This window comes from Rhodococcus sp. AG1013 (assembly GCF_003350365.1).
Classification (GTDB): Bacteria; Actinomycetota; Actinomycetes; order Mycobacteriales; family Mycobacteriaceae; genus Prescottella.
Map to the genome: position 1 here is coordinate 56,817 of NZ_QQAT01000017.1, position 57,671 is coordinate 114,487.

Genomic DNA, 57,671 nt, shown 5'->3' on the forward strand with positions numbered 1-57,671 from the left:
GATCCGACGTCATCCGCACCAGAGGCACCAGCGCGAACGGGATGCACAGGCTCAGCACGACTTGACTGATGACGAGTGCGTACGTGGGATCGACCCCGATCCCGAGCACGATCAGTGCGGGGATGAGCGTCACGACCCGGCGGGTGAGGACGGGGATCCGCACGTGCAGCAGTCCGTGCATGATCTCGGATCCGGCGGCGCACCCCACCGAGGTCGAGGCGAGACCGGAGGCGAGCAGTCCGATCGCGAACACCACCGCGACACCGGGGCCCAGCGCCGCCTGGATCGCGGCGTGAGCACCCTCGATGCTGTCGGTGTCGGGGACGCCACGCAGGGCGGACGCGGCGAGCAGCAGCATGCCGATGTTGACGCCGCCCGCGATGATGAGGGCGCCGGAGACATCCCAGCGGGTCACACGCAGCAGTCGACGCAGACGGGGCCCGTGTCCGGCTGCGCCGTGGCGATCTCGGGCCAGCGCGGAGTGCAGGTAGATGGCGTGCGGCATGACCGTCGCACCGAGCATGCTCGCCGCGAGGAGGACGGTCTCGGCGCCCTCGAATCGGGGGACGAGTCCGGCGACGGCTTCCTTGCCCGAGACATCGGTGAACGCGAGGCCCGTGAGGAACCCGATTGTGATGATCGCGAGCAGGCCCATGACCACGAATTCGAACGTGCGTTGTCCACGGCGGGACTGGATGGACAGGATGACCATCGAGACCACGCCGGTGACGAGACCGCCGACGAACAGGGGCAGGCCGAACAGGAGATGAAGGGCGATGGCGCCGCCGATGACCTCGGCGAGGTCGGTGGCCGCCGCCATCACCTCGGCCTGCAGCCAGAAGGCCCGGCGGTTGCCCTTGCGGAGGCGCTGGCCCAGCATCTCGGGCAGCGACCGTCCGGTCACCAGGCCCAGCTTGGCCGACAGGTACTGGATCAGCACGGCCATGGCGTTCGCTAGGACCAGCACCCAGATCAGCAGGTAGCCGTACTTCGCGCCCGCGGTGAGGTTCGCCGCGACGTTGCCGGGGTCGACGTAGGCGATGGCGGCGACGAATGCCGGCCCGAGCAGGGCGGCGGAGCGGAGACTGCCGCCCTTGCGTCGCCGTGCGGCGGGTGCGTCGGTCTCGGTGCTCACTGGACTCCGCTCGCTGAATTCTCCGGGGCATTCCGCGAGCACCGACCACGTCGGTTCGCGTATACGCACTATAGAGTTCGGTTGACCGAACTTTCAAGCGAGGGTGTTACGCACCCAGGGGCGGAGCGCCTGCTCACGGAACGAACGAAGCCCCCGTCCGTAGTCGGAAGAGGGCTTCGTTCAGGGGTGGGTCAGTGGAGGACGGCGAGTCCCCGCATGAAACTGTCGATGCGCTGCGGCAGGCCGTGGGTTCCGCCGTTGACGACCCGCGAGACCTGCTCGATGCCGGCGGTGTCCGCCGTGGCGTTGAGGTTGCGGGACTGCCAGTACCACGCGGCGGTCTCGAACGCGTTCTCCGGCGTTGCCATCAGCTCGGGGTGTGCGACGAAGTCGATGCCGAGGTAGTCGCTGACGCTCTGGTAGTTGTGCCGGCCGGTCACCTGGATCGCGCCGCGACCCTTGTACCGCTCGCCGTCGCCGGGCGCGAAGTTGCCCAGGTCTGCACGGCCCTCGTAGGCGCGGCCCGAGGCGTACTCCTCGAACGTACGGAAGGAGTCGGACTCGACGACGAGCTGGGCAATGAAGGCGGCCTTGCGGACGGGGGTGTCGATCCCAGCCTTGGCGAGCGCCTCGTTGAGCGGCGCGACGTACTGTGCGAGCTGGTCGGGCGCCACCTGCGGAACGATGCTCACGAGCTCGTCGAGGGTGACCGATGCGGGGCTGGGTGCCGCCGGTGCGACCGGGGGGGCGACCGGCGCGGCCGCCGGTGCAGGCGGCGCGGCCGGATCGGCCGACCCGAGGGTCGGCATGACACGGGCCTGGGCGACGGGGGCCGCCGCGGAGGTCGATTCGGGAAGGTCGAGCGCCTTCCGCAGGTTGGTCGTGTCGAGGAACTGCACCGCTGCGGCCGGTGTCGGCAGGGTCTCTGCTGAGCTGGATGCGATGGGTCCGATCGCGAGGTTGCCGACACACAGTCCGGCGACGGTCGCGGTGGCGAGACCGGCGATGCGGACTCGTGACATAAGGCTACGCGGGGTGGACGTCGTCTGGTCGGGCGTGCTTTCAGAAGTGCATTCAGGGGAGGTGTGCAAGGCTCTGCTCCGGCTTGGGGCTGCAACGGGGCAGCCACGTCGGGCGTGAGCACCGGTAGAATCGGCAATGGTCTACGAGATCGAGACCGAAGATCACTCGGTGGTCACGGCAATGTCACAACCAGATAACAGGCCATTACACGGAATGTTCAAGCCATAGAGGCAAGGGTCACTCTGGGCTCGGATTGTGGCGCAGATCACAAAACGATCGGCGTGTCGGTTCGGGACATGCCGATAATTCGCTGGTAAAGGGTTCATTCGACGATGACGGCCACCGGTCGGATTCGTCTTCTCCCCGCCCGGTGAGCCGCATTCGCCCGACTAGACCTCGGCGAATTCGAGGCCGCCCTCCGCGGTGGCCGGGACGCGTCGCCGCATCGGTGACCCCAGTGCCCGGGCCAGATCGCTGCCGTCGTGCTCGGCCAGCAGTTCGCCGCCGGACCACACCAGCAGCGCGGCGCTGACGCTCTGCTCGGCGGTCGAGTGCGCCAGGTCGTAGTGTGCGCACCCCGGCACACCGCCGTAGGTGATCCACAGGTCGTATCCGGTCATGAACAGGTCCAGGTCGAACTGGACGCTCAGCCCCAGCAGTTCGCTGCGGCCGTTGTCGTCGACACCGGCGAACGCCTCGTCCAGGCCGAGCAGGCGCGGTGAGTGCGGATCGGCCGACGAGAGCATCACGTGTGCCGCGGCGAACAGCGGCAGGTGCAGCGACACCGACTGTTCACCGCCGGACAGTGCGCTGTGCCGGGCGACGGTGAGGCGGTCCTCGCTGCCGTCGCTGCCGATCAGTGTGAAGGAGAACACCCGCCACCGTCGGTAGTCGAGCGCGGAGGCGAGGATCTCCGGGTACGACCGCTCGGGATGGGCGGCGCGGGCGATCCGCACCTGAGCTGCGAAGTGCGCCCGGACGGTCGCCAGTTCGTCGGCACTCAGGGCCGACGGGGCCCGGTCGAGGAGCTTGGACACGGCTCGCGAGCTGTCGTCGAGGTTGTCGGCAAGGACCCAGTGCACGCCGATCGTGCTGCCCGACGACATGCGCCGCTCGCGCATCTCCGCGCCCATCTGGGCGATCAGGTCGCGGGCGTCGGCGGTGCGCTCGTGGATCTGCTGTGCCAGTCCGGTGAGCAGAGCGTCCTCGAGGATGCGGCGCTCGGAGTCCGTGAGCAGTACCTCCTGGTCCTGGCGGGCCGCGGCGATCCGGGTCGCGAACTCGCCGATCGACGAGTAGCCCTGGTCGTCCTGCACGCGGACCACCGTCAGACCGTCCGGTGCGTCCCACTGCAGGCGATAGTCCTGTCCGGCCGCCGCGAGCTGGGCGTCGAAGTCCTGCAGCGCCGCGGTGAGCGCCGAGCGGGTGGCCTTCTTGGCGTTCTCGCTGGTCTTCACCGAGGCGGTCGCCGCATCCATCGCGCGGTACAGCGCGTCCACCTCGGGCGGCAGGATCGGCGATTCCACGTCGCCCTCCGTCGCGATCCGGTACACCAGCTGGTCGGCTGTGAGCCACGCGGCGCTGCTCTGGGGCCACGAGTGCGAGCCCTCGACGCCGAGAAGATCGAGTAGATCGCGTCGCGCATAGGGTGCGAGGCGGTCGACATCGGTGCGCGTCTCGGTCAGCGCGCTGCGCAGCGCCTCGATCGCGGCGCTGTGGGCGCCCTCGGCCTTGCCGATCTGCTCGACGGCCGCGTCGTAGGCCTTGCGTGCGGATCGCTGCTCGGTCTTGCAGACCTCGATTCGGGCGCGAACCTGCTCGAGGTCGGCATCGATCTGCTCGGCACTCGAGCCCAGGGCTTCCCGGAGCGTCTCGAGACGGGAGATCTGCTGCGCGTAGTTTTCCTCCGCGACTGCAGCCTCCTCGACGAACTCCTCGGTGTTACCGCGGGCCTCCTCGAGCCGGTAGACGGCCTCCCGGTGGAGTTCGAGCTCCTTCTCCTGCTCGCGACGGCAGCGCAGCAGCTGCTCGCCCCGACTCTCGAAGTGCCGGATCGAGGCCGCCACGGCGTCGATGTCGCGCGCCTGGTGCGACATGCGATGTGCGACGGCGACCGCGCGGAGCTCCTTGTCCTTGGCGGTATGGTCCGCGATCGCGTGATCGAGTTCGTCGCCGGCGCTCGCGGTGGACTCGGACCGGCTGCGGAGCGCGCCGGCGGCTTCGGTGAGCTTCTTGATCGCGGCGAGGACGCCGGACGTGCGGGGAAGCGACTTTCCGGCGGTCGAGATCCGGTCGAGCAGCGCGGTCGTCTCGGACTCCTCGGCGTGGGCGGTGTCGCGCCGTGCCTCGGTTTCGGTGATCTCCTGTGCGATCTCCTCGATCCGCTGTGCCCGGCGCCGCTTCCGTGCGGTCGTGCCGATGTACTCGGCGTCGGCCTTGACGTGGCGGCCGCGTTGCACGCCCTGCCAGAACCGGCCGTCCACCCCTACTCCGACGGCGCCGGCGCTCGCGGCGCCGGCGGTGTCGAGCGCGATGGACTCGATGATCGCCTGCACCACCGCCTCCGGGACCCCGGCATCGGGTTCCACCTCGAGGACGTCGGCCAGGGTCGGGCCCTGCGGCCGCAGGGCCTCGGGCAGTGGCATCAGGAACTGCTCGGATTCGGCGTCCGGCTGCGCACCGTCTCCGGCCGACACCCAGCCGTCGAGCAGGTTCGCGGCGGCCAGCGCGGATTCGACGCCCGCGGCCACCGCGGGCTCGACGCCGTCCGCGAAGCGCACCAGCCGCCACAGCGGGGCCCCGGACAGCTCGCTCCGATCGCCGGTACGGAACGCGAATCGCGCAGGGGCATCGTCCTTCTCGGCCGCGACGCGATCGCGGTCGGCGCGCAGCGCGGCGATCCGTTCGGTGGCCGCGGCCTGCTGGGACACGGCGTGCCGCCGCCGCGCGCGCTGGTCGTCGAGGGCGGACTGCGTCCGCTCGTGCAGCACCGTGGTGAGGCTGGGGGAGTCGTCCTCGCCGGCCAGCGACAGCGCGGTGTCCAGTGCGGAGAACACGTCGGCGGTCACCCCGATCGAGGCGTACTCCGCCGAGTGCTCGGTCCACCAGGCCCGCAGCGCGGCGGCGCAATCGGCCCGCGCCAACGCGACCGTGGCCTCGGCCTCGGCGACCGCGGCCTGCGCCGCCTCGAGCAGTTCGCGGCCCTTGTCGGCGGCGCGATCGGCCCGCGCTCGTTCGGTGCCGGCCTTGTCGACCGTGGCGAGCGCCGCCCGGACCGCGCGGACGTCGCCGTCGCGTTCCTCGGCGTGTCCACGGACCGCGGTAGTGATCTGGTCGGACCGCGCCCCGTCGGGCAGCGGGCTCCAGACGATGCCGGCCTGCTCGGCGGCCTCGGCCAGCTGCTCCTCGGCGCGCACCAGCTCGGCAGTCGCCCGCTTCACCGAATCCGATGCCCGCGTGGCCTCGTCCGTGCGCTGCTCGAGCGTCGCCTGCGCCCGGCGTGCCTTGTCGGCCTGCTGCTCGGTGGACAACTTGAGCTGTGCGACGGCGGCAGCCAGGTCGTCGAGCTGCTGCTTGCCCTCGTAGGCCCCGGACCGCTGCAGCGTCTCGAGGTCGGCGCGGCCCTGTTCGAGGGCGCGCTCGGCGGCGGTGAACCGACCCTCGGCGAGCAGCCGCTCCTCCTGCCGGGACGTCTGCAGTGCGACGGCCTCGTCCAGCACGGTCTTCGCTCGTTCCACCGACTCGATGCGCCGGGAGACCTGTTCGACGTCGGTACGGGCCTGCTGGCTCAGGTACTTCGAGTACACCGTCACGAAGCTGTGCGCGGCCTGGTCGGCGGCGGCGAGACCCTCGAGCGCGCGGCTCACCTCCTCCATGTCGCTGAAGGAACGCGCCGCCTCGAGCACCAGCTGCTCGTCGAGGGGGCGCAGGCCGTCGGTGAGTGCCTGCGACAGCCCCTTCGGGTCGAGGTTCTTGGCCAGCTGCGGGCGGCGCAGGGTCAGGATGAGGTTGATGAGCTGGTCGTAGCGTTCGGTGCCCAGCCCGAACAGCCGGGCGTCGATGGCGGCCCGGTAGTCGACAGGACGGTCGGTGATGGCGTCGCTGCCGAGCTGCTCCGCGAGCTGCTTCTTGGTCAGCGGCCGGTCGTCGCTACCGAGGAGGGAGAAGTCGACGCCGACGCGGCCTTCCGCGACGAAGTACCAGCGGGTGACCTTGTCGTTCTGGCGGCTCGCGCGCATTCCGATTCCGACCGTGACGGCCTCCGGGTCGTCCTGCGAGCCGCGCGCGAACTCCATCCACACGTACGAATGCGCCGAATCCTGGCCTCGATACAGCAGGTTCGACTTCATCGTGCGTTCCTCACCCGCGAACGGGTTCAGGCGGCGCGGCTCGATGCGGCCGTCGAAGACGAACGGGAACAGCACCTCGAGCGCCTTGGTCTTGCCCGAACCGTTGGGTCCACGCAGGACGAGACGCCCGTCCGCGAACGAGAACTCCTGGTCGCGGTAGTCCCACAGGTTGACGATCCCGGCGCGGGTCGGCTTGAAGCGCGCGTGTGCCATGCGAAAGATGCCTCTACTTCTCTACGGGTGCGTTCTCGTGGGATTCGCTGGGAACGGGATCGTCGAACAGCTCGGACTGGGCGGTGCGGTCCCGGATGCTGACCACGACGCCGCGGAACCGCGCGATCGTCGGCAGCACCAGGACACCACCGTCGACCACCCGGATCAACTGCAGGCGATGGAGCAGTGCGATCGCATTGCGCTTCAATCCTTGCCGATCGGCCTGCCACTGCGCCGCGAAGGTGCGCCCGAAGCGCAGCACCAACTCGTCGACGGCCGCCGCGATCCAGGCGTCGTCCAGCATCGAGTACAACGCCGGCTCGGGTCGATCGCCCTCGTCGGTGTCGTCGTCGTGGTCGGCAGGATCGATGTGCTCGGCGAGCTCCTCGAAGATTCCCGCGCTCGGAATGGCCGCGTCGAGTCGGGCGATCACCTCGCGCTGGTTCGACTCGGGCAGCGGGCGGCGCGGGAGACCGGGCGCGTCGAGGTCGAGGACCCGATCGGCCATCTCGCCGGCGAGCAGCAGCGCGACCTGGGAGACGGTGCCGGTGCTCGGGAACCGGATGTCGGACATGCGGCCCGACGGGTCGATCATCGCGATCCCCTCGGCCCGGCGTTCGGCGACCAGTCCGGTCAGCTCCTCGACATCGGCGGCGGTGCGGGGCAGCGCGAGCTGCAGTCGCTCGTCGTCGGTCAGTTCGTCCGCGTACACCACCGGCCGCTCGACGAGGGCCCGTCGCATCCGCCGTGCGGTCTCGCGGGGATCTCCGGTGCGCAGGCCGATCAGGTCGTCGTCCTGCGGTGCCTTCTCACCCGAGAGCAACGTCCGGACCGAGGTCAGGTGCTGGAGTGCGCGGGGCGGACGGAACAAGGCGACCACGACCGACCGGTCGATGTCGTAGAGAGCCTCGCCCGCATCGGGATTGGACGCCCAGCCGCCGGCGTCGCCGTCGGCGAGGACGATCGCGCCGCGGGCCGCGAGCCAGCCGACGGCATCGACGAACGCGTCGCGGTCGGCGGCCCGGTCGGTGGACAGCGTCACGCCGGGCACCTGCGCGGCCTCGGCGGCGACGTGGTCGGCCAACTCCGACAGGGTGATCTGGTTGCCGGCCCGGCCGAGCGCCGCGAGCGCCAAGGCGAGGTAGGCGTAGCGGTGCCGGTCGAACGTCCGGTCGTTGGCGGTGCGTGCCGGGATTCCCGATTCGAGTCGGTCCGCGACGGTGAACAGGCGGGCGGTGGTCTCGGTGACCTCGAGCCGATATCCGAACAGGTCGAGCAGGTCGTCGCGCAGTTCGGTGGCCCACCGCCGCAGCAGCGGCAGCGCGAGTCGGTCGGGATACGTCTGCGTCACCAGGTGATTCGACAGGATCACCCGGGCGGCCCGCTGGTACGAGTCGAGGTCCAGCGGCGAGACGGAACGAGACCTCACTGCACGCTCACCTGCAGTCCGTCGAGATGCAGCCGGCCACGGACGGTCTGCACCACCGTCGTCTCGCCGTGCGGGCGCAGCGTGAGCCGGACACCGTTCTCCGACCCCGTCGAGCTGGGCACGGTGCCACTGACCGGCACTCGCGCGGTGAGCGCGGCATTGAGCAGGCTCAGCAGCACGTCGGTCTCGTCGGCGTCGAGGACCCGGTCGTAGGCTCCGGACGCGGCCAGCGACGACGCCGCGACGGCGCGGGCACGCTGAGCTGCCAACTGTTCCTCGCGAAGTCGTCGGATGCTGCCCTCGTTGCGCTGGACCCGCGACGGCATGCCCGGCTGCGCGGCGCGACCGGTCTCGGCGAGCGTGCGCGAGATCTCTACGGGCGTCGCGTCCCACCACGATCGCGAGTCGGGAATGATGTCGGTATCCGGATGCACCATCGACAGGTGCCGCGGGCGTCCGAGGTCGAAGACGAGCTGGAACAGGGCGTGCGCCGAATCCTCGTCGGGAGTGGCAGCGAACCACCCGGCGAGGTGCCGCAGCTGACTCTCGCGGCTCACGCCGCCCCGGCGGGTCTCCGTGACCCGGCGCAACAGCGACAACACCGCGGCGATCGCGCTCATCGTCCCCTCCCTCAGACGATCCGACTCGCTGGGACCCGACACCCCGACGAACCACTGGGCCAGGCCCGACCAGCGTGCGTTCCAATCGGATTCGCGTTCCTCGCGGGAGAGGAAGACGCGATCGTCGCTGGCCGCCGCCCGCGCGATGAGGGACGCGATGCCGGTGGCCTCGACCGCCTCGATGGCCGCGCGCAGCTTCGGTGCGTACCGCGCCAGGTCGGAGCTGAACTCGCGCATGTGGCTCAACAGGGCGTCCTTGTGTGCCAGGAACGCCTCGGGCGTGATCTCGGTGGTGCGCACCAGGTCGCCGAGCATGAGATAGAACTGCGCCGCCCGCGCCGCCATGTCGGTGAGCGTGGAGTCCAGCCGGGCGAGCTTGCGGTAGATGAGATCCCCGTCGCCGCGACGGTTGGCTTCGGCGAGCTCGTCGAGATCGGCGAGCAGATCCGGCAGTGCCAGTCGAGACAGCGTCGCATCCTCGAGCCGGGCACCGAGCAGATCCTCGACGGCGCGGAAGGCCAGGTAGCCGGCCTGACTGAACTGGTACACGAAATGACGGTTCCGGTACTCCGCGAGAGTTGAGGCGCGACTGCCGTCGTAGCTGCGTTCGAGCACGCCCCACGTGTGCAATTGCTCCAGCAGCGGGGTGATCTCGGTGGATGTCAGCGCTGCGGCCGGGTCGTCGCCGGAGATCCGACCCAGGATCTCCGCGACCTCACCGGCGTGCAACAGGACGACGTAGTTGGCACGCGCGTGGTCGAAGGCGCGGAGCACCCACAGGTACTCGGCGCGTTTCTCCGCGGTCGTGAAGGAGAACAGCCGCAGCCGGTCCTCGCGCACGGCGAAATCACCGCCGGAGGACGTGCGAGGGTCACCTGAATCGCTCACCGTGACAGCCTAGGGCGTCGTTCGGGTCGCGAGCGAACACACCGCCCCGGTCACCGGCCGCGCCCCACGGGCCGGCGCCAGGATTCGTCCGCGGTGAGCGCGGTCAGCTGGTACTCCGCGGCGTCGGGATGACGGAACGGGCCCGCCACCAGGTCGGCGTACGCGTGGCTCGGCGCGACGCAGCGCAGCCCGTCGCGATACTGCATCCGCTCGAAAACCGCTGCCGACCACGGCGTCGCGACCACGACGTCGGCCCCGCCGGTGATCGGGCGCAGGTCCAGCGCGGCCGCGAAGGCGTCGACGTCGTCGGCGTAGAGCTCGAGCACCGATGCCGACGCATAGTCGGTGGCGCCGATCCCCGTCACCGCATAGGCAGGGTCGCCGTTACCCGACGCGAGCCGCGCGCGTAGTTCGTCGAGCCCGTTCGGGGCGGCGAAACTTCGGGTGGCGCAGGGTTTGCGGTCGGCGGCCCACGCGCGGAGCATGTGCGGCCAGCGAACGTCGGTGATGGGGCCTCGGGGCAGACGGGTGAGCAGTTCCCGTTCGAAGAGGACCTCGACCACCCGGTAGGCCGCCCCCGTCGACGCTCCGGAGAGCTTGATCAGTTCGGGCACCGAGATCTCCCCGACGTGATCGGCGAGCGCTCGAACCACCCGCTCGGACGGCTCGCCGGTGAGGACCCCGGACGGACGGCCGGGCCCGCGCCACGGATCGGCGTCGGCGCCGCGGTTCCGGACCCAGATCGCCGGCCGGTCCGCGACCAGGTTCAGGTTCCCGGTGGCGTCCGCGTACGACAGACCGTGGCCGTCCAGCTGGCGGCGCACCGGTTCGGAGAGGTAGTGCGCGCAGACGAATCCGCGGTCGCTCTCGGAGAGTTCGGCCGCGATCCGGGCGACATCACCGCTCAGGACGCCCTTGGATGCAGTGATCGCGTAGGACACGGATTCGCCGTCCGGTGCCGTGATCAGCAGTCGATTCGGTGCGGCGGGGGAGCGGGGGCGGTCCGCCGACACCGTCCACCCGTGGGGGAGTTGCGCCTCCAGCCAGGACAGGGCGCGCCGATAGATGTCGATGCTGCGTTCGGGCCGCGGGTTCGGTGCAACGTCCGTCAGGGTCACATCCGCAACAGTAGTCACTCTGTGCACAACGGAACCGGAAGAAAAGCGGAATCGGGGGCGCGTGTCGCGACAGAGATCGGTGCGGGACGGAATCGAGGGAAAATCCGAAAGTGCACGGGCTCGGTCGTGCCGGTCCGCTGGAGGATCACGCCCGGGCGGCCACCGCGGCCTGCCACGCTGTAGGCGGCCGCGCTGCGGGATCGTCTGCCAGGGACCGAGATCCCTGGGAACGTCCCGCCACGCGATCCCGGCTGTCAGGCGGTCTGGACGTCGACGACCTCGCCGGCGAGTGTCGCTGTCACGTTCCCTTTGGCGACGTCGGTGTCCACGACGTACACCGTGACGCGAGGCTCGGTGACGCCCGGCCGGGAGTGGTCGGCGCGGATCGCGACGCGATCGATGTGGCCGCTGGGCAGGCGGACGAGACTGGTGGCGTTTTCGATGAGATCGCCGATGCGGTCGACGTCGAGCTGAGCGAGATCGACCGTCTCCTGGTCCTGATCCCGGATCGAGGGCGGGGTCCACGGCTCGAACCCGGCGGTGCCGGTGAACATCCACCTCTGCAAGCTGGTCGGCTGTCGGGGGGTCATCCTCGCGACCACAGCGTCTTTGCTGTACAGATCGACATCGTCGGCGGTCAGGTCACCGAACTTCAGCTCGAACCGGCGCAGGAACTCGCGCATGCCGTCGGCGGTGAGCGTGTCGATCGGCTCGGCCCGGTTCGGGTCGGATGTGCTCGACACGGGAGATGCGGTGTCGGCGCCGATGGCGTCGGTGCCCCCAGCGAACAACACGCGGGCGAGGGCAGCCACGATCATCGCGACAACGGCTGTCACAGCGACAACAAGGCCGCGGCGACGGCGGTGAGGGTGGCCGGCCGGGTCCTCGGATGCGGTCGCGGCATCGAGGAGATGATCGGGGATTTGCAGGTCCTTGGTCAGCGCGCTCAGGGCGCCGAGAGTCGTCGCGTGCATCGCCGTCGCGGTGCGGGACTCGTGCTCCTCGGCGCTGAGCTGACCGTCGGCGTATGCGGCGTCGAGCAAGCTGCAGGTCTGCGCGCGGTCGATGTCCCGCGCTCGGGTCTTGGCAGATCTCGCGTCGGGCACGCCCAGACTCTACTGGGTGCTGTGACGGTGCGGCGCCCCTGCAACGTCGTCGAACGATCCTTCGCCGCACTCGAACATTGGTGCGGGCGTGGTCCTCTCGGCGGTTCGCATTCGGCTGAGATCCGTCACGAAACAGGAGGCGCGGTCCAGCAGCCCAGGGGAGTGGCCCCGAATGTCACGACGGCCGGGACGCGCCGAGCGAAGGGGGCGGCCCGGCCGTGGGGCGGCGCTAGCACTCGAACCGCCGCGTGTCGTTTACGAAAGACGCAGCTGCGGAGATGGTTTCGGTGAGGCACGGCTGTTTGGTTGGCGGACGGCAGCCGCCGGTGTGTGGGGCCGCGCCCAGCGCGGGTCCCGGGCGTAGAAGTCGGTGAAGCACGGAATCGTGGGGATTTCGGAACCCGTACCCGTGTGCGCGTCCTTCGCGATCGACGCCGACTTGGGAGCACGCCATCAACGACGGGGAGCGCGGGTGGACGGGGTCAGTCGCTCCTCGGCGTCCGCGGCATCAACAGGGGCGGCAGGACGGCCAACAGGAGTGCCGGGAGCAGGAAACTCGCGCTCGGGTGGACCGCGTACAGGGGCGTGAGCGCGAGCGGTGCGAGGGCGGCACCCGAGAACCGCAGCGACTGCACCACCGAAACCGCACCGCCGCGGTTCCCGCCCTGGGAACCGAGGACGGCGGCGTTGACGCCGACCAGCAGGAACTGCGATGCGATGCCCGCGAAGAACCACGCGACGGCGGCGACGGCCGCCAGGCCGACGGTGCCGGCAGTCGCGACCAATGCGGCGCCGGCGAGGGCGCCGACGACGACCGTCCGGCGGGCCCCGATGCGGTCGATCAGCAATCCGACGGGACGGGCCGTCAGGATCCCGGCGACACCGAACCCGGTCAGAAGCAGGCCCCGGACGGCCGGGCTCATGCCGAATACGTCCTCGGCCCGGAATGCCAGGAGGAACCCCAGACCGCCGAGCGCTCCCCACCCGAGGAGCGCGACGACGCCGACGCGCAGCACCTCCGGGCGCAGTGCATCGCGCAGGCGGGCGCCGGTGTCGGCCGGGATGTTCCGGGCGGCGTCGGGCAGGCCGAGCGCGCCGAGCAGTCCGGCGACGACCGCGATCGCGAGGAAGGCCAGGCGCCAGTTCGCTTCCGCGGCGAGACCACCGATCAGCGGTGCGCTCGTCTGCCCGGCGGCCTGGAGTGCCCCGAATGCACCGAGGGCGCGGCCGAGTCTGTTCTGCGGTGTCATCGCGGCCAGGGTCGCCAGCAGCAGGGGCGTGGTGAAGGCGTTGGCGCAGCCCTGCAGGACGCGGGCGCCGAGGAACAACTCCAACGTGGGTGCGGCGAAGCACGCGACCGATGCCGCGAGATAGACCCCGTACGCGATGCGGACGGTGCGCATCCGGCCCCAACGCGAGCCGAGGGTGCCCGAAACCAGCATGACCAGAGCGAACGGCAGCAGATACGCCGTCAACGACGTCGCGGCGGCCGACGCATCCACGCCGAGGTCGTCGCCGATCTCCGGGAGCATCGACGTGACGACGCCACCGCCGAACGGGCCCAGGAATCCGCCGGCGTACAGCGCGGATAGCTGAAGCCGCGTGCGAAATCCCTGGGCGGTCTCCCCGGTCACGCCCCGAAGCGGCCGGGGCCGCGACGGCGCAGGTACTTCTCGAACTCCGCGGCCAGCGCGTCGCCGTCGATCTTCGAGATCGCGTCGGAGATGTTGGTCTCCGCGTCGCCGCGCTCCTCGAGGGTGCGCACGTACTCGGCGATCTCCTCGTCGTCGCGGGTCATCTCGGAGATCGACTCCTCCCAGTCCTCCGCCTGGTTCGGCAGGTCACCGAGCGGGACCTCGATGTCGAGGACATCCTCGACGCGCTGCAGCAGCGCGATGGTGGCCTTGGGGTTGGGCGGCTGGGACACGTAGTGGGGGACCGCGGCCCAGAACGACACGGCCGGGACGCCGGCCTTGACGCACGCGTCCTGCAGGACCCCGGCGATGCCGGTCGGTCCCTCGTACCGGGTCTGCTCCAGGTTGAAGTGCTCGGCGGCCTCCACGCTGTGCGCGGTGCCCGTCACCGGAACCGGCCTGCTGTGCGGGGTGTCGGCGAGCAGCGCACCCAGGATCACGACGGTGTGCACGCCGAGTTCGTCGACGAACTCGAGCAACTCGTCGCAGAAGCTGCGCCAGCGCATGTTCGGCTCGATGCCGCGCAGCAGCACCACGTCCCGATCGCTGCCCGGAGGGGAGCACAGTGACAACTGTGTGGTGGGCCACACGATCTCGCGGGTGACCCCGTCGACCTGCCGGATGATAGGCCGGTTCACCTGGTAGTCGTAGTAGTCCTCGGAGTCGAGTTCGGCGAGCGGCTTGGCGTCCCATGTGAGCTCGAGATGCTCGACGGCGCCGCTCGCGGCGTCGCCTGCGTCGTTCCAGCCTTCGAACGCGGCGATCAACACGGGATCGCGCAGGGTCGGCACGTCCGCGTCGGTATCGTCCGATTCGGTGGTGTCGGGGAACTCGGGTGAACTCACCTACCCAGCCTACGACCAGCCACCGTCGAGCCGCCCACTACTCTGGACGGCATGTCTGCACCATTCCACTCTGCCCTGCTTGATGCGCTGAAACAGCGCGTTGTCATCGGCGACGGCGCCATGGGCACGATGTTGCAGGCCGCGGATCTGACTCTCGACGACTTCCTCGGCCTCGAGGGCTGCAACGAGATTCTGAACGAGACTCGCCCCGACGTGCTGCGCGACATCCATCGCGCGTACTTCGAAGCCGGCGCCGACGCGGTCGAAACCAACACCTTCGGCTGCAATCTGCCGAACCTCGCCGATTACGACATCTCCCACCGCATTCGCGATCTCTCCGAGCGGGGCACCCGCATCGCCCGTGAAGTGGCCGACGAGATGGGGCCCGGCCGCGACGGCATGGGCCGATTCGTGCTCGGCTCCATGGGGCCGGGCACCAAGCTGCCCACCCTCGGTCACGCGCCGTTCGCAGTGCTGCGCGACGCGTACGCCGAATCGGCGCTCGGCATGATCGAGGGTGGCGCGGACGCGATCCTGATCGAGACCTGCCAGGACCTGCTCCAGGTGAAGGCCGCGATCATCGGCAGCCAACATGCGATGGAGAAGCTCGGCCGCCGCCTCCCGATCATCACCCACGTCACCGTCGAGACCACCGGCACCATGCTGCTGGGCAGCGAGATCGGCGCGGCCCTGACCGCGCTCGAGCCGCTCGGGATCGACATGATCGGTCTGAACTGCGCGACGGGCCCCGCCGAGATGAGCGAGCACCTGCGCCACCTGTCGCGGCACTCGACGCTGCCGGTGTCGGTGATGCCGAACGCGGGTCTGCCGCAGCTCGGCCCCAACGGCGCCGAGTACCCACTCACGGCAGAGGAACTGGCCGTCGCGCTGTCCGGGTTCGTCAGCGAGTTCGGGCTGTCGTTCGTCGGCGGCTGCTGCGGCACGACGCCCGAGCACATCCGTCAGGTCGCCGACGCGGTCCGTCTGGTGGAGAAGGCACAGCGCAGTTCGCAGCCGGAGGACGGTACGTCGTCGCTGTACGCGGCCGTCCCGTTCGACCAGGATGCGTCGATCCTGATGATCGGCGAGCGCACCAACTCCAACGGCTCCAAGGCATTCCGTGAGGCGATGATCGCCGAGGATTACCAGAAGTGCCTCGACATCGCGAAGGACCAGACGCGCGACGGCGCGCACATGCTCGACCTCAACGTCGACTACGTGGGCCGTGACGGCGCCGCCGACATGTCCGCTCTCGCGAGCCGGTTGGCGACGGCGTCGACGCTGCCGATCATGCTGGACTCCACCGAGCCGAACGTCCTGCAGGCCGGACTCGAACACCTCGGCGGCCGGTGTGCCGTGAACTCGGTCAACTACGAGGACGGCGACGGTCCGAACTCGCGCTACCAGCGGATCATGAGGCTCGTCAAGGAGCACGGCGCGGCCGTCGTCGCGCTGACGATCGACGAGGAGGGTCAGGCCCGCACCGCCGAGCACAAGGTCCGCATCGCCGAGCGTCTCATCGAGGACATCACCACGACGTGGGGTCTGGCGGAGTCGGACATCATCATCGACGCGCTGACGTTCCCGATCTCCACCGGTCAGGAGGAGGTGCGCCGCGACGGCATCGAGACCATCGAGGCGATCCGCGAGATCAAGCGGCGGCACCCCGACGTCCACTTCACGCTCGGTATCTCCAACATCTCGTTCGGCCTCAATCCGGCCGCGCGCCAGGTGCTCAACTCGGTGTTCCTGCACGAGTGCACCGAGGCCGGCCTCGACACCGCGATCGTGCACGCGTCCAAGATCCTGCCGATGGCGCGGATCCCGGAGGAGCAGCGCGAGACCGCACTGGACCTGGTCTACGACCGTCGCCGCGAGGGATACGACCCGCTGCAGAAGCTGATGGAGCTGTTCGAGGGCGTCTCGGCCGCGTCGGCGCGTGCGTCGCGGGCCGAGGAACTCGCGGCCCTGCCGCTGTTCGAGCGCCTGGAGCGTCGGATCGTCGACGGTGAGCGCAACGGCCTCGAGGCCGACCTCGACACCGCGATGACCGAGCGTCCGCCGCTCGAGATCATCAACGAGACCCTGCTCTCGGGTATGAAGACCGTCGGCGAGTTGTTCGGCTCCGGCCAGATGCAGCTGCCGTTCGTGCTGCAGTCCGCCGAGGTCATGAAGGCGGCCGTCGCGTACCTCGAGCCGCACATGGAGTCCACCGGCGACGACGGCAAGGGGCGGATCGTGCTCGCCACCGTCAAGGGCGACGTCCACGACATCGGCAAGAACCTCGTCGACATCATCCTGTCCAACAACGGATACGAGGTCGTCAACATCGGCATCAAGCAGCCGATCGCGACCATCCTCGACGTCGCCCTCGACAAGCGCGCCGACGTCATCGGCATGTCCGGTCTGCTGGTGAAGTCGACGGTCGTGATGAAAGAGAACCTCGAGGAACTCAACACCAGGGGCGTCGCCGAGCAGTTCCCGGTGCTCCTGGGCGGTGCGGCGCTGACGCGCTCGTACGTCGAGAACGACCTGTCGGAGGTGTACGAGGGTGAGGTGTCGTACGCGCGTGACGCGTTCGAGGGCCTGCACCTGATGGACACGATCATGGCCGTCAAGCGCGGCGAGGGCCCGGCCCCGGACAGCCCGGAGGCGTTGGCGGCCAAGGCGAAAGCGGCCGAGCGCAAGGAGCGCCACGAGCGTTCCAAGCGGATCGCGGAGAAGCGCAAGGCGTCCGAGACTCCGGTGGAGGTGCCGGAGCGTTCCGACGTCGCCGACGACATCGTGGTCCCCGTACCGCCGTTCTGGGGCACCCGGATCGTCAAGGGCATCTCGCTGTCCGAGTACTCGGGACTGCTCGACGAGCGCGCACTGTTCCTCGGCCAGTGGGGTCTGCGCGGGCAGCGCGCCGGCGACGGACCGACCTACGAGGAGCTGGTCGAGACCGAGGGGCGTCCGCGCCTTCGCTACTGGCTGGACCGGCTCACCGCCGAGGGCGTTCTCGCGCATGCCGCGGTCGTGTACGGGTACTTCCCGGCGGTCTCCGAGGGCGACGACGTGGTCGTGCTCGAGTCGCCCGACCCCGATGCACCCGAACGCTTCCGGTTCACGTTCCCACGTCAGCAGCGCGACCGGTTCCTGTGCATCGCCGACTTCGTGCGCTCGCGTGAGGACGCGCGTAAGGACGGGCAGGTCGACGTGCTGCCGATGAACCTGGTGACGATGGGCCAGCCCATCGCGGACTTCGCGAACGAGTTGTTCGCGGCCAACGCCTACCGCGACTACCTCGAGGTGCACGGCATCGGCGTCCAGCTCACCGAGGCGCTCGCCGAGTACTGGCACCGCCGGGTGCGCGAGGAGCTGATCCTGCCGGGCGGACACAACATCGCCGAGCAGGACCCGTCGAACGTCGAGGACTTCTTCAAGCTCGAATACCGCGGCGCGCGTTACTCGTTCGGCTACGGCGCCTGCCCCGACCTCGAGGACCGCCGCAAGCTCGTGGCGATGCTCGAGCCGGAGCGCATCGGCGTCGAGCTGTCCGAGGAGGTCCAGCTGCATCCCGAGCAGTCCACCGACGCGTTCGTGCTGCACCACCCGGAGGCCAAGTACTTCAATGTTTGATCGGTCAGGATCGGTATCGGTCGGGACCCTGCGGGCGGTCCTGTGGGACATGGACGGCACACTGCTCGAGTCCGAGAACCTGTGGGACATCGGGGTCAAGGAGTTGTCGCTGCACCTCGGTGGCCCGATGTCGGAGGAGACCCGGCTCGCGACCATCGGGGCGTCCAGCCTGAACGCGCTCACCACGGTGTTCGCGTCGCTCGACCTCGACCCGCACCCGGAGGCGCTCGCCGACGCCAAGGCATGGCTGTACAGCCGGATGGGCGAGTTGTTCGCTGCCGGTCTGCCGTGGCGTCCCGGTGCGCAGCAGGCGCTGCGCACCGTCCGGTCGGCTGGGCTGGGGTCGGCGCTGGTCACCAACACCGACCGGGAACTGTGCGAGTTCGCGCTCGACACCCTCGGCCGCGGGCACTTCGACCACTCGGTGTGCGGCGACGAGGTGCCGGCCGGCAAGCCGGACCCCGCGCCGTACCTGCGAGCGGCCGAGCTGCTGGGTGTCGAGCCCGCCGACTGCCTCGCGGTGGAGGATTCGCCCACCGGTGCCGCCGCCGCCGACGCGGCCGGCTGCACCGTCCTGGTGATCCCGTCGCTCACGACGGTCCCGGAATCGCCCCGGCGCATCTTCCGGACCACCCTCGAGGGGCTCGCCGAGTCGGACCTGCACGCGCTGCACCGGCAGGAGATCGGGTAGCCGTGGCGACGCCGAAGATCGTTCTGTTCTACTGGTTCACGCCGCTCGCCGACCCGGAGGCGATTCGGTTGTGGCAGCACACGCTCGCCGCGTCGAACAACCTCACGGGCCGGATCCTCATCTCGGAGCACGGGATCAACGCCACCGTCGGCGGCGACATCGCCGACGTCAAGCGGTACGTGCGCGGCACCCGGTCGTATGCGCCTTTCTCCGGCGCCGACATCAAGTGGTCCGACGGCACCGGTGACGACTTCCCGCGGCTGTCGGTGAAGGTCCGACCCGAGATCGTCACCTTCGGGGCGCCCGACGAACTGAAGGTCGACGCCGACGGTGTCGTGGGCGGCGGTACCCATCTGTCGCCGAACGAGCTGCACGAGTTGGTCGGCAGTCGCGGCGAGGACGTCGTCTTCTTCGACGGCCGCAACGCGTTCGAGGCGGAGATCGGGCGGTTCCGCAACGCGGTGGTTCCCGACGTCGCGACCACCCGCGACTTCGTCGCCGAACTCGACAGCGGGCGTTACGACCACCTCAAGTCCAAGCCGGTCGTCACGTACTGCACGGGCGGCGTGCGCTGCGAGGTCCTGTCGGCGCTGATGCGCAACCGGGGCTTCGAGGAGGTCTACCAACTCGACGGCGGGATCGTCCGCTACGGCGAGGCCTACGGCGACGAGGGCCTGTGGGACGGATCGCTGTACGTCTTCGACAAGCGGATGAACCTCGACTTCACCGATCGCGCTGTGACACTCGGGAAGTGCACGGTCTGCGACGCACCGACGTCGCGGTTCCGCAACCACCCGGACGTCAACGGTCGTCAGCTGACGCTCGTGTGCGAGACGTGCGTTCCCGACGCGTGAGACGTCGCTGACGATGGCACGCGCGCCGCTCCCGATCCGTGACGGTCTCGGACCCGACCGGATCCGCATGCCGGCCGGGCAGCCGTCGGTGACGGTCGTCGACTACCTGCTCGGGCAGCATCCAGGCGAGGACTGGGACACCCGTCTCGGGGCGGGCGAGGTGGTGGACGAGCACGGGCGCGTCGTCGACCACACGACCCCGTACCAGCCGACGCGGTTCGTGTACTTCTATCGTGAGCCGGCGCCCGAGGTCCCGGTGCCATTCGCGGTGGACGTGCTGCACCGCGACGCCGGGCTGGTCGTCGTCGACAAGCCGCACTTCCTCGCGACCATCCCGCGCGGCGCGCACATCCGGGAGACCGTCGTGGTGCGGCTGCGCCGGGACCTGGGGCTGCCCGACCTGGTGCCGGTGCACCGGCTGGACCGGATGACGGCGGGTGTCCTGCTGTGCACCGCCGATCCGGCGCTGCGCCGGCCCTACCAGGAGATGTTCGAGAAGCAGCGGGTGCGCAAGACGTACGAGGCCATCGCCCCCGCCCTCGCCGACGGGGAGTTCCCACGCACCGTGCGCAGCCGAATCCGCAAGGTGCACGGCGAACTCACCGCGTCCGAGGAGCCGGGGGAGCCCAACTCCGAGACACTGATCGAGTTGGGCGAGCGTCGCGGCGCCCTCGCGCGCTACCGGCTGCGGCCGCGCACCGGCCGCACCCACCAACTACGCCTGCACCTCAACTCGCTGGGCGCTCCGATCGTCGGCGACAACTTCTATCCCGAGTTCCGGCGCCGCGACCCGAACGACTTCACCGACCCGCTGCGGTTGCTGGCGCGCAGCCTCGAGTTCGACGATCCGCTGACCGGGGAGCCCAGACGTTTCGAGAGCCGGCGCACGCTGGAGTACTGAGTGCGGGGCGTTCGATGTCACGTGAGACAATCAATACCCGTGAAGACCTTCGAATCCCTGTTCGCCGAGCTGACCGAGCGCGCCGCCTCCCGCCCTGAGGGATCCGGCACCGTTGCTGCGCTGGACGCTGGTGTCCATGCGCAGGGCAAGAAGGTGCTCGAGGAGGCCGGCGAGGTCTGGATCGCCGCCGAACACGAGAGCGACGAAGCCCTCGCCGAAGAAATCTCCCAGCTTCTCTACTGGGTCCAGGTCCTGATGGTGGGCAAGGGTCTGAAGCTCGAAGACGTGTACCGACATCTGTGACGGATCGCCGTCGTCATCTGTGACGGCTCGCCGTCGTCATCTGTGACGGATCGCCGTCGTCATCTCTGAATTCGGCCTCGTCTCCTTGCACCCATCCTCTCGGAAGGACCACCACACATGCTGCGCGTAGCAGTGCCCAACAAGGGATCGCTCTCGGAATCCGCCAGCCAGATTCTGGCCGAGGCCGGATACCGTCGCCGTACCGATTCGCGTGACCTGACGGTCCTCGATCCCACCAACAACGTCGAGTTCTTCTTCCTGCGTCCCAAGGACATCGCGATCTATGTCGGATCCGGTGAACTCGATCTCGGCATCACCGGCCGCGACCTCGCACTCGATTCGGGCGCACCCGTCCACGAGCGGCTCGCGCTCGGCTTCGGCCGCTCCAGCTTCCGCTATGCCGCCCCGGCCGGAAAGGACTGGGCCGTCGAGGATCTCGCCGGACTGCGGATCGCGACGTCGTATCCGAACCTGGTGCGCTCCGACCTCGCCGCCCGCGGCCTCGACGCCACCGTCATCCGCCTCGACGGCGCCGTGGAGATCTCGATCCAGCTCGGTGTCGCCGATGCGATCGCCGACGTCGTCGGCTCCGGCCGCACCCTGCGCCAGCACAACCTGGTCGCGTTCGGTGAGTCGCTGTGCGACTCCGAGGGTGTCCTGATCGAACGTGAGGGCTCCGACGGCAACGACAAGGCCCGTAACCAGCTGATCGCGCGCGTGCAGGGCGTCGTGTTCGCCCAGCAGTACCTGATGCTCGACTACGACTGCCCCAAGGCCGTGCTCGAGCAGGCGGTCAAGGTCACTCCCGGTCTCGAGTCGCCCACCCTCTCGCCGCTCGCCGACGAGAACTGGGTGGCGGTGCGTGCGATGGTCTCCCGCAAGGTTCACAATGCGGTCATGGACGAGCTGGCCGACCTCGGCGCGAAGGCGATCCTGGCGTCCGACATCCGGTCCTGCCGCGCCTTCTGACGCTGCTCCGAACGCCGACGGCGGTGGCCCCCGTTTCCGGGAGCCACCGCCGTCGGCGTGTCCGGGTCTAGCGGGCGCGGATCTGCAGGGTCTGGTTGATGCGGCCGACCGCACCGGTCTCGTCGTGGATGACGCCGGCGCACATGCCGACACCGTCGGGCCCGTACGACGTCTCCGACGACAGCCCGATCCACTCACCCTCGGGGACGCGGAACAGGTGCACCGTCAGGTCGGTGTTGAGGAATGTCCACTCCGCGGGGTCGATCTTGGCGCCGGCACCGTTGGAGACGTCGGCGACCGTGAACAGCCGCTGGATCGGGGTGAGCGACTCGCCCTCGACCAGAACGGGAATCGGGCGCGCCCACATCTGACCGGGTCCCTCGCAGCCGATCTCGGCGAGCCAGCGCCACTCCAGGCTCTTGACGAATCCCGTGCCCCAGAACGGGCCACCCAGCTCGACCTCGTGCGCCTCCGACACCGGGCGCAGGGGAGCGTCCGCGGTGTGCACGACGGCGGTGGTGGCCACCGTCTCCATGCGCCAGCCGGTGCCGCGTGCGACGGCGCGGGACGTACCGTCCGGTCCCGCCGCCCACAGTTCCGCGACGACGAGTTCGACGCGCTTGCCGGGACGCTCGATCCACGAGCGGACCTCGATGTCGGTGATCGGGATCGGTCCCAGGATCTCGACGACGACGCGGGTCAGACGGGTGTCGGGCCGGTCGCCGCAGCGCTCGAGTGCCCGCACGAGCAGTGCCGAAGGCGGCGCGCCGTGCTGCATCGTGTCGGCCCACGTGCTCGCCGTCAGCGGCGTCGACCCGAAGAGCTCGGCGCCGTCTCCGGTGCGTCCCAACGGGATGTAGTAGGCCTGATCACTCACTCGACTGTCTCCTCGAACTCCGAACTTTCCTCCGCGGAACCGGCCAGCCCGGATACGAGGGCGGTGTTCCTCCGAAGGCGGGGCAACGCGTCTTATGGTTGCACCAATCACACAATCGCCCCGGATTGGGGCGGAAGTCACCCGTGGCCCCGGAATCGAGGATGGCCCTCCAGATCGCCGACAGGGTCCGCTCGAAGCGGCGCAGCTCGTCCTCCTCCGGCTGGTACGTCAGCGCCTGACCGTCGCCCAGATACAGCAGCTGCAGTTGCGTGGGCACGATGCCGCGCGTCCTCATGAGCACCAGGGCGTAGAACTTCATCTGGAACAGCGCCTTGGACTCGCCCATCTCCCACGGCGCCCGGCCCGTCTTGTAGTCGACCACCCGCAGCAGACCGGTCGGTGACACGTCGATGCGATCGACGAACCCGCGCAACAGGACACCGTCGTCGAGCTCGGTCTCCACCCGGAGCTCACACGACTCGGGATCGAACCGGGTGGGATCCTCGAGCTTGTAGTACCCGGACACGAGCCGCCGTGCCTCCGTGAGGAACTGCCCGCGCTCGGCGGGGCCGACCAGATCGGCGAGATCGGGCGACGACTCGAGGATGCGCTCCCACGCGGGTTCCACCAGCTCGCGCGCCCGCTCCGGCACCCGATCGGCGCGTGGCAGCGCAAACAGCGATTCGAGAGCCGCGTGCACCACGGTGCCCCTCACCTGTGCCTTCGACGGGGCCTCGGGGATGCGGTCGACCGCACGGAAGCGGTACAGCAGCGGGCACTGCTTGAAATCGCTCGCCCGCGACGGTGACAGCGCCGGTCTGCGAACCGCCCCTCGATCCGGCGACTGCGCGACCGCGCGGCCGTCGGGGGCAGGGGGCGTCGGAACGGTGATGCTCACACCTGGCAGGCTATGCGCTGGGTCTGACACGGTGTCGGCCGGACGAACGAATGGAGTGGGCGCGAGATGGCATCAGGCGGACTGGGACGTAGCGGACCTTTTCAGGTCGGTGACCGCGTCCAACTCACCGATGCCAAGGGCCGGAAGTACACGGTGGTCCTGGAACCGGGCAAGGAGTTCCACACGCACCGCGGCGGCATCCTGCACGACAACCTCATCGGCTCCGACGAGGGCACCGTCGTCACGTCCACCAACGGCACGCCGTACCTGGCGTTGCGGCCCCTGCTCACGGACTACGTGCTGTCGATGCCGCGCGGCGCGCAGGTGATCTACCCCAAGGACGCCGCGCAGATCGTGCACGAGGGCGATGTGTTCCCGGGCGCCCGGGTCCTCGAGGCCGGGGCGGGCTCGGGCGCGCTGACGTGTTCGCTGCTGCGGGCCGTCGGGCCGACCGGCAAGGTCATCTCGTACGAGGTCCGCGAGGATCACGCCGAGCACGCCGTGCGGAACGTGGAGACCTTCTTCGGCGGACGGCCCGAGAACTGGGACCTGACCATCGCCGACCTCGCGCAGTACGACGCCGACGTCGACGGCAAGGTCGACCGCGTCGTGCTGGACATGCTGGCCCCGTGGGATGTGCTGCCCGCCGTGTCGAAGGCGCTGGTTCCCGGCGGCGTGCTCGTCGTCTACGTCGCGACCACGACCCAGCTGTCGAAGGTCGTCGAGGCGATGCGTGAGCAGGAGTGCTGGACCGAGCCGCGTTCGTGGGAATCGATGGTGCGTGGGTGGCACGTCGTCGGCCTCGCGGTGCGTCCGGAACACCGGATGCAGGGCCACACCGCGTTCCTCGTCACCGCCCGCCGCCTCGCGGAGGGCACCGTGACCCCCAAGCCGCAGCGCCGCCCCAGCAAGGGCTGAACCGACTGAAGGGACCCTTCGTGCGCTGTCAGCGCACGAAGGGTCCCTTCAGCGAATGCGGGGAGCCCGCCGAAGGTCAGCTGCAGCTGACCTTGCCCATGCCGAGGATCTCGCAGGTGCTGGCGTCCGAGATCACCCACGCGCCGTCCTTCTGCGTGAAGGTCACGGGCACCGGCGCCCCGCCGTGCGGTCCCGCGATCTGGGTGACCGCGGTCGCGGTGCCGCCCTCGACGGTGACCTCCTTGACCTCGGCGGTCAGCGGGTAACCGGCGAGAACACCATTGAGCTGCTCGAGCAGTGCGGCGCGCTGCTCACCGTTCTCGACCACCGCGGCCTTCGCGGTCGCGGCGGCGTTGGGATCGAAGAACGTGGTGAGCTGCGCCTGCAGGACCTCCGTGGACGGGGCCGCGGCGGATGCAGCCGACGTCGTCGACGCGGCGGCCGACGTGGTGGCCGAACTGGTGGCAGCGGCGCTGTCCGAGGAATCCGAGGAGTCTTCGGAGCTGCACGCCGTCATCCCGAGGGCTGCGACCAGGACGCCGGCGGCGACGAGCGATTTGCGGATGATCACGGTGGTTGGGCCTTTCGTTTTCTGGACTCGGTCGGTCGTTACCGGCCGGAACAAAGGTAAGGCTAACATGGTCGGTTCGGGTGGATCTCGGGATTCCGGGCAGTCCGGGAGGAAGCTCGGGCACGTGTCGCGTCACGCTTTGCCCCCGGTGCCGGTAGCGTTGATAGATCGGACTGGGAGGAGCGGCACATGAACCCGACAGAGAATCCGGACCCGGTTGCGGCGGTGCGCGAACTCGACGCCTTGCGGGCAGAGGCGGCGACGCTCCGTAGGCAACTCGCGGAGTCGCCCGAGCAGTTGCGGGAGTTGGAGTCACGCGTCGACTCGCTCACTATCCGCAACGGCAAACTGATGGACACCCTGAAGGAAGCCCGGCAGCAGCTCATCGCCCTGCGCGAAGAGGTGGATCGGCTGGGACAGCCTCCTAGTGGATACGGCGTGCTCCTCGGTATCCACGACGATCAGACCGTCGACGTGTTCACGTCGGGGCGCAAGATGCGTCTGACGTGTTCACCCAATGTCGACACCGAGACGCTGAACATGGGGCAGACCGTTCGCCTCAACGAGGCGCTCACGATCGTCGAGGCCACCAGGTTCGAGCGGGTCGGTGAGATCTGCGCTCTGCGTGAGGTTCTCGACGACGGAGAACGCGCACTGGTGGTGGGTCACGCGGACGAGGAGCGGGTCGTCTGGCTCGCTGCGCCGCTCGCCGAGATCGCCGCCGAGGACGGCGTGAAGGATCCGGATTCCCCGTTGCGTCGGTTGCGGCCGGGCGATTCCCTGCTGGTCGACACCAAGGCCGGGTACGCCTTCGAGCGCATTCCCAAGGCCGAGGTCGAGGATCTCGTTCTCGAGGAGGTCCCGGACGTCGGCTACAACGACATCGGTGGCCTGGGCCGGCAGATCGAGCAGATCCGGGACGCCGTCGAACTGCCGTTCCTGCACAAGGATCTGTTCCACGAGTATGCGCTGCGACCGCCCAAGGGTGTCCTGCTGTACGGCCCGCCGGGCTGCGGCAAGACGCTCATCGCCAAGGCCGTCGCGAACTCCCTCGCGAAGAAGATCGCCGAATCCCGAGGGCAGGACAGCAAGGAAGCCAAGTCCTACTTCCTCAACATCAAGGGACCGGAGCTGCTGAACAAGTTCGTCGGTGAGACCGAACGTCACATCCGGATGATCTTCCAGCGGGCGCGGGAGAAGGCGTCCGAGGGCACCCCGGTGATCGTGTTCTTCGACGAGATGGACTCGATCTTCCGGACCCGCGGATCGGGTGTGTCGTCCGACGTCGAGACCACCGTCGTCCCGCAGCTCCTCAGCGAGATCGACGGCGTCGAGGGCCTCGAGAACGTCATCGTGATCGGTGCATCCAACCGCGAGGACATGATCGACCCCGCGATCCTGCGACCCGGCCGGCTCGACGTGAAGATCAAGATCGAACGCCCGGACGCCGAGTCCGCGCAGGACATCTTCTCGAAGTACCTGACCGAGACCCTGCCGCTGCACGCCGACGACCTCGCCGAGTTCAACGGCGACCGGCCGGCGTGCGTCAAGGCGATGATCGAGCGGGTCGTGGACCGGATGTACGCCGAGAGCGACGACAACCGTTTCCTGGAGGTCACGTACGCCAACGGGGACAAGGAGGTCCTGTACTTCAAGGACTTCAACTCCGGCGCCATGATCCAGAACATTGTGGACCGGTCCAAGAAGTACGCGATCAAGTCGGTGCTCGAGACGGGGTCGCCGGGTCTGCGGGTGCAGCACGTGTTCGATTCGATCGTCGACGAGTTCTCCGAGAACGAGGACCTGCCGAACACCACCAATCCCGACGACTGGGCCCGGATCTCCGGCAAGAAGGGCGAGCGGATCGTCTACATCCGCACACTGGTCACGGGCAAGAACGCCAGTGCCAGCCGCGCCATCGACACCGAGTCCAACACCGGTCAGTACCTCTAAGACCGTCTAGGACGCGGTTCGATCGAAGTAGTCGCCCAGCAGGTCCCGGGTGTCCGGCACGAACGGCCACTCCGGGTCCTGCAGGTGTTCGCGCAGTGTCTGCTCGCTCCACCACCAGCCGTCGGTGATCTCGCTGGGCTGGTGGTGGATCGGGCCGTCGTAGCGGGCCTCGAACGCGAACAGGTGGCAGCGCAGGGGCGCGCCGTCCCACGTTCCGTCCCACGCGATCCGGGAAACGGGTGACAGATCCACACCGGTGACGCCGAGTTCCTCGGCGAGTTCGCGCCGCGCGGTGACCTCCGGGGTCTCGCCGGGGTCGACGACGCCGCCGGCCAGGCAGTCGTGCATGCCCGCGAACACCGCCTTGTCCGGCGAGCGTCGGTGCACGTAGATTCGCTCCCCGTCGAGCGAGCGCAGCAGCACGCCCGCGCTCGCGTGCCAGAGCCCCTCGGCGTACACCCGGGTGCGTGGCGCGGCACCGATCACCGTGCCGTGCGCGTCGTAGACCGAGACCACTTCGTTCATGAAGTCATCGTCGCACCCAAGTTCGTCCGGCACGCTCGCCGGATCAGGCTGCAGGCGTCACCGTCATCGGGTGTACCCGACCGACGAATCGAAACCGGAGCGATGCGGCCACGTCGACACGGCCTACTCGGAACTCGGTGACCTCAGGCGTCCACGTTCCGAAACCCTGTCCGTGAAGAGATGGTTCAGAAGCGGTGGTGCCTCCGTCTGCGGTCCAGCGTGTGCACGATCGCTGCCGCGGTGGCCGCGATGGTCCGGTCGGTGTCGCGGGCCAATCGGTCGAGGGCCCGGCGTGCCGCCGAGCCGGGAATCTCCGCCAGCGCCTGCGTGATCCGCAGCCGAGTGGCCGCGTCGTCCGCGCTGTCGAGCTTGTCCTGCATGACCTCGACGACATCGTCGGCCATGGGAGAGACCGCCGCCAGCAAGCCCAGAACCTCCGCAGCCTCGACATCGCTGCGTCCCCCGAAGACCATGCCGAGGAGGATCGGCATCGAATCGGTACTGCCCCGGGAGCCGAGAGCGAGGGCCGCACGCTCGCGGACCGTGGCGTCCGAATCGTCGAGTGCGCGCCGCAGAAGCACGGTCGCCTCCGCGGCGCGCACTGCCGAGATCGCCGAAATTGCACGGCGCCGGACGTCCACGACCTCCGAATCCAGGCCGGCGGCCAGATCCGCCAAGCCCTGGCCGCCGGTCCTCGCCAACGACCACTGCAGGGCTCCGGCGACATTGGGGTCGTCCTCCGACAGGGCCGCCTCGACCAGCGCCTCGACGGGCAGTGTCGCCTTCCCGTCCTGCGACAGGATCGCCTGCTGCCGTCGGGCCCCGGACTCCGATTCGAGCGCGCGCAACAGGGCGACGGTGCGCAGGACGTCGTCCCACTCCGCCGGGGCCGCGGAGTCGACGTGCTCGAGTTTCGCGAGCAGTTCCTCCTCCGCGGCTATCCGTTGGCGCGTGTGCCGGATCAGGTCGCCCACCAGATCGGCCGGCGCGAAACCGGGTTCGTCGAGTGCGCGTCTGACCTCGTCCAAGGTCAGTCCGAGGGTCCGGAGGCTCTCGACATGGAAGAGGCGCCGGATGTCGTCGGCGGAGTACTCGCGGTAGCCGCCGGACGTGCGGTCCGACGGCGTCACCAGTCCCAGTGCGTCGTAGTGGCGCAACATGCGTGTGCTGACCCCGGAACGCCGCGAGACCTCACCGATCGACAACCCAACTCCTCCTCACATGTCCGAACCGGCAACGGCGACGCGCTTCGCCATCTCGACCGAGAGCGTGAACCCGCTGTCGGGATCGCGGCGGAGCCGCTCGGTGGCCGCGGCATGGGCGCGAACGTGCGGATCGGGACTCGCCATGGCGGCATCCAGGACCGGTGAGGCGGCGTCCCCGAGTCCCGCAAGCGCACGGCTCAGGCTGAGCTGCATGTCCCGGTCGCCCCGTCCGAGTCCGGTCGCCAGATCGGCCGCGAGTTCGCCCTCGGCGTCGGACGGCACGAGCGCCACGGCCGCCCTCCACGCACTGCGCGCGACCTCGTCGTGCTCGTCGTGCAGGAGTGCCGACACCGCGGGCCAGGAGCGTCGATCCCCGATCTTCGACAGGGTGTGCAGCGCCTGGCTGCGGGCCTGCGGGGTATCGGACCCGAGCTCCGCGAGCAGCCTCGGCGCCGTGCTCTCGACCGGTAGACGGCACAGCGCCCAGGTCAGCATGTCGCGAACGAAGAAGTCCGGTTCCACGGCACACCGGGCGACGAGAGTTTCCGTCAGCCGCGGATCGCGGCGTGTGCCTGCAGACAACGCGGCCCGCAGACGACTCGACGGGTCGGCTGTGGCCAGAGCCTCGACGAGGTGAGCATCCGGCCCACCATGGTTGGTTGTGTTCACGACAACCACCTCCTTCGTCGACCATTCGAGCCCTTGTCACAGTGTCAGGGTCAAGTGTCTACATCCGGCGTGCTTCGAGCGCATCCAGAATCAGGTCCGGTCCGTAGCTGAACTCGCTCGCATGGTCGTAGCCCGGCTGGAGGGCGTGGCGGATCAGCCTTGCATAGGTAAGTCCTGCCATCTGGAAATCGTGTGGAACTCGACGAACGTCCGGCTCGTGACGCGGCCCCACGGACCCCACGCCGCTCGATGCGTTTCCCGTCGAAGGCGGATATCTGGTCGTTCTCGCATCAGGGGAGTTCCTGCGCATGGACCTGGTTGCCGGCTGACCGGGACATCGAGCCCGTGTCGGACTGCAGCGCATCGCGTTTCGCGCGATGCGCGGGGAGTCGGCTCAGGTCGGCACTCGCCGGAGGGCTCCATCCGGCTCGGTGTGTGTCCCCACACGATTGGTCCTGATTGAGAGTCAGAGCACAGTCGCCACGAATCGTGGCGCTGGTGGATAAAGTCGGCGCAGTGGTGCCCGAGCCCAACCCCGACTGGGCTCGGGCACCGCTTCGCTGAAGGTCATCCCACCCCCGACGCGTGGGAACACCTGGAGAGACGGTCCCATGGCCACCGTTGCATCTCCGTTGCATCGCAGGTCGATGACGTTGAATCGAGCGAGCCCGCTCCGGAGCCCGGAGCGGCCACTCAGATCATTTCCGCCAGAACAGGTGGTGGGTCACGCCGCTCGGGCTGGGCACGATCTCCAGGTGGAATCGGTCGCGGAGCTCATCGGGTGACTCCCAGAGTCGCAGTCCGGATCCGAATTTCACCGGTGAGACCGCCACGTGCATGGTGTCGACGAGATCGGCGTCGAGAAACTGCCGAATGGTGGTGACGCCGCCGCCGAGTCGGACGTCCTTGCCCTCCGCCGCCTGGCGCGCCTGCGCGAGAATCGTGGCGGGGTCACCGTCGACGAAGTGGAACGTGGTGTCGGCGAGCGTGAAGGAAGGCCGCTCGTGGTGGGTCATGACGAAGACCGGGGTGTGGAACGGCGGCTCGTCGCCCCACCACCCGCGCCACTCATGGTCGTGCCAGGGCCCGCGGTGGGGGCTGAATTTGTTGCGGCCCATGATTTCGGCACCGATGTTGCGTGCAAAGTCTCGGGTGAAATAGTCGTCGAGCCCGAGGCTGCCCCCGGGGTCGGTGCGCATGGGCCAGCTCGCTGTGGCGCCCGCCCAGGCGAACATTTCGCCAGGGTCGAGACCGAACGGACATTCGAGGCTCTGGTCCTCACCGGCGGCGATTCCGTCGCTCGAAACGTTGAAGTTCTGGACTCTCAGTAGTTGTTCCACTCGGATCTCCTGATGGTTGTGGAGGTTCAGACTTCGCGGGCCGGAAAAACTCATCGCCGCTGCTCGGGCGAACGCTCTCCGACTACTGAATCAGATGAGGCCGGTTGTCGGGCGGTCCATCCGGCAACGCACCACGCGTCGGACCGGTCCGGCGATACGCTGCTATGGACGAGAGGCGGTGGCATCGTGCCCCTTCCACGTTCACTCGCCCGGGCCAACCGGGTCGGACTCAATCGTGTGGTGGTCCGTGTCGCCGGGTATCTGCCCGGGTTCGCGGTGGTGCACCATCGTGGTAGACGGTCGGGGCGCACCTATCGGACGCCGGTCAACGCGTTTCGGATCGGAAACGGGTACCGCTTCGCGTTGACGTACGGCACCGACAGCGACTGGGCGCGCAACGTCCTGGCGGCGGGGGAGTGCGACATCACCGTGCGCGGCCGCGTCCTTCATCTCGTCGAGCCGCGTCTCGAGGTGGACCGCGGGGCACGCTGGGCACCGGCTCCGGTCGCTCTGGTGCTGCGGAGGATCGGTGCCGATACGTACCTCCAGTGCCGGGTCACGGAACGGTGAGCGACGTGGTCCTCGGGGTGCGGGGGCGCGGAACGCTCTAGGCTCGTGCCATGCAGCGGATCATCGGTATCGAGGTCGAGTACGGCATCTCTTCGCCCACCGAGCCTTCGGCGAACCCGATTCTGACCTCCACCCAGGCGGTGCTCGCCTATGCGGCGGCCGCGGGGGTACCCCGTGCGAAGCGCACCCGGTGGGACTACGAAGTGGAGTCGCCGCTGCGCGATGCCCGCGGGTTCGACCTCGGCCGGCTCAGCGGCCCCGCGCCGGTGATCGACGCGGACGAGGTCGGCGCCGCGAACATGATCCTCACCAACGGGGCGCGCCTGTACGTCGACCACGCGCACCCCGAGTACTCGGCGCCCGAGGTGACCGACCCGATCGACGCGGTGATCTGGGACAAGGCCGGGGAGCGGGTGATGGAGGCGGCCGCACGGCACGCGTCCAGTGTTCCGGGGACCCCGCGCCTGCAGCTGTACAAGAACAACGTCGACGGCAAGGGCGCGTCGTACGGCACCCACGAGAACTACCTGATGTCCCGCGAGACCCCCTTCTCCGCCGTGATCACCGGGCTGTCCCCGTTCTTCGCTTCCCGCCAGGTGATCTGCGGTTCCGGACGCGTCGGCATCGGGCAGTCCGGCGACGAGGCCGGTTTCCAGCTGTCGCAGCGTGCCGACTACATCGAGGTCGAAGTGGGACTCGAGACCACTCTCAAGCGGGGAATCATCAACACGCGCGACGAGCCGCACGCCGACGCCGACAAGTACCGCCGACTGCACGTGATCATCGGCGACGCCAACCTTGCGGAGATGTCGACGTACCTGAAGGTCGGTACCACCGCGCTTGTGCTCGATCTCATCGAGGCCGGCGTCGACCTGTCCGATCTGCAGCTCGCGCGCCCGGTCACCGCCGTCCACCACATCAGCCACGACCCGACCCTGCGTGCGACCGTCGCCCTCGCGGACGGTCGTGAACTCACCGGGCTTGCACTGCAGCGGATCTACCTCGATCGCGTCGCGAAGTTCGTGGACAGCGAGGGCAACGACGATCCCCGGGTCGCGGACATCATCGACAAGTGGGCCATGGTGCTCGACCTGCTCGAACGTGACCCGATGGAATGCGCACACCTGCTCGACTGGCCCGCGAAACTCCGCCTCCTCGAGGGATTCCGGAACCGCGAGGGGCTGTCGTGGTCGGCGCCGCGACTGCACATGATCGATCTGCAGTATTCCGACGTCCGGCTGGAAAAGGGGCTCTACAACCGGCTGGTGGCGCGCGGCTCGATGGAACGGCTCGTCAGCGAGCAGCAGGTGCTGGACGCGGTCCACAACCCGCCGACCGACACACGCGCCTTCTTCCGCGGCGAATGCCTGCGCAGGTTCGGTGCGGATATAGCGGCAGCGAGCTGGGATTCGGTGATCTTCGACCTCGGCGGTGAGTCGTTGGTCCGGATTCCGACCCTGGAGCCGCTGCGGGGCAGCCGCGCGCATGTCGGCGAACTCCTCGACTCGGTGGATTCGGCCGCTGAGCTGGTCGATCAGCTTACGAACTGATCACACCGGCGAGTCGCGCCGCGCGCTTGCAGCCCCGAAGCCACTGGTGATCGGTAGGGTTAGGGTCCGAGTAGGACGTCCGTCGGAGGTGTGCTCCGACGAGTCCGCGGTAACGAGGAGGTCGGTGGCCATGGCCCAGGAGCAGACCAAGCGCACTGGTGGCGGAGACGACGACGATGCCCCGATCGGTGAGGGCGCGGCCGGGCAGGAACGTCGCGAGAAGCTCGCGGAGGACACCGACGATCTGCTCGACGAGATCGACGACGTGCTCGAGGAGAACGCGGAGGACTTCGTGCGTGCCTATGTCCAGAAGGGCGGCCAGTGAGGGCGGATCGTGCAGGGGTGCCGTCGACTGTCGGCGGCCTCGGGATGAACACCGGGTTCGCCTACGGTTCGAACCTGTCCTCGTTCACCGAGCACCTGCGCATCCACGCACCGGAGCTGCTGCCCGGAAATCGAACGAACATGAGCCGCATCGGTTCTGACGGCGAGAGTGCGGACATCGCACCGCACGGGACCACGATCGTCGCGCTGACGTTCGCCGGCGGCGTCGTGATCGCCGGCGACCGGCGAGCCACGATGGGCAACCTCATCGCGAGCCGCGACGTCGAGAAGGTGTTCGTCACCGACGACTACTCCGCGGCCGGGATCGCCGGCACTGCGGGCGTCGCGATCGAACTGGTCCGGCTGTTCGCCGTCGAGCTGGAGCACTACGAGAAGATCGAGGGGGTCCAGCTGACCTTCGACGGCAAGGCCAACCGCCTGTCGTCGATGGTCCGTGGCAACCTGGGCGCCGCGATGCAGGGCCTGGCGGTCGTCCCGCTGCTGGTGGGCTTCGATCTGGACGCCTCCGACACCGAACGCGCCGGGCGCATCGTCTCGTACGACGTCGTGGGCGGGCGGTACGAGGAACGCGCCGGGTACCACGCGGTCGGATCCGGATCCCTGTTCGCGAAGTCGTCGCTCAAGAAGCTCTACCGGGAAGGCGCCGACGAGGACTCGGCGCTCCGGATGGCCATCGAGGCTCTGTACGACGCGGCCGACGACGACTCGGCCACCGGCGGACCGGACCTGGTCCGGGCGATCTACCCGACGGCGGTCTCGATCACTGCCGACGGCGCAGTGAACGTGCCGGTCGAGCGCACCGCCGAACTGGCTCGCGCCGTCGTGGCAGACCGCACCGAGGAAGGACGCACCCCGCGATGACGTTGCCGTACTACGCCTCCGCCGAGCAGATCATGCGCGATCGCTCGGAGCTGGCGCGCAAGGGAATTGCGCGCGGCCGCAGCGTCATCGTGCTCACGTTCGCGGACGGCGTCCTGTTCGTGGCGGAGAATCCGTCCACCGCGCTGCACAAGGTGAGCGAGCTGTACGACCGGCTCGGTTTCGCGGCGGTCGGCAAGTACAACGAGTTCGAGAATCTGCGGCGTGCCGGCATCGTGCATGCCGACATGCGCGGGTACTCCTACGACCGGCGTGACGTGACCGGGCGTTCGCTCGCCAATGGATACGCGCAGACGCTCGGCACGATTTTCACCGAGCAGCCCAAGCCGTACGAGGTGGAGATCTGCGTGGCCGAGGTCGGCCCGCAGGAGGCCCCGCCGCAGGCGCAGCTGTACCGGATCACCTACGACGGATCGATCGTCGACGAGCAGCAGTTCGTCGTCATGGGCGGCACCACCGAGCCGATCGTCACCGCGCTGCGCGAGTCGTACCGCACGGGAATGGACCTCGCCGAGGCCGTTGCGGTCGCGGTCAAGGCACTGCAGGACGGAACGTCGTCGGGCAACGGGGATTCCGATCGCCGCACGCTCGGGGTGTCGAGCCTCGAGGTCGCGGTGCTCGACCAGTCCCGTCCGCGGCGCACCTTCCGGCGAATCTCCGGCAGCGTGCTCGAATCGCTGCTGCCGGTGCCGCCCGCCCCGCAGGGCGACAACGGCGGCCCGGCCGCCGAGACGAGCAAGAAGAAGCCGGACGCGGAAGGCGATGCCCCCGGGACCGGGGACACCGCCTAGACCGCTACAGCTTGCGGTAGAGCACCACGCGGTGCGGTTCGCTCCGGAACTGGAACAGGCGCCCGTCGGCGACCACCTCGCCGTCGGTCGCCAGGGCGACCGGATCACCGTCTATCTCGATGGTCACCGCGTCGGTGTTCTTCTGCACGTAGGTGGTGGACGCACCCAGGGTGCCCGTCAGCGCTGCCGCGACGAGTCTCAGCCGCGAGAATCGGCGGTCGGCCAGCAGGTACCGCACGTCGAGCGTGCCGCGGTGAATGTCCGGGCGTGACATCGGTACCTGATCGGCGGGGGCGTACCGGCCGTTGCCGACGAACAACATCCACACCGCATGCTCGGCGCCGTCGATGGTCACGGTCAGCGGTTCCGCCGATGCCAGGACCCGCACCATCGCGAACGCGGCGGCCGGCCACTTGCCGAGCCGAGGCTGCCAACGCTCCCGGAGTCGCACCGAGTCCGGGTACCCGCCGAGGCTTGCGGTGTTGACGAAGGTCGATTCTTGGCGGCCGTCCACCCGTACACGGCCCAGGTCCACCACCTCGGCGCTGCCCTCCGCGATCGCGTCCGCGGTGGACGCGACGTCGCCGACGCCGGCGTCTCGGGCGAAGTGATTGAGGGTTCCCCCGGGGAACACCGCCAGCGGCAGGTCGTGTCGGACGGCGGCGGAGGCCACGGTCACGACCGTCCCGTCGCCGCCGTACACCCCGATAGCCTTGGGGGAGCGGGTCGAGATCACCTCGTCGAGTTGCTGATCGAAGTCGCGATCGGCATCGAATTCGACCACGACCGCCCTCGGCAGCAGGGACTCGAGTTCGGCGCGGACGCCGTCGTCCTCGGTTCCGGAACCCGGATTGGCGAACACCATCATGCCCTCGCCGTCGGGCAGTGCCTGGGTGCTGCGGTCGGGGCCGAGGGTCGCCGGCTCCTCGTCGCGCACCGCCCACCAGCGGCGGGTCGCGAGGGCGACCGTCCCGCCCACACCGAGGCCTACCGCGACGTCGGACGGCCAGTGCACACCCGTGTGGACCCGGGAGTACGCGACGGCCGCCGCTACCGGCGCGAGCGCCACGCCGGCGAGGGGGAACTCGAGGGCCACGCCCGTGGCGAAAGCGGCCGCCGAGGCCGAGTGCCCCGACGGGAACGACGACGATCGCGGTGCCGGGAGCCCGCGGCGGGTCGCGAACCCGAGCGTTCCCTCGGGCGGGCGGCGCCGGGGGAAGATCGGTTTGAGCACGGCATTGGACAACGCGCTCGCGCCGGCCACGGACAGCAGCCCGCGCACCGCTGCCCGGCGCGCGCGTCCGCCGGCCAGCCCCATCCCGGCGGCGACGCCGATCCACAGGACGCTGTGGTTGGCTGCGGTGCTCAGGGCGCGCAGGCCACCATCGAGTCTCGAGGGTGGCAGTGCGGTGCTCAGGCGCATGAGGACACGGTCGGTACGTTCGGGGAAACATCTCACTTCGGCCACGTTCCCACCCTAGGGTCGCGAGCCTCGTCGCGAACGCCGTGGCAAATCCGCTCCGCGCTGTACTGTCGAAGTGTGCAGCGACGAATCATGGGAATTGAGACCGAGTTCGGTGTCACCTGCACCTTTCACGGTCATAGAAGGCTGAGTCCGGACGAGGTTGCTCGTTACCTCTTCCGGCGAGTGGTTTCGTGGGGCCGTAGTTCCAACGTGTTCCTGCGGAACGGCGCACGGCTGTACCTCGACGTCGGGTCGCATCCGGAGTACGCGACCGCCGAGTGCGACAGCCTGCTGCAACTCGTCAACCACGACCGCGCCGGTGAGCGCGTGCTCGAGGATCTGCTCGTCGACGCCGAGCAGCGGCTCGCCGAAGAGGGCATCGGCGGGGACATCTACCTGTTCAAGAACAACACCGATTCGGCGGGGAACTCGTACGGTTGCCACGAGAATTTCCTCGTGGTCCGCGCGGGGGAGTTCTCCCGCATCTCCGACGTCCTGCTCCCGTTCCTGGTGACCCGTCAGTTGATCTGCGGTGCGGGCAAGATCCTGCAGACGCCCAAGGCGGCGACGTTCTGCCTGTCGCAGCGGGCGGAGCACATCTGGGAGGGCGTCTCGTCCGCGACGACCCGGTCGCGGCCGATCATCAACACGCGCGACGAGCCCCACGCCGATGCCGAGAAGTACCGGCGTCTGCACGTGATCGTCGGCGATTCCAACATGTCCGAGACCACGACCATGCTCAAGGTCGGGACCGCAGCGTTGGTGCTCGAGATGATCGAGGCGGGCGTTCCGTTCCGTGACTTCGCTCTCGACAACCCGATCCGCGCGATCCGTGAGGTCAGCCACGACCTGACGGGTCGCCGTCCGGTCCGGCTGGCGGGTGGGCGCCAGGCCAGTGCGCTCGACATCCAGCGCGAGTACTACTCGCGGGCCGTCGAGCATCTGCAGACCCGCGAGCGGGATCCGCAGGTGGACCAGGTGGTCGACCTGTGGGGTCGGGCGCTCGACGCCGTCGAGAACCAGGATTTCGCGAAGGTCGACACCGAGATCGACTGGGTGATCAAGCGCAAGCTGTTCCAGCGCTACCAGGACAAGTACGGCATGGAGCTGGCCGATCCCAAGATCGCCCAACTCGACCTGGCGTATCACGACATCAAGCGCGGTCGGGGTGTGTTCGACCTGTTGCAGCGCAAGGGGCTGGCGAAGCGGGTCACCGAGGACGAGACCATCGAGGCTGCGGTGGAGACGCCGCCGCAGACCACCCGCGCGAAGCTGCGGGGTGAGTTCATCGCCGCCGCGCAGGATGCGGGCCGCGACTTCACGGTGGACTGGGTTCACCTCAAGCTCAACGATCAGGCGCAGCGGACGGTGCTGTGCAAGGACCCGTTCCGTTCGGTCGACGAGCGCGTGGAGCGGCTGATCGCGTCCATGTGACGCCCGTGTGATCGGTCACCCACGGCGACTGCCCGATCCGACCGTTTTGCTACCGGTCGGTCTGGTCGGGAGCCGTTAGGCTCGGCGACGTGGCGAAAGCGAAAGTCGAGCGGTTGATGAATCTCGTCATCTGCCTGCTCTCCACCCGACAGTTTCTCACCGCGGAGAAGATCCGGGAGAGCGTGGCGGGCTATGACGAGTCTGCGAGCAACGAGGCCTTCAGCCGGATGTTCGAGCGGGACAAGAACGAACTCCGCGATCTGGGCATCCCGCTCGAGACGGGACAGGCCGGCCGGTTCTCGACGGTCGAGGGCTACCGGATCGACCGGACGGCCTACGAGCTGCCGGACGTCGACCTGGACACCGCCGAGGCCGCGGCCGTCGCGGTCGCGGTGCGGTTGTGGGGTTCACCGGAGCTGATGTCCGCGTCCCAGAGCGCGCTCATGAAGCTGCGCGCGGCGGGCGTTCAGGTCGAGGCCGATCTCGACGCCGTCCCGGTGTCGGCGATCCCGGCCCGGACCCGCGGATCCGAGACCGCGATGCGGCTACTGCTCGAGGCGGTCGATGCCGGCCGCGTGGTCGAGTTCCAGCATCGTGGCGCCCCGACGGAGCCGTTCGTCACGCGGACGGTGGAACCGTGGGGCGTGGTGACGCTGCGCGGGCGGTGGTATCTCGTCGGTCACGACGTCGATCGCGATGCGACCCGGACGTTCCGGTTGTCGCGTATCGGTGATCCGGTCCGGGCGGTGGGGCCGTCGAACGTCGTACGCAAGCCGGCCGACGTGGACCTGCGGGCGATTGTCGACGCGGTCACCGGTGCGGGATCGGTGACGGGAACCGCGACGGTGTGGGTGGCCGCGGGGCGCGCGCACGAACTCCGGCGACTCGGAACGGCGCAGGGTCCGCGGGAACTCGGATCACGGCCCGGTACGGTCCTCGAGATTCCGGTCCGGTCGTGGGACTGGACGGCTCGACTGATCGCCGGCCACGGCGTCGACGCCCTGGTGCTGGGGCCGGAGTCGTTGCGCTCGAACGTGAAGGAGAAGTTGCGGTTCGCGGCCGGGGTCGCAGCCGAGAGCATGGAGGCGGACCGATGAGCACGAGATTGTCGCGCCTGACGCGCCTGCTCAACCTTGTGCCGTACTTCATGGCACATCCGGGCATCAGCAAGGAGCAGGCGGCCCGCGAGCTGGGCGTCACGGTGCCGAACCTGATGAAAGACCTGGATCAGCTGTGGGTCTGCGGACTGCCCGGTTACGGGCCCGGCGATCTGATCGACCTGTCGTTCGACGAGGACACGGTCTCGGTCATCTTCTCGGCTGGTATCGATCGGCCACTGCGGCTGACGTCCACCGAGGCGACGGTCCTGCTGGTGGCTCTGCGGTCCCTCGCAGAACTGCCCGGAATGGTCGATCCGTCGGCCGCGCAGGGCGCGATCGCGAAGATCGAGTCCGCCGCCGGGAGCGCCGCGCGGGGACGGTCGCTGACCGACGACGGTCCGGAGGGCGACGGTGCGACGGAGAACCCGGTGGCGGCGGTCGTCCGCACCGCGCTGCAGAACGATCACGCCCTGCACCTGACGTACTACTCGGCGTCGCGCGACGCGGTGTCCGAGCGTGTCGTCGACCCGATCCGATCGCTGCTCGTCGACGACCACACCTACCTGCAGGCGTGGTGCCGGCAGGCCGAGGGGGTGCGGCTGTTCCGATTCGACCGGATCGATGCGGCCGAGGAACTGGACGAGCCGTCGGCGGCACCCGAGCAGGCACTCGGTACCGACGAGCACCTCGAGTTGTTCAGCGACGACGCCGATCTGCCGCTGGCCGTGCTGCAGGTCTCTGCCGATCAGGGATGGATTCTGGACAACTATCCGATGGTTCCGGTGCGGACGCTCCCGGACGGTTCGGTCGAGGCGACGATGCGGTACGGGTCCCAGGAATGGATGGCGCGACTCGTTCTCGGCTTCGGTTCCGGAGCGAAGGTCCTGGAGCCGCCGCAGCTGGTCGAGGCGGTCCGCGAGCGGGCGTGGTCGGCACTGGGGATGTACGACGCGATGGAGGCGTGAAGCGCGACACGTGAGGCCGGCCGGATCGGGTGGATCCGGCACGCGCAGGGGGCCGAAGGAGTAACTTTTGATGGCGGTTGCGTGAACTGGTACGCCGGGATGTGCGCAGACCGCTCCGGTTGGTTGTTACGTCACGGTGAACAGGACATTTGCACCAAGACCGACGCAGACACGTCCGGTAGCATCGTTGGCATCTGAAACCTGGAGGTAAAAATGGGAGCCATGAGCCCCTGGCACTGGGCCATTGTGGCGCTTGTCGTCATCATCCTGTTCGGTTCGAAGAAGCTTCCCGACGCGGCCCGCGGCCTCGGTCGGTCGTTGCGCATCTTCAAGAGCGAGGTCAAGGAGATGCAGAACGACGGCAACACCGCTTCGAGTGCCGCGCCGACCGCGACTCCCGCAGCACAGCTTCCGTCGCCGACGATGGATGCCACGGTGGTCGAGACCCCACAGGCGCACACCGAGCCGAAGTCGGCCTAGTTCACGATCCACACGCGTCCGGGGTGAGTGCGTTCGCCCCGGTTCGTCGCTGACCAAGGCTAGGGCCCACTGTGCGAATTCCGTTCGACCCGCGTCGCAGCCGACGCAGGACAAATCCAGATGGCACGATGTCGCTGGTCGATCACCTGTACGAGCTGCGGACGCGACTGCTGATCTCCGTCGCGGCCATCGTGCTGACCACGATCATCGGCTTCTTCTGGTATTCCCATCAGATCCTGGGGCTGGAGAGCCTCGGCGATCTGCTGCGCGGGCCGTACTGTGAGCTTCCTACCTCCGCTCGAGCGGACCTGAGCAATGACGGTTCGTGTCGTCTGCTCGCGACGGGTCCGTTCGAGCAGTTCATGCTCCGGTTCAAGGTTGCCTTCACCGCCGGCATCGTGCTGGCCTGCCCGATCTGGCTCTACCAGATCTGGGGTTTCGTGACTCCGGGTATGTACTCGAAGGAGCGGAAGTACGCGATCAGTTTCGTCGTCGCGGCGACCGCCCTGTTCGTCGCCGGTGCGGTCCTTGCATACGTCGTCGTCGCGAAGGCCCTGCACTTCCTGTTGACGATCGGCGACAACGTCCAGATCACCGCTCTGAGCGGCGCCCAGTATTTCGGCTTCGTGATCAACCTGCTGATCATCTTCGGTGTCAGCTTCGAGATTCCGCTCCTCATCGTCGCGCTCAACGTCGTCGGCGTGCTTCCGTACTCGAAGCTGAAGGCGTGGCGTCGCGGGCTGATCATGGGGTTGTTCGTGTTCGCGGCGGTCGCCACTCCCGGCCAGGATCCGTTCTCGATGTTGGTTTTGGCCGGCGCGTTGACGGTTCTGTTCGAGGTGGCCGTGCAGGTCGCGCGACTCAACGACAAGCGCAAGGCGCGGGCTGAGTCCGAGGCCTGGGGTGCTCTGGACGACGAGGAGGCGTCGACGATCAGTGCGCCGACGGCCGTGGACGGTGTCACACCGGTGGAGCCCGCGTCGGCTGCCCCGAGGCCCGCTTCGCAGGACTACACGGACACGCTGTGAGGGCTCGGACCCAACTCGACTCGTTCACGGAACAACTGAGCTTTCCCCTCGATCCGTTCCAGGTGCAGGCCTGCGCGGCGCTCGAGGCCGGGCACGGCGTGCTGGTGTGCGCGCCTACCGGCGCGGGCAAGACCGTCGTCGGTGAGTTCGCGGTGCACCTCGCGCTCGAGGCCGGGCGCAAGTGCTTCTACACGACGCCGATCAAGGCGCTCAGCAATCAGAAGTTCGCCGAACTCTCCGAACGCCACGGCAAGGACGCCGTCGGGCTGCTGACCGGGGACACCAGCATCAACTCGGACGCTCCCGTCGTCGTCATGACGACCGAGGTACTGCGCAACATGCTCTACGCCGACTCGCCGGCGCTGCGTGGTCTCTCGCATGTCGTGATGGACGAGGTGCACTTCCTGGCCGATCGCTTCCGCGGGGCAGTCTGGGAAGAGGTGATCCTGCACCTGCCCGAGGACGTGCGCCTCGTCAGCCTGTCGGCGACGGTCAGCAACGCCGAGGAATTCGGCGCCTGGATGGAGACCGTTCGGGGCGACACGACGATCGTGGTCGACGAGACCCGCCCGATCCCGCTGTGGCAGCACATCATGGTCGGACGTCGGTTGTTCGATCTGTTCGATGCGAAGGCGACGCCGAACGGCGGGCACGACGTGGTGGTCGACCAGGACCTGGCGCGCCACGTCAAGCAACGCCTTGCGCTCGACCGGATGAACGACTGGGAGCCGCGCGGGCGTGGTCGTGGGCGGTCGAGCGACTACCGGCCGCTGCCGCGTCCGGAGGTGATCGCGCGGCTTGACGAAGAGGGTTTGCTGCCGGCGATCACCTTCATCTTCAGCCGCGCCGGTTGCGAGGCGGCGCTCGCGCAGTGCGTGCGGTCCCGCCTGCGTCTGACGACGCCGGAGCAGACCGCGCAGATCCGCGAGATCATCGACAAGCACACCCGGGACCTGCCGCGCGCCGACCTCGAGGTGCTCGGCTACTGGGGGTGGCGCGAGGCGCTCGAACGTGGCTTCGCCGCCCACCACGCCGGAATGCTGCCCGCCTTCCGGGAGACCGTGGAGGAATTGTTCGTCAACGGGCTGGTACGCGCGGTGTTCGCGACCGAGACCCTCGCACTGGGAATCAACATGCCGGCGCGTTCGGTCGTGCTCGAGCGCCTCGTCAAATACAACGGCGACACGCACGCGGAGCTGACACCGGGGGAGTACACGCAGCTCACCGGGCGTGCGGGACGTCGCGGCATCGACGTCGAGGGCCATGCCGTGGTGCTGTGGCAGCCCGGCGTCGAGCCCACCGACGTCGCCGGACTGGCGTCTACGCGCACCTTTCCGCTGCGCAGCTCGTTCCGCCCCGCCTACAACATGTCGATCAACCTGATCGATCGGATGGGCGCGGCGGAGTCGCGTGCGCTGCTCGAGCGGTCGTTCGCGCAGTTCCAGGCCGACCGTTCTGTCGTCGGGCTCACCCGCGGGATCGAACGCAACGAGGCCGCGCTGACAGAACTGCGGGACAAGCTCGGCGGCGCGGACGGCGAGTATTTCGAGTACGTGCAGATCCGGGAGCAGCTGCGCAGCCGTGAGCGCGCGATCGAACGTCAGGGTCGGGCGGACCGGCGGGGCGCGTCGGTCGAGTCGCTCGTCGGGCTCCGGCGGGGCGATGTGGTCGCGATCCCGGTGGGCAAACGCTCCGGGCTCGCGGTTGTGCTCGAGCCGGATCAGAATCACACCGATCCCCGGCCCTTGGTGCTGACGGAGGAGAAGTGGGCGGGCCGGGTCAGTGCCGCGGACTTCCCGGTGCCGGCACGTGCGCTCGGCCGGATGCGATTGCCGCGGCACGTCGATCACCGCACGGCCCGCGTGCGACGCGATCTGGCGTCGGCGTTGCGGAGTACGGGCATCGTCGCGCCGCGGAAACCGAAACGGGCGAAGAGTGGTCGCGAGGACAGCGAGATCGTGGCGCTCCGGAAGGCGCTTCGTGAGCACCCGTGCCATTCTCGCCCGGACCGCGAACAGCTGAGCCGGATCGGCGAGCGCTACAACCGTCTGGCCCGCGAGACCGACTCCATGCGGCAGAAGGTGGCCGCGACCACGAACTCGCTGGCGCGGACCTTCGACCGGATCGTGGCCCTGCTCACCGAGCGTGGCTACATCTCCGAGGGCAAGCACCCGAAGGCCACCGAGGCCGGGCAGCGCCTGGGTCGGATCTACTGCGAAAGCGATCTCCTCGTCGCAGAGTGTCTGCGGCGCGGGGTCTGGAGCGGGCTCACCCCCGCCGAGCTGGCCGCGGTGGTGTCGGCTGTCGTGTACGAGTCCCGGCAGGATGCCGACGCGCCCGACCGGGGCACGACGGTGCCGCTACGACAGGCGCTCGCGGAGACGGTGCGGGTGTGGGGCGAGTTGCGGGCCGACGAGGTCCGGCACAAGCTCCCGCTCACCCGGGAGCCAGACCTCGGCTTCGTGACCGCCATCTACCAGTGGGCCAGCGACGAGTCGCTGGTGGACGCGCTGATCTCGGCGGGTTCGGGCGGTAAGGAACTGTCGGCGGGCGACTTCGTGCGTTGGTGCCGGCAGGTGATCGACCTGCTCGACCAGGTGCACTCGACGGCGTCCGATCCGGCGGTGGCGAAGGCCGCCGCGCGGGCGGTCGGGGCGATCCGTCGTGGGGTCGTGGCGGTGGCCGCCACGTAGTCCGCCGCCGCGGCAGGTCGCAGTTCCGAAGACGGGTGGATCCGAACGCCCCTACCGGATCGTGTCCGATGGACGTTGACTGGATCGTGTACCCCCGGCCACCCGTCGGGGCGGTACCGAGAGGAGCGCGACCATGGACGCGAAGCAGTGGTCGATGGAGATCGTGATAGACGAACACGACCGTCAGACTCGTTCTACCGCGAGACTGCACACCGGTGACACGACGCTGGTCGGCGTCGGGGCGGCGCGAAGGAATCCGACGGATCGCAACGTGCCCGAGATCGGTGACGAACTCGCGACGGCGCGCGCGCTCGCCGATCTCGCACATCAGTTGATCGACGCGACCGTCAGCGACATCGAGGGCGTTACGCACGCACCCGCGCATCTGACCGAGTAGCGGCCGCGGACCCGGCCGCACAGGACGACGACCGACATCCGGCCAGCTGACACGGAAAAGCGTGGGGCAATGTTCCGTGTCCGGATGAATGCTGCGTAGGGTGTCGATGAATCGGCACCGGGGGAGGAGTACCGCTTTGTTGAAGATCCGGGTCTCGGGTAACCCGCTGCCGATCCAGAGACATTCTTCGAAACGCGTGAACATCCACGAAGTTCGGGCTCTGCTCACGCATTTCGTTGCATCGTAGGCTGCAGTACCGGAGACGAGGAGAGACGACATGAGCAGCCCGCAGGGACCGAACGAGCCCAACGAGCAGTGGGCCTCGCAGTCGGGGCACGGCGAAGGACACGCGGCACCGACCGCTCCCGAACACATCCAGCAGCCGCTCCCGAACCCGTACCCCGCCGATGTGTACGGCGGCGGCGCCTACCCCCCTCCCGGGCAGGGCTATCCGGGACAGCATGGCCAGCCCCAGAATCAGGCCTGGGGTCAGCCGTATCCCGGTGCTCCCGACGCGAACCAGCAGTGGGGTGGCGGCGGTCAGGCGTGGGGTCAGCCGTCGTCCGCACAGCCGCAGTGGAACCCCCAGATGGGCGGTTCCGGCCAGTACGCCGGACAGTCCAATCCGGGGCAGCCGAACCAGGCGCAGCAGTACCCCGGCCAGCAGTGGGGCGCGCAGCCGGGATACCCGCAGGCGCAGTTCGGCACCCAGCCCCCGAACCAGTGGGCGGCGCAGCCCATGCAACCCGTACAGCCGGCAACCACCGGCGGTAAGGGGAAGCCGGTGATGTGGGCGGGAATCGGACTGGCCGTGATCGCGGTGATCGCGGTCGTCGGCCTGGCGCTCTCGGGAGTCTTCGGCGGCAAGACACTCGATCAGGCCGCCGCGCAGAAGGGCGTCGAGCAGATCGTCACCGAGTCGTACGGTGCGCGTTCGGTCTCCGACGTGAGCTGCCCGTCCGGTCAGGAAGTCTCCGAGGGTAATTCGTTCCAGTGTTCGTTGACGGTGGACGGCGCCCCGAAGAAGGTCACCGTGACCTTCACCGACAACGACGGCAAGTACTCGGTCAGCCGCCCGAGCTAGTCCGGAGCCTGCGGGACGTCACGAGCGCTCGGTCGCCATCGCCGCCACGAGGCGGGCGACCGAGCGCTCGATGCCTAGTTGCGTGGCCACCTGTTCGAGTCGTTCGGGGTGGACCGGCGCGCTGGGCAACACGTCGGGGCGCGACAACTGCACGTCGGCATCGGTGACCACCTGCACCACCGGCAACGCGGCGTCGATGTAGTCGGCGGACGCGGCGAGCTTGGCGCGAACACCCTTCGCGACGTCGGTGGTCGGGTCCAGTGCCGCGGCACGTAGCTGTTCGAGCGAACCGTGTCGTAGCAGGAGCGTGGACGCGGTCTTCTCGCCGACGCCCTTGACCCCGGGCAGGCCGTCCGACGAGTCGCCCCGCAGCAGGGCCAGCTCCGCGTAGGCGTCTCCGGCGCGTTCCGCGGGCACCCCGTACTTCGCGGCCACCTCGGCAGGTCCGAACAGTTCGGCCTTCGCCAGCCCACGGCCGACGTACAGCACGCGCACGGCCACCGGATCGTCGGTGACCACCTGGAGCAGATCCCGGTCGCCGCTCACGACCACGACGGAGTCTTCCTTCTCCTGCGCTGCAAGGGTTCCCAGCACGTCGTCGGCTTCGAGCCCCGCAGCGCCGGCCGTCGCGATACCGGCGGCGTCCAGCACGTCCATGATCATGTCGACCTGAGGCGTCAGCGTGTCGGGCACCTCCTCGGCAGACCCCGCGGAGGTGTCGGCGCCGGCGGATTCCTGAGCCACCCGGTGCGCCTTGTACGACGGCACGGCGTCGACCCGGAACTGGGGGCGCCAGTCGAGATCCAGGCACACCGCCAGTCGTGACGGCTGGGTGCGGGTGACGAGGGCGGCGACCATGTCGGTGAACCCGCGCACGGCATTGACCGGACGGCCGTCGGGCGCAGTCATCGATTCGGGGAGGGCGTAGAACGCCCGGAACCACAGACTTGCACCGTCCAGCAGCAGCAAAGGTCCACTCATGCGCCCCATCCTGCCAAACGGCACTAGCCTGAATCTCATGAGTACAGATAGTTCTCGGAGTTCTCTGAGTTCCCACAGCACCGGGCCCGACAACTCCGGGGTGACGCGGTTCCCGACCGCGGTCTATGCCGACCGACTGACGCGAGCCGCCCGGTTCGCGGAGCGTGCCGGACTCGACGGGCTCCTGGTCACGCCAGGTCCCGACCTGCGCTACCTCGTCGGTTCCCGGGCCGACTCGTTCGAGCGATTGACCTGCCTGGTCGTCCCCGCGGACGGGAATCCGCCGTCCGTCGTCCTGCCACGGCTCGAGCTTGCGTCGCTGGGGGATTCGGCGGTGGGTGATCTCGGCCTTCCCGTGCACGACTGGGTCGACGGCGTCGATCCGTACGAGCTGGTGTCGTCGCTGCTGCCGGAGTCCCCGCGCACGGCGGTCACCGATGCGATGCCCGCGCTGCACCTGGTTCCGCTGGCCCGGCGGTTCGGCACCGTGCCGGTGCTGGCGACCGGAGTGCTGCGGGAGCTGCGAATGATCAAGGACGACGCCGAGATCGAGGCTCTGCGTCGCGCCGGCGCGGCGATCGACAGGGTCCACGCGCGGATGGGCGAGTGGTTGCGGCCGGGCCGGACCGAAGCCGAGGTGGCCCGCGACATCACCGATGCGATCCTCGCCGAGGGGCACACCGAGGCCGCGTTCGTGATCGTCGGATCGGGTCCGCACGGTGCCGATCCCCACCACGAGGTGTCGGATCGTGTCGTCGAGGCCGGCGATGTCGTGGTGATCGACATCGGCGGACCGGTCGAACCCGGATACAACTCCGATTCGACCCGCACGTACGTCCTCGGCGAGCCGGAGGCCGAGGTCGCGCGGCAGTGTGCCGTCCTCGAGGCGGCACAGCGCGCCGCCGTCGATGCGGTCCGTCCCGGTGTGACCGCCGAATCGGTCGATGCCGCCGCCCGCGACGTCCTGGCGGAGGCCGGACTGGCGGAGGTGTTCGTCCACCGCACCGGTCACGGCATCGGGCTGTCGGTGCACGAGGAGCCGTACATCGTCGCCGGCAACGAGATCACGCTCGAGCCGGGAATGGCATTCAGCATCGAGCCGGGCATCTACTTCCGCGGCCGGTGGGGTGCCCGGATCGAGGACATCGTCGTGGTCACCGCCGACGGGTGCGAGCCGATGAACCGGCGCCCGCACGGATTGACCGTTCTGCCCGGCTGAGGGACGTGCCGGGCAGCCGACGTCAGACGATGAAGTTGCCGAATGTCGGGTTGGACTGACACAGCGGCAGACTGCCCAGGTCGATCGTGCCGAACACGGTGGCCCGGATATTGCCGGTACCGGTGTAGACCGTCTTCGAGTAGTACGGGTAGGTGCCCTCGAGCGCCGCGATGCCCGTCGCGCCGGTGTCCAGGTTGATCCAGGCGACGGTGACCTGTCCGGCGGCCGGGATCGGGGGTGCCGCCGGGAACGATTCGAACCGGATCTCACCCGGCCCGATCGGCGGCGTCTGCTCGGGCCCGGATTGCCCGGTGGCACCGGTCAACGACATCAGACTGCCCTGGTTGGCGCAGCCGATCGTCAGCGCCGGCGGGCCGAACGGATGTGGCGGCAGTGCGTGAGCCGCGGCAGGCGCGCACAGTCCGGCGACGGCGACACCCGCGAGGATCGACCCGCGGAAGGCCCATCGGTGATCGGAACGTCCATTCGTCGATACCGTCCGTCGAGTTGTCATGGCCATCCCCACTCGGGTTCGGTGGTGACGATGACGACCATCAGGGGCTCGCCATCGACGTCCTCACACCCTACCCCCCGTGCCTCGCCTCGGAACACCCCGTGGACGCCGAATACTGTTGCAAATCAGACGATTTCACCTGTCGATGAGGATTGCCGAGCCCATCACTCGTTCGACGTGGATCTCGATGACCACTCGGGTGGGGTTCTCCCGCGGCTGCCGGTACCGGGCCGTGTAGCGCTCGACGCCCTCGGCGACGGACGCGGGATCCGACATCACCCGCGCGGAGCCCTCGAGCGTGAGCCACCGCCCGCCGTCGACCTGACTGACCGCGGCATAGCCCCCGCGGTCGGCGTTACGGGCCTTCTGCGACGAGTCGTTGGTGATGATCCGGGCAATCCGCTTGTCCGGGTCCCAGGTGAATCCCACGGCCACGACGTGCGGAGATCCGTCCTTGCGCAGGGTGGTCAGGGTCGCCAGATGCCGTTCGGTGAGGAACTCGCCGGCCGCGGCGGTGAGGTGCGTGGGATTCGACGGGGAGCGGGCCATGCCCCGACCGTACTCGAGCGCCGCGAATCCAGGACACTGGAGTCATGAGTGACACGGATTTCGCCCCCGGATCGGTGGTGCTGCTGGGCGGTCGCAGCGAGATCGGGCTGGAGGTCGCGCAGCGACTGGCGCCCGGGCGGGCCGTCGTCCTGGCCGCGCGCCGCAGTGACGATCTGGGACAGCAACGCCGGACCCTGCTCGGTGCCGGTGCCACCGATGTCCACACCATCGAGTTCGACGCCGATCGCGTCGCGGATCACTCCGGTGTCCTGTCGGCGATCGCCGAACAGCACGGCCCCATCGGGGTCGCCGTGCTGGCGTTCGGTGTCCTGGGTGATCAGGCCCGCGCCGAGCAGGACGCCGGGCACGCGCTCGCCGTCGTCCACACCGACTACGTCGCCCAGATCAGTGTGCTCACGCATCTCGCGAACCTGATGCGGGCCCACGGCTCGGGACAGATCGTGGTGTTCTCGTCGGTCGCCGGCATGCGGGTCCGCCGCGCCAACTACGTCTACGGTTCGGCGAAGGCCGGCCTCGACGGATTCGCCTCGGGCCTGGGGGACGCGCTGCACGGCAGCGGCGTCCATCTGCTGCTTGTGCGGCCCGGATTCGTGATCGGGCGGATGACGGAGGGCATGAAGCCTGCTCCGTTCTCGAGCACCCCGCAGCAGGTGGCCGACGCGGTCGTCCACGGCCTGCGCAAGCGCACCGAACGGGTGTGGGTGCCGGCGCTGCTGCGTCCCGTGTTCTTCGGGATGCGACTGCTGCCGCAGTTCGTCTGGCGCCGGATGCCCCGATGACCGTTGCCGTATCGACCTCGCCGGTCCTGGTGGTCGGGATCGGGGCCGACGGGTGGGAAGGACTCTCACCGCGGGCACAGGCGGCGATCGGCGGTGCCGACGTGCTGATCGGCTCGCCCCGGCAACTCGACCTCGTTCCGTACTCCGCCGCGCTGCGTGTGTCGTGGCCGTCGCCGATGCTGCCGGCGTTACCCGGCCTGTTCGACGAGCACCGCGACCGCCGGGTGTGTGTGCTCGGCAGCGGGGATCCGATGTTCCACGGCATCGGTGTCACGCTGTGCCGGGTGCTGGGTCCCGAGCGGATCCGCGTGATCGCGCACCCGTCGTCGGTGTCGTTGGCTTGTGCGCGACTGGGGTGGGCGCTGCACGAGACACCCACCGTCAGCCTGGTGAATCGTCCGGTGGGCACGCTGTCGCCGGAACTGCAGACCGGCGCGCGCCTGCTGGTGCTCAGCAACGACCAACACACCCCGGCGGCTGTCGCGAAAATGCTGTGCGAGAGCGGTTTCGGTGACTCCCGACTGACCGTGCTGGAACAGCTGGGCGGGCCCGCCGAAGCAGTGGCGGACGGTACCGCCTCCGAGTGGAACCGGCCGGCGGGCGATCCGCTCAACGTGATCGCGCTCGAGGTCCGCGGTGCGGGTGCATTGCGCCTGACGCGGAACGCGGGGCTACCGGACGCCGCCTACCGCGGGGACGGTCAGATGACGAAGCACGAGGTGCGGGCGCTCACGCTCGCTGCGCTGGCTCCCGCGCCCGGTGAGCTGCTGTGGGACGTCGGCGGCGGTTCGGGGACGATCGGCATCGAGTGGATGCGCAGCGACCCCCGGTGCCGCGCGGTCGCGTTCGAGCGTGAGGACTCGCGCGTCGGACAGATCGGCGACAACGCCGTGGCCCTGGGCGTTCCTGCGCTCCGGATCCGCGGTGCGGCCCCGGCGTCGTTCGGCGAGGAGACGGCCGCGCCCGACGCCGTCTTCGTCGGCGGCGGCGTCACGCAGGACGGAATGCTCGACGCGTGCTGGGCGCGATTGCGCCCGGGTGGCCGGATGGTGGTCAACGCCGTCACCGCCGAGTCGGAGTCGCTGATTCTGCAGTGGCATTCGCGCAACGGCGGAGAGCTCCGCAAATTCCAGGTCTATCGAGGTGAGCCGCTGGGCGGCTTCACGGCGTGGCGACCGCAGTTGCCGGTGGCCCAATGGTCGGCAACGAAGCCGGACAGCACCGAAAGGGAAACGACATGACAGTCCACTTCATCGGAGCAGGCCCGGGCGCTGCCGACCTCATCACGCTCCGCGCGTCGCGCATGATCTCGCAGAGCCCGGTGTGCCTGTACGCGGGCAGCCTGGTGCCCGCCGAACTGCTCACTCTGTGCCCCGACGACGCCGAGGTTATCGACACCGCGCGCATGAGTCTGGACGAGATCGTCGAGCAGCTCATCGCCGCCGACGCGGCCGGGCTCGATGTGGCCCGCCTGCATTCGGGGGATCCGTCGATCTACTCGGCCGTCGCCGAGCAGGTTCGACGCCTCGAGGCATCGGGCGTCGCGTACGACATCGTGCCCGGGGTGCCGGCCTTCACGGCCGCGGCCGCCGCGCTGGGACGGGAGCTCACGGTGCCCGGGGTATCGCAGTCGATCGTGCTGACCCGGGTGTCGACGCTGTCGACGGCGATGCCGCCGGGCGAGGATCTGCGCTCGCTCGGGCGCAGCGGCGCCACGATGGTGGTGCACCTGGGCGCGCACCGGATCGAGCAGATCGTCGAGGAACTGTCCGAGAACTACGGGTCCGACTGCCCGGCGGCGGTCGTCGCGTTCGCGAGCCGGCCGGACGAGATCGTGCTGCGCGGCACCCTCGCGACCCTCGCCGATCAGGTGCACGCCGCGGGAATCACGAAGACGGCAGTGGTGATCGTGGGCCGAGTGTTGGCGGCGGAGGGCTTCCCCGACAGCTACCTGTACTCGGCGTCCCGGTCACGCACCACTCACTGATGCGCAGGGTCCTCGTCCTCGGCGGCACCTGGGACGCACGCGACCTCGCGGCCCGTCTGGATGCCGATCCGGCGGTGTCGGTGACGTCGTCGCTCGCCGGGCGGGTCCGCGACCCCGTGCTGCCGGTGGGGGACGTTCGGATCGGCGGATTCGGTGGCGTCGACGGGCTCGCGGAGTGGCTGCAGGTCAACGACATCGATGCCGTCGTCGACGCGACCCACCCGTTCGCGGCGCGGATCACCGCCAACGCTGCCGACGCGACGGCGCGGGTGGACGTGCCACTGCTGGTGCTGCGCCGACGCGAATGGGAGCCGGGTCCGGGGGATCGCTGGCACACCGTTCCCGACCTCGCCGCGGCCGCGGGGGCGGTGCCCGCACTGGGGGAGCGGGTCTTCCTGACGATCGGCCGGCAGGGCGTCGACGCGTTCGCCGACGGTTCCGGCTGGTTCCTCGTCCGCGCGATCGATCCCCCCGACGTCTCGATGCCCGCGCGGTCGGAGCTTCTGCTGGATCGGGGGCCCTTCTCCGTCGACGACGAGGTCTCGCTGATGCGCCGGCATCGGATCGACGTGGTGGTGACGAAGAACAGTGGGGGAGCGCTCACGTCGGCGAAGCTCGAGGCCGCCCGCCGGCTCGACATCCCGGTCGTGATGGTGTCCCGGACACCGATCCCGGTGGGGGTGGCGTCGACGTCCGACCTCGAGGTCGCCGTCCGATGGCTCACGCAACCGCACGGACAGCGTCCGCGCATCGTCTAGCCGGCCGTCAGGCACGACGACCGTGGTTGCGCGGCCGGGGTGTCCCTGCTCGGTTCGCGAGTTGGCTATGTTCCCTGAGGTCAGACGGGTTCCATGGCCATGGGCACGATCGGGGTACCGGCGGGGTCGAACAGGTTCCGACCGCACGAGTTGCACTCGCCTTCATCAGGCTTCGGTTCCGTCCTGGACAGCTGCCACACGTTCATGCCACCGCACGGGCAGTCGATGATGTAGAGCAACTCGGTAGAAGGCCGGTCCAGGCCCCATGCCTGACTCGACGCCGTCGTGCGACGCATGACGCCGACACGGTACGTGTCGTCGCCGGACGCCCTCCCCGAAGGCCTCCACTCGACGCGCTACGAACTGCGATATCTGTCCGGTCCGCTCCTCACCAGACCAGTCGACCGGCAGGAGCACCTCCGCCTGGATCAAGGAAGCCACCGCATCGTCCACATCGAGCGGGAACCCCCGCTCAGCCGCCGCAAGAAAGAACGCCAGATCGATCATGCCGCCAGCTTATGCACCCGCCCGACACCTACTCGAGCCGATGCACCGGAACACATCTCGTCGATCTGGATCGGGACAACTGACGTCGGGGCTCGATGCTCGTCACGAAGGGGGAGTGCCCGCTGTTCCCTCGGTCGATCCGGCGGGGGAGTGAGCGCTTCCGGTTCGTGCTCGTCGGGAGCGAGGACGTACGCCTCCTGCCGAAGGCGAGAAGCCCCGCATCCGTCGCGCAGCCGCACCCGACCGCGGAGGAGTGCCTTTCGGCAACCACGAAGCGGGCGTTCGGCACTCGTCGCTACGGTGCGAAACTACGTATCGGACGGAACAACCGGGATTCCGGAATTCACCCGCGTCGGCCCCAGCCGCGAGACTCCACACCGGACTCGCCTCGGCTACCACTCGATTCAGCTCCACGACGGCAGGGGGCGGGGTTGAATGTGCGGCGAGGGAAGGGGCATTCGAATGGATCGGGTGTGCATCGTCGGCGCGGGGCCGGCCGGACTGTCGGCGGCCAGGGCGTTTCGTCGGCTCGGTATCGAGTACGACCAGTTCGAACGGCACAGCGACGTGGGCGGGATCTGGGATCTCGACAACCCCGGGACACCGATGTACGAGTCGGCGCATTTCATCTCGTCCCGCACGATGTCGGGGTTTCACGACTTCCCGATGCCCGACTCGTTCCCGGACTACCCGGGGAACCGGGCGATCCTCGACTACACGCGCAGTTTCGCGCGGGCGTTCGGCCTGTACGAGTCGATCGGCTTCGGCACCGCCGTCGAGGACATCACCCCGGACGGCGACGGCTGGGCGGTCCGACTGTCGACCGGTGAACGGCGCCGCTACCGCGCCGTCGTGTGCGCGACCGGTGTGACCTGGCAGCCTCGAATCCCGGCTCACCCCGGCACTTTCGACGGCGAGATCCGGCACGCGGTGACCTACCGGGGGATCGACGAGTTCCGCGGCAAGCGGGTACTTATCGTGGGTCTGGGCAACTCGGGTGCCGACATCGCCTGTGACGCGGCGGCGTCCGCGTCGGAGACGTTCGTCAGTGTCCGCCGCGGGTATCACGTGATCCCGAAACACATCTTCGGAACCCCGACCGACGTGTTCGCCGAGAAGGGGCCGCGGCTGCCGATCGCACTCGAGCGCCCGCTGCTCACCGGGGTGCTGCGCCTGATCCAGGGTGATCTGACCCGGTTGGGACTGCCGCGGCCCGACCACAAGCTCCTCGAATCGCACCCGCTGCTCAACAGCCAACTGGTGCACCACCTTCAGCACGGTGACGTCGCGATCGTCCCCGACGTCGCGCGGTTCGCCGGGCCCCGGGTGGAGTTCACCGACGGATCCAGTCGGGAGGTCGACCTGGTGCTGTACGCCACCGGCTACGACTGGACGATCCCGTACGTCCGGGAATCGTGCTTCGACTGGCATGCGGGGCGACCACGGCTCTATCTCACGGCGTTCAATCCGAAGCACCGGAATCTGTTCGGCGCCGGCTACCTGGAGACCAACTCGAGCGCATACACCCTGTTCGACCAGGTGACGAACATCCTGGCCCAGTACCTGCACGACCAGGAGCACAATCCGTCGCGTGCGGCCGTGTTCGATCGCAGGATGGCGACGGACCGGCCCGACCTGAGCGGCGGAATCTCGTTCATCGGCACCGACCGCCACAGCGCGTACGTCGATTCGCACGCCCTCCGGGACTACCTGGCCCGCGTGCGCGGCGAGTTCGGCTGGACCGATTTGACGCCCGGCATGTTCGACCGTGTCCGGGTGGCGGCATGACCCACGCCGTGGTCACCGGGGCGGCCGGTGCGATCGGGGCGGCGATCTGCCGCGGACTGGCGGCGCGGGGATACGACGTCGTCGCGGTGGACGTCGACGCTCGAGGATTGACGGCGATATCCGACGGCGTAGCCGGGCAGATCACGCCACACCCCTGCGATCTGACCGTCTCGTCGGACGTGCAGGCACTGGTGGAGTCCGCGGCGGGGGAGTGCGATCTGCTCGTCCACGTGGCGGGCGTCGTCGTCACCACGCCGTTCGAGCACGTCACCGCCGAGGAAGTGGATCGCGAGCTCGGCGTCAACCTGATCGCGCCGGTGCAGCTGACCCGCGCGCTGTACCCAACGCTGCAGGCGTCACGCGGGCACGTCGTGGCGATCGTGTCCATCGGCGGGATGCTGCCGCTCGCGGAGAGCCCGGGGTACAGCGCATCGAAGTTCGGGCTGCGTGGCTTCCTGCTGGCGCTGGCCGCGCGGACGCGTGAGACCGGTGTCCGCGTCAGCATCGTCAACCCCGGCTCGGTCGACACCCCGATGCTGCGTCACGAGGCGGCCACCGGCGGGTCGGCACTCAACTTTCTGGGGACACCACTGCCGCCGCAACGCATCGCCGATCGCGTGCTCGCATTGGTGGACCGTCCGCGCGTCGAGACCAATCTGCCGCGATCCGACGGTTGGATGGTGAAGACCGGCATGCTGGCCCCGGGTCCGATGCTGCGCGTGCTGCCCTGGATCGCCCGGCTCGCGAGCGGCAACCTGCGGCGCTACCGGGAGCGCCACGGAATCGGGGCGATTGTCGACTGAGCCGATGTCCGGGCCGGATCGGGTCCATACTGGTCCCGTGGATGCCGTACAGCGGTTCCGGTGGTCGCAGCTTCCGGCTGCGGCGTGGGCGTACGTGCGCCGCGCGCCCGGTACGTTCATATGGCTCGCGATTCTGTTGGTGACCACGATCGTGATGCATCAGCTTTCGCCCGAGGCATTGCATCATGTTCTCGGCAGCCGCTCGACCAATCTGCATCATCTTCGTGAGGACCCGTTCCACGTTCTCATCACCAGTGCCTTCTGGCTCGCCGGCGGTGGATGGTTCGGGTATTTCGTGCTCTTCAATCTCTTTCACGTTCCCGTCGAACGGTGGCTGGGAACGTGGCGGTGGCTGACGGTCGCGGTGGTCGCTCATGTCGGCGCGACGTATCTCAGCGAGGGCGTCCTCTATCTGGCGATTCGGCACGGCGAGGCGCCGGAGTCGGCGGTGAACACCCTCGATGTGGGCGTCAGCTATGCGTTGGCCGGCGTCACGGCGGTGCTCGCCTACCGGATCGCGCCGCCGTGGCGGTATCTCTATGTGGTCGGTGTGCTGCTGGTCTACGGGCTGCCGTTGCTCGGCACACTGACGTTCACCGACATCGGACACTTCACCGCGGTCCTCATCGGTTTCGCGTGCTACCCGCTCACGCGGGCTCGGCCGGAAACCTGGGATCCGGAGGAGTGGGCGAGTTCGATCCGTGCACGTGTCGTAGCTCACCGGTAGCGTGCCGCCCATGACCGAACCGGTGAAGGGTCCCGCGTCCTACTTTCCGTCGATCGAGAAGAAGCACGGGAAGCCGATCAGCGAGTGGAAGGACCTCATTCGCGGCTCCGACCTGACCAAGCACATGGAACTGGTCAACTGGCTCAAGTCCGAACACGGGCTGGGCCACGGTCACGCCAATGCGCTTGTCGCACACACGCTGCAGGAGGGCGCCGGCAGCTGATGACGAGGCGCGCTACGCGACGCAGTTGCCCGCGTAGTGAACGGCCGGCTCGCCGTCGAGATCGTCCGCACCACCGAGGCCGTCTGACCAGGGAAGACGACACGTCCCCTTGCTCACCGATGCGGAAGCAGAACGGGCGAAACGGCGTCAGGCCGAGTCAGGCGAGCAGTGGAGCCATACGGGGGTCGGTGACCCAGCGATCGCCGAGGATGCCGTGGCCGCACCAGAGCGCGAGAGCGGGCGCAGCAGGCCCGACCAGCCTCAGCGGTGCAGCGTTCTCGAAGGCGAGAGTCAGTGACCAACGAGGTCCGGTACTAGGTGCCGTCACCGGCCCAAAACCGCGAATACTCGGCAGACCCTTCGACAATGGCCTGTTCTCCGCGGCCCATCACGAGGCCGTGAACAGCCAACGACGGTGGCGGTGATCCGGCCCGGACCTGTCGCCCGCACTCGAGACGGCGTATGTCCACCACTGATTGCTCTGCTCTGCGTGTGCGGCCTTCTGCTGCGCGAGCCCCCTCGCCTTACTCCCCATGCGGCTGAAGCTAGCAAAGACGACCGACCCGCCAACGGCCAGATCGCTCACGACCCCACCGCGCCGTAGCGTTTGGCGTTGCCCCGAGCTTGCCGCCCGACCACCTCAGATGGTCGATCCCAACTGGCGGCCACTACCGAACCTACCCACGATCACCGAGCCTGCAACCCGGGCAAACTGGGCTCTGACCTGCACGTGTTCTGGTTTCTGGCGGGATTGCCCAGGTCCCTGGGGAGTGATGGGACCTGCCGCCGCGGCCCTACTGCACGATGAACCGGTGCCCGCCGAGCCGGCGCCTGATCGACCGTACGGTGGTCGGCCAGAGCACTCCCACGACGGCATAGACGAGAACCACTAGCCCGCCCGCGAGAAGGCCCATCGAGATCGTCGCCGCGATCGCAATGGCACAGAACGTGATCAGGATCGTCTCGCTCCTCGCACGGGTGCGGAGCCAGTCTTTCTCTACCGACTCGCTGGTGAGGTTCGATAGGCCGGCGGCGCGATGCCTCAGCTCGACCGCGCACAACTGCCAGCGCCGGGCAATGGTCACCGCGATCAGCGCCGCGGCGATGAGGATGGTGGTCGAAACGAACATGGTGTCCTCCTGTGGTGGAGTGGCCGGCCCCAGTGGACGTCGCCAAAGCGGCGATTGCCGTCGAGTACCCACCCCCGACGCCGTACGAGTGGGTCATCGCGGCCAACGCATAGCGGTGAGTGGGCTACGCGCTGATGGCCGCATCGAGTGAGTGATGATCGGTCATCCCACCGCGATAGCCTGTGCGGC

Annotated in this window: 53 protein-coding genes (1 of these 53 only partly in view); 30 read left to right on the top strand and 23 right to left on the bottom strand. The window is 68.8% G+C overall.

Going from position 1 to position 57,671, the window contains the following annotated elements; genetic code table 11:
- From DEU38_RS19595 to DEU38_RS19635, 9 genes are all read right to left on the bottom strand, one after another.
- Positions 1-1,135, bottom strand: partial view of an Nramp family divalent metal transporter gene (locus DEU38_RS19595; RefSeq protein WP_114723069.1) — the 5' portion only. It extends 122 nt beyond the left edge of the window; 1,135 of the gene's 1,257 nt are visible here — the first part of the coding sequence; its start codon is at positions 1,133-1,135; its stop codon lies off the left edge, out of view.
- A gap of 191 nt (positions 1,136-1,326) precedes the next feature.
- Positions 1,327-2,157, bottom strand: a complete 831-nt coding sequence (locus tag DEU38_RS19600; protein ID WP_258558022.1) for a glycoside hydrolase family 19 protein — start codon at positions 2,155-2,157, stop codon at positions 1,327-1,329.
- Positions 2,158-2,547: 390 nt separating this feature from the next.
- On the bottom strand, positions 2,548-6,720 hold the full coding sequence (locus DEU38_RS19605; RefSeq protein ID WP_114723071.1) for a TIGR02680 family protein: 4,173 nt from the start codon (positions 6,718-6,720) through the stop codon (positions 2,548-2,550).
- A gap of 13 nt (positions 6,721-6,733) precedes the next feature.
- Positions 6,734-8,149 carry a TIGR02678 family protein gene (locus DEU38_RS19610; protein WP_114723072.1) on the bottom strand — a complete coding sequence of 472 codons (1,416 nt, stop codon included), beginning with the start codon at positions 8,147-8,149 and terminating at the stop codon, positions 6,734-6,736.
- Positions 8,146-9,594: a TIGR02677 family protein gene (locus DEU38_RS19615; protein WP_181818867.1), complete on the bottom strand. Its 1,449-nt coding sequence runs from the start codon at positions 9,592-9,594 to the stop codon at positions 8,146-8,148. The genes DEU38_RS19610 and DEU38_RS19615 overlap by 4 nt, the downstream gene beginning before the upstream one ends.
- Positions 9,595-9,707: 113 nt before the next feature.
- Complete coding sequence (locus tag DEU38_RS19620) at positions 9,708-10,775, bottom strand: hypothetical protein (protein WP_114723074.1); 1,068 nt, start codon at positions 10,773-10,775, stop codon at positions 9,708-9,710.
- A gap of 254 nt (positions 10,776-11,029) precedes the next feature.
- Positions 11,030-11,881 carry a DUF1707 domain-containing protein gene (locus tag DEU38_RS19625; protein ID WP_114723075.1) on the bottom strand — a complete coding sequence of 284 codons (852 nt, stop codon included), beginning with the start codon at positions 11,879-11,881 and terminating at the stop codon, positions 11,030-11,032.
- 482 nt (positions 11,882-12,363) lie between these two features.
- Complete coding sequence (locus DEU38_RS19630; RefSeq protein ID WP_114723076.1) at positions 12,364-13,515, bottom strand: MFS transporter; 1,152 nt, start codon at positions 13,513-13,515, stop codon at positions 12,364-12,366.
- Positions 13,512-14,420 (bottom strand): PAC2 family protein, encoded by a 909-nt coding sequence (locus tag DEU38_RS19635; protein WP_114723077.1) that lies wholly within the window; start codon positions 14,418-14,420, stop codon positions 13,512-13,514. The genes DEU38_RS19630 and DEU38_RS19635 overlap by 4 nt, the downstream gene beginning before the upstream one ends.
- A 51-nt stretch (positions 14,421-14,471) precedes the next feature.
- On the opposite strand from DEU38_RS19635, the gene metH reads away from it, so the two are divergent.
- The 6 genes from metH to hisG all read left to right on the top strand — a co-directional run bounded on the left by metH (position 14,472) and on the right by hisG (position 21,759).
- Positions 14,472-18,041: a methionine synthase gene (gene metH / locus DEU38_RS19640; protein WP_114723078.1), complete on the top strand. Its 3,570-nt coding sequence runs from the start codon at positions 14,472-14,474 to the stop codon at positions 18,039-18,041.
- Positions 18,034-18,732 (top strand): HAD family phosphatase, encoded by a 699-nt coding sequence (locus DEU38_RS19645; protein WP_114723079.1) that lies wholly within the window; start codon positions 18,034-18,036, stop codon positions 18,730-18,732. The genes metH and DEU38_RS19645 overlap by 8 nt, the downstream gene beginning before the upstream one ends.
- A 2-nt stretch (positions 18,733-18,734) precedes the next feature.
- A complete protein-coding gene (locus tag DEU38_RS19650; RefSeq protein WP_114723080.1) occupies positions 18,735-19,586 on the top strand; it encodes a rhodanese-related sulfurtransferase in 852 nt (283 codons plus the stop codon).
- A 13-nt stretch (positions 19,587-19,599) separates the two neighbouring features.
- Positions 19,600-20,487, top strand: coding sequence for a pseudouridine synthase (locus DEU38_RS19655; protein ID WP_114723081.1), 888 nt, complete (start codon positions 19,600-19,602; stop codon positions 20,485-20,487).
- 39 nt (positions 20,488-20,526) lie between these two features.
- Positions 20,527-20,790 carry a phosphoribosyl-ATP diphosphatase gene (locus tag DEU38_RS19660; RefSeq protein WP_114723082.1) on the top strand — a complete coding sequence of 88 codons (264 nt, stop codon included), beginning with the start codon at positions 20,527-20,529 and terminating at the stop codon, positions 20,788-20,790.
- Positions 20,791-20,907: 117 nt separating this feature from the next.
- Positions 20,908-21,759: an ATP phosphoribosyltransferase gene (gene hisG / locus DEU38_RS19665; RefSeq protein ID WP_114723083.1), complete on the top strand. Its 852-nt coding sequence runs from the start codon at positions 20,908-20,910 to the stop codon at positions 21,757-21,759.
- A 67-nt stretch (positions 21,760-21,826) separates the two neighbouring features.
- On the opposite strand, the gene DEU38_RS19670 is transcribed toward hisG, so the two are convergent.
- Both DEU38_RS19670 and DEU38_RS19675 read right to left on the bottom strand, forming a co-directional pair.
- Positions 21,827-22,636 carry a thioesterase family protein gene (locus DEU38_RS19670; protein ID WP_114723084.1) on the bottom strand — a complete coding sequence of 270 codons (810 nt, stop codon included), beginning with the start codon at positions 22,634-22,636 and terminating at the stop codon, positions 21,827-21,829.
- Positions 22,629-23,534: a RecB family exonuclease gene (locus tag DEU38_RS19675; protein ID WP_181818860.1), complete on the bottom strand. Its 906-nt coding sequence runs from the start codon at positions 23,532-23,534 to the stop codon at positions 22,629-22,631. The genes DEU38_RS19670 and DEU38_RS19675 overlap by 8 nt, the downstream gene beginning before the upstream one ends.
- A gap of 66 nt (positions 23,535-23,600) precedes the next feature.
- Here DEU38_RS19675 and DEU38_RS19680 point away from each other — a divergent pair, with 66 nt between their 5' ends.
- Positions 23,601-24,452 (top strand): tRNA (adenine-N1)-methyltransferase, encoded by an 852-nt coding sequence (locus DEU38_RS19680; RefSeq protein WP_114723086.1) that lies wholly within the window; start codon positions 23,601-23,603, stop codon positions 24,450-24,452.
- A gap of 76 nt (positions 24,453-24,528) precedes the next feature.
- On the opposite strand, the gene DEU38_RS19685 is transcribed toward DEU38_RS19680, so the two are convergent.
- Positions 24,529-25,023 carry a nuclear transport factor 2 family protein gene (locus DEU38_RS19685; RefSeq protein ID WP_114723087.1) on the bottom strand — a complete coding sequence of 165 codons (495 nt, stop codon included), beginning with the start codon at positions 25,021-25,023 and terminating at the stop codon, positions 24,529-24,531.
- A 189-nt stretch (positions 25,024-25,212) separates the two neighbouring features.
- Here DEU38_RS19685 and arc point away from each other — a divergent pair, with 189 nt between their 5' ends.
- A complete protein-coding gene (arc, locus tag DEU38_RS19690; RefSeq protein ID WP_114723088.1) occupies positions 25,213-26,976 on the top strand; it encodes a proteasome ATPase in 1,764 nt (587 codons plus the stop codon).
- Between the two features lie 6 nt (positions 26,977-26,982).
- Here the strand turns inward: arc and DEU38_RS19695 are convergent, their stop codons facing one another.
- From DEU38_RS19695 to DEU38_RS19715, 5 genes are all read right to left on the bottom strand, one after another.
- Positions 26,983-27,501 (bottom strand): NUDIX domain-containing protein, encoded by a 519-nt coding sequence (locus DEU38_RS19695; protein WP_114723144.1) that lies wholly within the window; start codon positions 27,499-27,501, stop codon positions 26,983-26,985.
- Between the two features lie 185 nt (positions 27,502-27,686).
- Positions 27,687-28,706, bottom strand: coding sequence for a MerR family transcriptional regulator (locus DEU38_RS19700; protein WP_114723089.1), 1,020 nt, complete (start codon positions 28,704-28,706; stop codon positions 27,687-27,689).
- A gap of 12 nt (positions 28,707-28,718) precedes the next feature.
- Positions 28,719-29,384 carry a HEAT repeat domain-containing protein gene (locus tag DEU38_RS19705; protein WP_181818861.1) on the bottom strand — a complete coding sequence of 222 codons (666 nt, stop codon included), beginning with the start codon at positions 29,382-29,384 and terminating at the stop codon, positions 28,719-28,721.
- A gap of 49 nt (positions 29,385-29,433) precedes the next feature.
- On the bottom strand, positions 29,434-29,556 hold the full coding sequence (locus tag DEU38_RS19710) for a hypothetical protein (protein WP_258558026.1): 123 nt from the start codon (positions 29,554-29,556) through the stop codon (positions 29,434-29,436).
- A gap of 517 nt (positions 29,557-30,073) precedes the next feature.
- A complete protein-coding gene (locus tag DEU38_RS19715; protein WP_114723090.1) occupies positions 30,074-30,715 on the bottom strand; it encodes a dihydrofolate reductase family protein in 642 nt (213 codons plus the stop codon).
- 186 nt (positions 30,716-30,901) lie between these two features.
- On the opposite strand from DEU38_RS19715, the gene DEU38_RS19720 reads away from it, so the two are divergent.
- From DEU38_RS19720 to prcA, 5 genes are all read left to right on the top strand, one after another.
- Positions 30,902-31,285 (top strand): nitroreductase family deazaflavin-dependent oxidoreductase, encoded by a 384-nt coding sequence (locus DEU38_RS19720; RefSeq protein ID WP_181818862.1) that lies wholly within the window; start codon positions 30,902-30,904, stop codon positions 31,283-31,285.
- 50 nt (positions 31,286-31,335) lie between these two features.
- Positions 31,336-32,835: a depupylase/deamidase Dop gene (gene dop / locus DEU38_RS19725; RefSeq protein WP_114723092.1), complete on the top strand. Its 1,500-nt coding sequence runs from the start codon at positions 31,336-31,338 to the stop codon at positions 32,833-32,835.
- Positions 32,836-32,965: 130 nt separating this feature from the next.
- On the top strand, positions 32,966-33,160 hold the full coding sequence (locus tag DEU38_RS19730) for a ubiquitin-like protein Pup (RefSeq protein WP_114723093.1): 195 nt from the start codon (positions 32,966-32,968) through the stop codon (positions 33,158-33,160).
- 44 nt (positions 33,161-33,204) lie between these two features.
- Positions 33,205-34,041, top strand: coding sequence for a proteasome subunit beta (prcB, locus tag DEU38_RS19735; RefSeq protein WP_114723094.1), 837 nt, complete (start codon positions 33,205-33,207; stop codon positions 34,039-34,041).
- On the top strand, positions 34,038-34,850 hold the full coding sequence (gene prcA, locus DEU38_RS19740) for a proteasome subunit alpha (RefSeq protein WP_114723095.1): 813 nt from the start codon (positions 34,038-34,040) through the stop codon (positions 34,848-34,850). Before prcB ends, prcA begins: the two co-directional genes overlap by 4 nt.
- A gap of 4 nt (positions 34,851-34,854) precedes the next feature.
- On the opposite strand, the gene DEU38_RS19745 is transcribed toward prcA, so the two are convergent.
- Complete coding sequence (locus DEU38_RS19745; protein WP_114723096.1) at positions 34,855-36,273, bottom strand: bifunctional phosphatase PAP2/diacylglycerol kinase family protein; 1,419 nt, start codon at positions 36,271-36,273, stop codon at positions 34,855-34,857.
- A 117-nt stretch (positions 36,274-36,390) separates the two neighbouring features.
- On the opposite strand from DEU38_RS19745, the gene pafA reads away from it, so the two are divergent.
- The 8 genes from pafA (at position 36,391) to DEU38_RS19785 (ending at position 45,496) form a co-directional block, all read left to right on the top strand.
- Positions 36,391-37,749 (top strand): Pup--protein ligase, encoded by a 1,359-nt coding sequence (pafA, locus tag DEU38_RS19750; protein WP_181818863.1) that lies wholly within the window; start codon positions 36,391-36,393, stop codon positions 37,747-37,749.
- 89 nt (positions 37,750-37,838) lie between these two features.
- Positions 37,839-38,846 carry a YafY family protein gene (locus DEU38_RS19755; protein ID WP_114723098.1) on the top strand — a complete coding sequence of 336 codons (1,008 nt, stop codon included), beginning with the start codon at positions 37,839-37,841 and terminating at the stop codon, positions 38,844-38,846.
- Positions 38,843-39,814, top strand: coding sequence for a YafY family protein (locus DEU38_RS19760; protein WP_114723099.1), 972 nt, complete (start codon positions 38,843-38,845; stop codon positions 39,812-39,814). The genes DEU38_RS19755 and DEU38_RS19760 overlap by 4 nt, the downstream gene beginning before the upstream one ends.
- A gap of 213 nt (positions 39,815-40,027) precedes the next feature.
- Positions 40,028-40,294, top strand: a complete 267-nt coding sequence (gene tatA, locus DEU38_RS19765; protein WP_114723100.1) for a Sec-independent protein translocase subunit TatA — start codon at positions 40,028-40,030, stop codon at positions 40,292-40,294.
- 71 nt (positions 40,295-40,365) lie between these two features.
- Complete coding sequence (tatC, locus tag DEU38_RS19770) at positions 40,366-41,322, top strand: twin-arginine translocase subunit TatC (protein WP_114723101.1); 957 nt, start codon at positions 40,366-40,368, stop codon at positions 41,320-41,322.
- Positions 41,319-44,015: an RNA helicase gene (locus DEU38_RS19775; protein ID WP_114723102.1), complete on the top strand. Its 2,697-nt coding sequence runs from the start codon at positions 41,319-41,321 to the stop codon at positions 44,013-44,015. The genes tatC and DEU38_RS19775 overlap by 4 nt, the downstream gene beginning before the upstream one ends.
- Before the next feature lie 133 nt (positions 44,016-44,148).
- A complete protein-coding gene (locus DEU38_RS19780) occupies positions 44,149-44,412 on the top strand; it encodes a DUF1876 domain-containing protein (RefSeq protein ID WP_114723103.1) in 264 nt (87 codons plus the stop codon).
- Positions 44,413-44,689: 277 nt separating this feature from the next.
- Positions 44,690-45,496, top strand: coding sequence for a DUF4333 domain-containing protein (locus DEU38_RS19785; RefSeq protein ID WP_114723104.1), 807 nt, complete (start codon positions 44,690-44,692; stop codon positions 45,494-45,496).
- A gap of 18 nt (positions 45,497-45,514) precedes the next feature.
- Here the strand turns inward: DEU38_RS19785 and DEU38_RS19790 are convergent, their stop codons facing one another.
- Positions 45,515-46,477, bottom strand: a complete 963-nt coding sequence (locus DEU38_RS19790; RefSeq protein WP_114723105.1) for a 5'-3' exonuclease — start codon at positions 46,475-46,477, stop codon at positions 45,515-45,517.
- 37 nt (positions 46,478-46,514) lie between these two features.
- Between DEU38_RS19790 and DEU38_RS19795 the strand changes: the two genes are divergently transcribed.
- Positions 46,515-47,696 carry a Xaa-Pro peptidase family protein gene (locus tag DEU38_RS19795; RefSeq protein ID WP_258558028.1) on the top strand — a complete coding sequence of 394 codons (1,182 nt, stop codon included), beginning with the start codon at positions 46,515-46,517 and terminating at the stop codon, positions 47,694-47,696.
- 22 nt (positions 47,697-47,718) lie between these two features.
- Here the strand turns inward: DEU38_RS19795 and DEU38_RS19800 are convergent, their stop codons facing one another.
- Together DEU38_RS19800 and DEU38_RS19805 are read right to left on the bottom strand one after the other, a co-directional pair.
- Entirely contained in the window at positions 47,719-48,210 is a 492-nt protein-coding gene (locus DEU38_RS19800; RefSeq protein ID WP_258558029.1) for a hypothetical protein, read from the bottom strand.
- Positions 48,211-48,345: 135 nt separating this feature from the next.
- Positions 48,346-48,759 carry a PPOX class F420-dependent oxidoreductase gene (locus DEU38_RS19805; protein ID WP_114723107.1) on the bottom strand — a complete coding sequence of 138 codons (414 nt, stop codon included), beginning with the start codon at positions 48,757-48,759 and terminating at the stop codon, positions 48,346-48,348.
- A gap of 44 nt (positions 48,760-48,803) precedes the next feature.
- Between DEU38_RS19805 and DEU38_RS19810 the strand changes: the two genes are divergently transcribed.
- The 4 genes from DEU38_RS19810 to DEU38_RS19825 are packed head-to-tail and all read left to right on the top strand — an operon-like array spanning position 48,804 to position 52,304.
- The gene (locus tag DEU38_RS19810; RefSeq protein ID WP_114723108.1) at positions 48,804-49,559 is read left to right on the top strand and encodes an SDR family NAD(P)-dependent oxidoreductase; all 756 of its coding nucleotides are present in this window, start codon (positions 48,804-48,806) and stop codon (positions 49,557-49,559) included.
- Positions 49,556-50,800, top strand: coding sequence for a precorrin-6y C5,15-methyltransferase (decarboxylating) subunit CbiE (gene cbiE, locus DEU38_RS19815; protein ID WP_114723109.1), 1,245 nt, complete (start codon positions 49,556-49,558; stop codon positions 50,798-50,800). Before DEU38_RS19810 ends, cbiE begins: the two co-directional genes overlap by 4 nt.
- Complete coding sequence (cobM, locus tag DEU38_RS19820) at positions 50,797-51,546, top strand: precorrin-4 C(11)-methyltransferase (protein ID WP_114723110.1); 750 nt, start codon at positions 50,797-50,799, stop codon at positions 51,544-51,546. Before cbiE ends, cobM begins: the two co-directional genes overlap by 4 nt.
- A complete protein-coding gene (locus DEU38_RS19825) occupies positions 51,546-52,304 on the top strand; it encodes a cobalt-precorrin-6A reductase (RefSeq protein WP_114723111.1) in 759 nt (252 codons plus the stop codon). The genes cobM and DEU38_RS19825 overlap by 1 nt, the downstream gene beginning before the upstream one ends.
- A gap of 80 nt (positions 52,305-52,384) precedes the next feature.
- On the opposite strand, the gene DEU38_RS28120 is transcribed toward DEU38_RS19825, so the two are convergent.
- Positions 52,385-52,600, bottom strand: coding sequence for a DUF2778 domain-containing protein (locus tag DEU38_RS28120; protein WP_147283544.1), 216 nt, complete (start codon positions 52,598-52,600; stop codon positions 52,385-52,387).
- Between the two features lie 673 nt (positions 52,601-53,273).
- Here DEU38_RS28120 and DEU38_RS19830 point away from each other — a divergent pair.
- Genes DEU38_RS19830 through DEU38_RS19845 form a run of 4 tightly spaced genes read left to right on the top strand, consistent with a single transcriptional unit; the run spans position 53,274 to position 56,352 of the window.
- Positions 53,274-54,599, top strand: coding sequence for an NAD(P)/FAD-dependent oxidoreductase (locus tag DEU38_RS19830; protein ID WP_114723112.1), 1,326 nt, complete (start codon positions 53,274-53,276; stop codon positions 54,597-54,599).
- The gene (locus DEU38_RS19835) at positions 54,596-55,402 is read left to right on the top strand and encodes an SDR family oxidoreductase (RefSeq protein ID WP_114723113.1); all 807 of its coding nucleotides are present in this window, start codon (positions 54,596-54,598) and stop codon (positions 55,400-55,402) included. Before DEU38_RS19830 ends, DEU38_RS19835 begins: the two co-directional genes overlap by 4 nt.
- 37 nt (positions 55,403-55,439) lie before the next feature.
- Positions 55,440-56,129: a rhomboid-like protein gene (locus DEU38_RS19840; protein WP_114723114.1), complete on the top strand. Its 690-nt coding sequence runs from the start codon at positions 55,440-55,442 to the stop codon at positions 56,127-56,129.
- A gap of 10 nt (positions 56,130-56,139) precedes the next feature.
- The gene (locus DEU38_RS19845; protein ID WP_114723147.1) at positions 56,140-56,352 is read left to right on the top strand and encodes a DUF4287 domain-containing protein; all 213 of its coding nucleotides are present in this window, start codon (positions 56,140-56,142) and stop codon (positions 56,350-56,352) included.
- A gap of 794 nt (positions 56,353-57,146) precedes the next feature.
- Here the strand turns inward: DEU38_RS19845 and DEU38_RS19855 are convergent.
- Positions 57,147-57,482, bottom strand: coding sequence for a hypothetical protein (locus DEU38_RS19855; RefSeq protein ID WP_114723116.1), 336 nt, complete (start codon positions 57,480-57,482; stop codon positions 57,147-57,149).
- Positions 57,483-57,671: the final 189 nt, after the last annotated feature.

Coding starts and splice junctions, on each gene's coding strand:
- DEU38_RS19730 (WP_114723093.1), top strand. CDS start 32,966: ATGGCCCAGGAGCAGACCAAGCGCACTGGTGGCGGAGACGACGACGAT.
- DEU38_RS19825 (WP_114723111.1), top strand. CDS start 51,546: ATGCGCAGGGTCCTCGTCCTCGGCGGCACCTGGGACGCACGCGACCTC.
- cobM (WP_114723110.1), top strand. CDS start 50,797: ATGACAGTCCACTTCATCGGAGCAGGCCCGGGCGCTGCCGACCTCATC.
- DEU38_RS19855 (WP_114723116.1), bottom strand. CDS start 57,482: ATGTTCGTTTCGACCACCATCCTCATCGCCGCGGCGCTGATCGCGGTG.
- DEU38_RS19795 (WP_258558028.1), top strand. CDS start 46,515: ATGAGTACAGATAGTTCTCGGAGTTCTCTGAGTTCCCACAGCACCGGG.
- arc (WP_114723088.1), top strand. CDS start 25,213: ATGAACCCGACAGAGAATCCGGACCCGGTTGCGGCGGTGCGCGAACTC.
- metH (WP_114723078.1), top strand. CDS start 14,472: ATGTCTGCACCATTCCACTCTGCCCTGCTTGATGCGCTGAAACAGCGC.
- DEU38_RS19655 (WP_114723081.1), top strand. CDS start 19,600: ATGGCACGCGCGCCGCTCCCGATCCGTGACGGTCTCGGACCCGACCGG.
- DEU38_RS19845 (WP_114723147.1), top strand. CDS start 56,140: ATGACCGAACCGGTGAAGGGTCCCGCGTCCTACTTTCCGTCGATCGAG.
- tatA (WP_114723100.1), top strand. CDS start 40,028: ATGGGAGCCATGAGCCCCTGGCACTGGGCCATTGTGGCGCTTGTCGTC.
- DEU38_RS19830 (WP_114723112.1), top strand. CDS start 53,274: ATGGATCGGGTGTGCATCGTCGGCGCGGGGCCGGCCGGACTGTCGGCG.
- cbiE (WP_114723109.1), top strand. CDS start 49,556: ATGACCGTTGCCGTATCGACCTCGCCGGTCCTGGTGGTCGGGATCGGG.
- DEU38_RS19835 (WP_114723113.1), top strand. CDS start 54,596: ATGACCCACGCCGTGGTCACCGGGGCGGCCGGTGCGATCGGGGCGGCG.
- DEU38_RS19785 (WP_114723104.1), top strand. CDS start 44,690: ATGAGCAGCCCGCAGGGACCGAACGAGCCCAACGAGCAGTGGGCCTCG.
- DEU38_RS19790 (WP_114723105.1), bottom strand. CDS start 46,477: ATGAGTGGACCTTTGCTGCTGCTGGACGGTGCAAGTCTGTGGTTCCGG.
- DEU38_RS19645 (WP_114723079.1), top strand. CDS start 18,034: ATGTTTGATCGGTCAGGATCGGTATCGGTCGGGACCCTGCGGGCGGTC.
- dop (WP_114723092.1), top strand. CDS start 31,336: ATGCAGCGGATCATCGGTATCGAGGTCGAGTACGGCATCTCTTCGCCC.
- DEU38_RS19780 (WP_114723103.1), top strand. CDS start 44,149: ATGGACGCGAAGCAGTGGTCGATGGAGATCGTGATAGACGAACACGAC.
- prcA (WP_114723095.1), top strand. CDS start 34,038: ATGACGTTGCCGTACTACGCCTCCGCCGAGCAGATCATGCGCGATCGC.
- DEU38_RS19680 (WP_114723086.1), top strand. CDS start 23,601: ATGGCATCAGGCGGACTGGGACGTAGCGGACCTTTTCAGGTCGGTGAC.
- DEU38_RS19800 (WP_258558029.1), bottom strand. CDS start 48,210: ATGACAACTCGACGGACGGTATCGACGAATGGACGTTCCGATCACCGA.
- DEU38_RS19600 (WP_258558022.1), bottom strand. CDS start 2,157: ATGTCACGAGTCCGCATCGCCGGTCTCGCCACCGCGACCGTCGCCGGA.
- prcB (WP_114723094.1), top strand. CDS start 33,205: ATGAACACCGGGTTCGCCTACGGTTCGAACCTGTCCTCGTTCACCGAG.
- DEU38_RS19605 (WP_114723071.1), bottom strand. CDS start 6,720: ATGGCACACGCGCGCTTCAAGCCGACCCGCGCCGGGATCGTCAACCTG.
- DEU38_RS19745 (WP_114723096.1), bottom strand. CDS start 36,273: ATGCGCCTGAGCACCGCACTGCCACCCTCGAGACTCGATGGTGGCCTG.
- DEU38_RS28120 (WP_147283544.1), bottom strand. CDS start 52,600: ATGCGTCGCACGACGGCGTCGAGTCAGGCATGGGGCCTGGACCGGCCT.
- DEU38_RS19805 (WP_114723107.1), bottom strand. CDS start 48,759: ATGGCCCGCTCCCCGTCGAATCCCACGCACCTCACCGCCGCGGCCGGC.
- hisG (WP_114723083.1), top strand. CDS start 20,908: ATGCTGCGCGTAGCAGTGCCCAACAAGGGATCGCTCTCGGAATCCGCC.
- DEU38_RS19695 (WP_114723144.1), bottom strand. CDS start 27,501: ATGAACGAAGTGGTCTCGGTCTACGACGCGCACGGCACGGTGATCGGT.
- DEU38_RS19760 (WP_114723099.1), top strand. CDS start 38,843: ATGAGCACGAGATTGTCGCGCCTGACGCGCCTGCTCAACCTTGTGCCG.
- DEU38_RS19810 (WP_114723108.1), top strand. CDS start 48,804: ATGAGTGACACGGATTTCGCCCCCGGATCGGTGGTGCTGCTGGGCGGT.
- DEU38_RS19710 (WP_258558026.1), bottom strand. CDS start 29,556: ATGGCAGGACTTACCTATGCAAGGCTGATCCGCCACGCCCTCCAGCCG.